The organism is Gimesia sp., assembly GCF_048260065.1.
In the GTDB taxonomy this organism is placed as follows: domain Bacteria; phylum Planctomycetota; class Planctomycetia; order Planctomycetales; family Planctomycetaceae; genus Gimesia.
On the sequence record NZ_JBLXHC010000002.1, the window covers coordinates 749,728 to 795,873 of the forward strand.

The window sequence follows — 46,146 nt, forward strand, 5'->3', positions numbered from 1 at the left end:
ATGAGAACCTGAATACCGAATGCGTGATGATTCCCAATCAGAAATATGACGGGAAAGACTGTTACTGTTTCATCGCTCATTTCGCCAATCGGAAAGAGTCAGAAAACTACCGCAAATCGATCATCTATATTGACGAGAAAACCTGTCTGCCGATTTTTGTTCGCGGCTTTGGCTGGCCATCAGAAGATCTGGCCAGTGCTTCTGCTGAAGAACTGGATGAAAAGACGCTGATCGAATCGTACTCTTTCACCGATATCAATCTGAAATCGGAACTGGCGACAACGGAATTTGATCATACCAACAGCAACTATCGCTTCCGTCGCTGAGAATTACACTGCTGATTGATGGAAGGCCTGCATCGCCTGTCTGAGACGCATCAGAGTTTCAGATGGGCGATTGCTTCTTCCGGGGGTACGATATAGCTCAGATAGAACGGGCCGAACTCAGCGTACTTCGCAGATGCTTTATCGAACCGCATGGTGTAAACGATCTCTTTGATGGGTTCCGGAGCACGTCCCCAGAGCGTCACGCCCCATTCCCAGTCATCAAAGCCCGTCGAAGCAGTAATGACCTGCACAACGCGACCGGCGAACTTCATTCCGCTCATTCCGTGTTCGGCCATCATGCTGTAGCGGTTGCTGAACTGTTCCATATACCAGTTGGCACCGGGAACGCGGGACTTGTTCATCGGGTAAAAAGTGCAAACGGGAAAATCTGGAAACTCGGGATAGATTCGCTGCTGGTTCATTGCCGGCAGACGACTTTCATAGGCTTTAATCTTGGCCTGGAACGCGGGACTTTCCGGATCGGTCCCTTCCTGCTTGAGTTTCGCGGCAAACTGTTCCAGTGTGGGAACGTATTCTGAGATCTCCGTAATCGAGACGAAGGAATACGTGGGAACCAGAGCGGGCCCCAGTCCACAGCTGCGAATGGCCTGTTTGATACTGTCGATTTTGATCGGGTCCGGATCCATGACCAGTACCTGCAGGTCGGCTTTGTGACCGGAGACAATGGAGGTCTGCATGCGAATCGGTGCGTCTTCCGCATCGGCATCCAGGATGGCTGCCAGTTGCTTGCGCCCTTCTGCCCGTGTTGCCTGGTCAATCTGATTCAACGCGCCCTGGTCGACACGATAGTAGAGATGCAGGCAATGCCAGCCTTCGGTCATAGTAGTAGTCGGGTCGGGAAGTGCTGCTGCTGTATGAGGAGGACGGTTCACGTCTAAGTACCTTGTCTATGAGAAATAAGAGCGTCTATGCGTTGATCGTGCAGAAACAGAGGCGGTGTCTGATTGATACCGCCTGTGAATCTGTTCTGATTATAACGGCGCAGGCGAAATGAGCAAACAGAGTGAAGACTCGGGTTTGAAACTCGCTCCGATTTCTCTACCTCATTTCTTAATCTGCAGCCGACTTTGATCCCAGCCCAGCTTTTTGCTGACTTCGGCGGGATAGCTCCAGTCCTCTGATTTGGCATGCGTTAAGAGCACGGGACTGCGTGTTGCCGCCATGGCGAGTGCCTGGGGAAGATCCAGGTATCGCAGCACATTCAACAGCGCGGGGCCCTTCTGGTGAGAGACGGGTAATCCTTCCAGTTCGAGTGATTCGATTCCGTTTTCGAAGAGCGATGCATACAGACACAGGACGGCTGCATTTCCGCTGCCGTTTAAAGTCAGTTTCGCATTTACGAAGTCTGTTTGTGCCCTCACGATCTGGATCGCGCGGCGGACATCCCAGATCTGCATGCCCTCCAGGGACTGACCCAAGAGATAGAAACGCCGACGAATCTGTACCTGTTTTCGCTCGTTCTGGTTCCATTGACTCAGGCCGATGCCCCGTGGTGCGAAGTAGGCAACGGGAGTTCCGGCTTCCAGAATCTGCTTTCGGAAATCCTGAAACCGTTTTTCACTCTCCCCGGAGGAAGCCTGCTCTGCCTCCCTCCCCGGGAAAAAGGGAAGAATGTGTTTGAAGTCAGTTTCCCAATCGGACTGATTCAGCACGACCAGATTGACATTTTCGATGTTAGAAGAATCGCTTCCTGCAGGCGTCACGATGAACAGTTCGAGTGGCACATGTTTCTGAGTTTCAAAGAAGATGGTTTTCAGTACCAGTCCCTCTTTGGTAACTGATTTTACTTCGGGTTTGATGGCGTCGATTTTTTCAGGCCAGGCGCGGAAGGTTTTCTTCAGCAACTGCTGTTTCCAGCGTTCTGTCTGCTGTTCCCACTCCTGTGTGTCTGCCGGAACGGGGGCGGGATCTGCCAGTTTCACAAAAGACTCCTGGATTTTCGCATTCTTCTGGTCTGCGGGCAGTGTCTGGAAGACTTTCAACTCTTCAGGAGTGTGGAATTTGGTCGCCGCCATTTCGATCAGACTGTCATCCCCTTTGAGAAAATGATTGAACCAGCGGAACGCGTGAATGCGCAGCTCCTGTGTATCTTTATGCGGACCTTCGGTGATCTGCAGACCCAGATTCTGAGGGACGCCATACAGTTCATAAATCTGCATGGCACTGCGGTAAACATCGACGACGCCGTCCAGGGGGAAAATGCTGTCCTTATCGGTGTTCGAAATCAGTAACGGTCGCGGCGCCACGAGGGCAGCCACCTGGGCGTAATCCCATTGATACGTATTGACCATGAACATGCAGTCGCAGTGCCCTTCGATCACGCCATCAATCACATGATTTTTCAAAGAGGTGATGCCGGCAACCGGGACGGCGGCTTTGATGCGTTCATCCAGTGCGGCGATCCACCAGCTGTAGGCTCCGCCACCCGAGCGACCGGTGACGCCCAGCTTCTCGCCATTCACTTCAGGCCGCGACTGCAGATAGTCGAGGGCGCGGATGCAGTTCCAGGCTTCCACTCCTGCGGGAGTGTAACCGCGTGAAAGCCATTCCCACATCCCTTCCCGGTAGGTGCCGTGATGCAGGCCTTCGATTTCGCCCAGCTGCAGTGTATCAATCGTCAGGCAGACATACCCATTGCGGGCGAACCATTCGCCGTGATGCTGGTAATGGACCTTGTTGCCGTAAATGATGCCGTTTTTCTTAACGCCGCCGTGACCGCAGACATACAGGATGGCAGGGATTTTCCCTTCCTGCTTCGCGGGACGATACAGGTTCCCGGTGACGTACAGGCCGGGACGGGACTGAAACGAGATGTTCTCTACGATGAAGCCATCGCTTTCGATCGTGCCTGTGATTTCCGGTTTGAGATCAGTTTTCGCAGGTTGTGGCGAGAGCCCCAGCATTTCAAAAAGCTGTTTGCGGTACGTGACGCGTTTCTTTTCCCAGTCTTCGAGCGACTTGATATTTTTGAGGCTGCGATTGGCCAACTGCATGGTCTGGTCATGAAAGTAATCGCTCAGGTTCTGGTCGGCGGTGCTGGGGCCAATCACTTTGCGAGGATCAGCGGCATGCGAGGCTGTTGTCGCGAGCAGAAGTGTGAGGAGGGTCAGCCAGAGAAACGGGCGGCGGTGTGAATTCAGAGCCATGATCATTCCTGTCGTCAGCAGAGGCGGGAAACGGGAGAGTGTGTAATTCCTTAATAAGGGTAATTATTGTACCAGTGCCCCTCTCGTCTGTCAGCAGAAGGGAGCAAAAACCTGTCTGATGTGCATTAATAGTTGATCAGGCTGTGAGGGCTCAGAGGAAGATTTCTTTCTCATGGATTTTGCTGTGGGGGACGATGCCGGCCCGCTGTGCTTCTTCGACCAGTTCCGCCCCTGCCCCGCGATAAGCGTACAGCGCTTCGCCTGGACTGACATGCTGATTCCAGCGAGACTGGAAGATGTCGACCAGACTTTTGTTGCGCGCGAGTGTCGCCGGGACCGCATGCACCATCGCCAGATCGGTTTCCGTCTTGCGAAAAAAACGTCCGAGCAGATCGGGCAGCAAACGTGAAATCCAGGTCTCTGCGATCTGATTGACGTGCCGGGGAATCACATAGCGGGCGCCCTGTAAAGGGCCGAACACCTGATTGACGGCGGAAAGGAACAGCTCGCAGTCTGCCTCCGATGCCTTATCCAGAAAGACGCGAATGTAGTTCCCCGATCGCGCACCGATCTGCAGTGAGGATTCGTGCGAAAGCTGCCCCGCTTCCTGTAACGATTCCAGAACGGCACGGCTCACCGCTTTGGTTAACGATTCCGCCGACCAGGGAGAACGCAGACCCTGAAACGGCATGAAGCCCCAGCCGGACCCTTTGCGGCTCGAACTGTTGATCTCAATCGATTTTAACGGGATGCCCTGATAGGGGTCGCCGATCTTCCAGAGCTTGCGGGATTCAGCGCGTTTGGTGGAACGGGTCAGCATATCGCTGTTGAGCAACTGAACTGATTCTTCCAGACCTTCCGGCTTGAGTTCGGTAAACGCGGCGTGAACGTGTCCGACCCCTTTTTCGATCAGTCCGTCATCGGTGACACCAAACAGGCGGCAATGTTTTTTGTTGAAACGTTCGTAGTCGTCCAGCCCCTTCGTGAACTCGGGGGCAATGCAGACCACGTCCCAGTTGTTGGCAACTTTTTCCGGCTGATCGGGATCGAGGCGAAAGGAACGGCCCCGTAACTGATTGACGGTCATCGATGTCGTCACGGTGGTCAGGTCGATGAGCACGTTGATCTTGTTCGCATCCCAGCCTTCCCCCAGCAGGCCGCGAGTACCGACCAGACAGCGGGTGATGCCTGCCTGGAACAGATCAGTAATCATCTCGACGTACACACGCGGCGACCACTGGGAACCGCTGCCGTTCAGCAGGTCGAAGCCGTCAAAGGGCTCGCGACTCAATGTGACATCGATGTTGCGGGCCTGCAGCCACTCTTCTGCCCTGCTCTGCAGCTGATCGGCGATGTCGTCGTCCACCAGCACGCTCGAGCCGGTCAACAGTACCGGGTTCAGCCAGTCGGTGGGCGGATTACTCACCAGTTCTTTGAAGGCGGCAATTGCGCCACCTGCTTCTTCATCGAGCAGGTGTTCCACTTCGGCGGAAGTGGCTGACGTTTTTTCGAAATCAGCGATCACCACGGCACGAATCTGTTCCTGCAGGTTTTCGATTTCCTGACTGAGAATCGGAACCAGCGCGTTGATTTTATTTCGCGAATACGCAATCACGCGACCGACGGGAGACGCACACGCCTGACAGCCTGTTTCAGTGATCTGCAGTCCCAGCAGGCGAAGCTGGTCGATGGCCTGTTGCGCCAACTCCTGATCAGCCTGCGAGGGAGAACGGCGGAGACGATGCCGAATGTACCGATCGAGTACCGGAGCCCAGTAGTTCAGGCGGGGAATGTCCTCTTCGATCAGATCGCCGGAAAGGGGCGGCACATGCGCGGGAAGCGCAACGCTTCGTTCCTGCAGAAACAACCGCGAAGCTTGCGCGAGTGCCGGGTCGCGGCGTTCAAAGGTCGCCCAGTCTTCAACCTTGCCCGAAGGAAGATCCAGATTCGTCAGCACCTGCAGCAGCCAGTCCTGCATCGGTTCAGCACGTTCAACGGGGGGCCGTTCCTCGGTTTCTGAATCAGGGGAAGTTTCTGATTTTGGCTCCGCTTCTGCTGCGGTGATGCGAGGCGTACACAGCGTTTCCATAATCAGCTGCAACTGGTCGTCGGTGTTGGCGACGTACGACAATTCTTCGGGCGTCGGTCTCACGAAGTAAGCCAGGTCCTGATACGGGGCCAGGTAACCATCTTTGACGACCGCGGGGATCGGGACCTCGTAATCGATGGGACCGAAGAAGTCGTTGTAGCGGTCGATGTCTTCCGGGCGTTTTCCCTTTTCATCGGGAGGCGTTGCCGTCAGGCCGATGATGACCGGCTGATCCAGATAGTCGTGTGCATCAGCCAGCACCCGACCCCAGTGCCCCATCAGGTGATGACATTCATCGAGGATGATCAAGCCGAGCCCCAGTTGTTTGAAGTTTTCCAGAGTCTCCTGCGACGAATCGTGCAGCATCTCCAGCGCGTTCCCTTTGAGGATCGCAGCGTCGCGTACCGCTTTGCGATAAACGCGCATTCGTTTCTCAAAGTAATCGGGATTATGCACTTTGAGGTCGTTGATCCAGATCTGGGCTTCCGCCGGGTCCTGTGCCTGTTCCTTATAAATGAGGACATCCACCCAGAAGTCGATCGCGTCGGCTTCGAGATCGGCGTCCCCCTGTCGCGGCAGCGTGACGGACTGGTAGGTCAGTGAAGTCAACAAGGCGCTGCTGTTCGTTTCGGTCGAAACCAGTTGATGTGGTGCAAGCGAAGACTGAAACAGGTCGGTGCGGGCGGCCCACTGGGACTGAATCGCAGAATTCGGTGAAAGCACCAGCGCCGGTTTGCGGATGTGCTGCGCCCAGAGAAACAGTCCTAATACCGTTTTGCCGGAACCGGGAGGCGCGACGATATGCAGACGCTTCTGACCGGCGGCCAGCTGCTGTTCGACAACGGCAATCGCCTCGGCCTGGGAGGGGCGGAGTTGTCCCTGAAACCGGATTTCAGGAAAACCGTCGCTCACGGGTTCTCCCCGGAATCGGTGGATGTCGTTCGGGATGTCTTGTCCTGATAACCATCGGGGTGCTTCTGAAACCAGTTCCAGGCGGACTGAATGATGTCTGTCAACGCGGTGTGGCGGGGCGTCCAGCCCAGTTCGCTGCTGATTTTTTCGTGAGAAGCAGATAGTATCGGCGGGTCACCGGGACGGCGGGCCTGGTATTCAATGGGGATTTCACAGCCGGTCACCTGCTCTGCCGTCTTCACGACGTCGAGTACAGAGAATCCGCTCCCCAGTCCGACATTGTAGAACCGGTTGGCCTGCGGCGTGAGTGCGTTCAATGCCAGCAGATGGGCCCGGCAGATGTCTTCGACATGAATATAGTCGCGGATACAGGTGCCGTCCGCGGTCGGGTAGTCGTTCCCCAGGATGGTCACATGCGACTGTTTGCCGAGTGCCGTATTCAGGCAGTTGGGAATCAGGTGTGTTTCGGGATTGTGATCTTCTCCCAGCGAACCGTTCATCGAGCAACCGGCGACGTTGAAGTACCGCAGGCCGATAAACCCGAAGTTGGGATAACTGCAGGCACAGTCGGTCAGAATCTGCTCGATGAAGAGTTTCGACCAGCCGTATGGATTGATGGGACTTTGTGCGCTTGCTTCGGTGACGGGAATCTGTTCCGGAATGCCATAGGTGGCGCAGGTGGAACTGAACACAATCTGGCTGACGCGCGACTGTCGCATCGCCTGCAGCAGTGAGAGCGTGCCCGCGGTGTTGTTGGCATAGTAAGGCAGCGGGTTTTCGACCGATTCGCCGACATAGGCGAGGGCCGCGAAATGAATCACCTTTTCGATCCGCTGCGACTTCATGACATCGATCAGTTCATCGGTCTCGCCCAAATCAAGCTGAAAAAACGAGGCCTGGGAAGGAACCGCTTCCCGGTGTCCGCGGGACAGGTTGTCGATGACACATACTTTCTGCCCGGATGCAAGCAGTTGCTGAACACAGTGTGAGCCGATATAACCCGCGCCGCCGGTAACAAGGATCGTCATGAGGTCTTCTTAAAGTGAAAGTCAGTCGAGGTTTATTGAAAGATGATTTACGTTGTATTCCAAAACGGGTACGATAACAGTAGCCATCGGTCTTTGAATCGATCATGCTGAGTGATTCCTGCCATACATTAGCTGTTTTTCAGTCATCGGTAAATCAGATGTCGCAAAATAATCCCAATTCCGACTCGCAAAACTCCGAAACCATTCCGCTGCAGCAGACTCCGGGCGTGGAAGTCTCCGCCGAAGTGGAACCGGCCAAAGCGGTGACGGAGCAGGATCTGCGCGTCAAAGAAAAGAAAAAGCCGCCAGCGAACCAGCGGCTGGTCTCACTGGACGCCTATCGCGGCTTCGTGATGCTGGCGATGGCGTCAGGCGGCCTGGCGATTGCCAGTGTGGTCCATAATTCTCCCGAAATACTCGACAAGTATGACGGGACCCAGTGGGACTCCTCCTGGAAAACACTCTGGCAGACCCTGTCCTATCAGTTGAGCCACGTCGAATGGACGGGGGCCGGCTTCTGGGATCTGATTCAGCCTTCGTTCATGTTCATGGTCGGCGTATCGATGCCCTTCTCCGTGCGCAAGCGCAAAGAAAAAGGGGATTCCACATTCAAGATCTGGATGCATGCACTCTTTCGCGCCGTGCTGCTGGTCGCGCTGGGGGTCTTTCTCTCCTCGCAGTCCGGGCCGCAGACAAATTTCACGTTCGCGAATGTCCTGTGTCAGATCGGACTGGGATACCTGGTGGTCTTCTTTTATGTGAACCGCTCGTTCATGACACAGATGATTGGCATGGTCACGATACTGGGGGGCTACTGGTTCTTTTTCTATCAGTACATGCCTCCTGAAGACGAACTGGCGGCCGTCAAAACCTACCTGAAGGAAGTTCAGCATAAGGACGAAGCGGAGTGGTCGCAGTTCTCCGGGATCGGCAGTGCCTGGAACAAACATACCAACGCGGCAGCGGCCGTGGATCGTCAGCTGTTAAACATGTTTCCGCGGTACGATAACCCCAAAGACGATCCCGACCAGGGAGATACCTTCTGGGTGAATAACGGCGGCTACCAGACATTGAATTTCATCCCGTCAATTGCCACGATGCTGTTTGGCCTGATGGCGGGACAGCTGCTGATCTCCAATCGGGGCGATAACATGAAGGTCATGCGGCTGCTGCAGGCGGGGCTGATCTGCTTTGGTGTTTCGATGCTGCTGGATACGTCGATCTGGCCGGTGAATATCAGCAACTGGGAATGGCATCTGGTGCCGATTGTGAAACGCATCTGGTCGCCTGGCTGGGCCATTTTCAGCGCGGGCTGGGCCTTCTGGTTCCTGGCGGTCTTTTACTGGATCATCGATGTCAAAGGCTACAAAAAATGGGCCTTCCCGTTTGTGGTGGTCGGTATGAATTCCATCGCCATGTACTGCATGGCCCAGCTGATTCGACCCTGGATCCAGAAATCACTCAAGATCCATCTGACCACATTCGATCAGGCGACCGGCTGGTCGGTGGGCGGTTCACTGTTCAGCGCCGACTGTCCGTATGCTCCCATTGCGGTCTCGGCGACCGTGCTGTTCGTATTGTGGCTGATCTGTCTGTGGATGTATCTGCAGCGGATCTTCATCAAGATTTGATCGGAATTGCCTGAAAACAGGCTGGCTTTGCTTGCACGGGCTGCGGAATGCCTATAGAACACGTTCACTTTCAATGGATTCATTCGAAACAGAAGAGAACAGAAACAGACGATCATGAGCGAAAACGAAGCCTCCCGCGAACTGCTGGAAACATTTGAGAACCCCCACCCCAACCGCGACTATGTGATGGAAACCGTGTGCCCGGAATTCACATCGGTCTGCCCCAAAACCGGCCAGCCCGATTATGGCACGCTGATCATCACGTACATTCCGGACAAGGTCTGCTTCGAGCTCAAGTCACTGAAAATGTATCTGCAGAGCTACCGCAACGTCGGTGCCTTTTATGAAGACGTGACCAACCGCATTCTGGACGATCTGGTCGCGATCACCGATCCCCGCTGGATGGAACTGCGGGCCGAGTTCACTCCCCGCGGCGGCATCAGCAGCACGGTCACCGTTTCGCATCACAAAGAACCGTCGGACGACTGATTCAGCGTTTCAGCTGCGATAACACGGGATGATTGCTGCGGAGGTGGAATTCGAGTTCCTGCCGCGCGGTCGTCCAGTCTTCCTCGAGCAAGGCGTTGAGGATGCGCTGATGCTGCTGGATTTCCTGAATTGCGGCGGCGCGGTCGTTTGATTCCCAGAGGAACAGCAGATCGAAATAGCGGCCGTGCCGATCGAAGAAACTGATGATGTAATAGTTGTCCGACTGCTTGATCAGATATTCGTGCAGACTGTTGTCGATCTGCAGCGGTTCGTCATCCGTAGCGGGGACCTGGTTGCCGGCGAGGATCTTCTGCAGCACACTTCGGTCGAGGCTCCCTTTGGAGAGCTCGAGCGCCTTGAGTTCGAGGACCACGCGGACTTCGATAAAGGCATCGAGATCGTGCTGATTGAACGACCGCAGTTTCCAGCCGCGCCGGGGGACATGTTCCAGCATACCGTCCCCTGCCAGGCGATTGAAAATATTTCGCAGGCTGGTGCGGCTGATTCCATATTTTTTCGCAGACGCCATTTCCCGCAGAAACAGAGCCTCCCCTTTGAGGCTCATCGTAAGCAGGTCATCGGTGATCCGTTTGAAATGATCTTCGGGGGGCGCCGGCTGCGGTGACTTTGCCGCGGTTCGCGCATCGCCGATCCGGTCACTGTTGACGCAGAGCCGCCGATTCTTTTCACGATAGAGATAGCCTTCTTCGATCAGCTCATTGATGGCGTGATAGATGGGGGTGACGCTGACCTTGTAATGATCCGAGAGCGCAGCAAGCGTCAGCGATTCCGGCGGCAGCTCATCCCGCGACAGCCGCGCAATCAGATCGGCTTTGATATAACTGGTGAGTGTCAAAATCTGCATCATCGCCCCTCGGTCGAATACCTGTCGAGGCGATTGTATGTGATATTGGTGACAATGTAAATGGTGGGCTTTTGATTCCAGCGTGATGATAAACCGGATATTTTTTCTGGTTGAAAGAAATTTAATTTTTAAGCACTTATTACACATAAGTTTACGAAGTGGTTTTGGGTTGACTACTTGATTTTGTTCACGCAATATGTTATGGTAGGGTCTTGATTACTGCACATCATGTTGTGTGTTGGGAAATGGAAGTTCTTAATTCTACTAAATGTATTCAGGAGGAATCTCTATGTCATTGCCACCTATTCCACTCGATGATTTCTTTAAAAACATTGAGAGCAAAGGGGCGGCCGATGTCCTGTCCACTATGCAGACGAAGTTGCTCTCAGCAGTAGAAGTTGCAAAAACAGCTTATATTGAACAGAAGGCTGCAAAGAATAATGCAGGCAAAGGTTTTGGGGCCCCGGAGCCAGAGCAGGCAGCACGCGTTGCTTTTCTGGAGAATTTGCAGTCTTAAGCATTCGGTTTTTCGCTGACCTTCAAAGTTATGGGGAGAGGACTTGAGGGAATCTTTTTCTATTTCATGGAGGTTTAATTAGAGATGGAATCTAAAGTTATTAACGAGCTTGGACCTACTGATTTTGTTGGTGAAAATTCGGATGATAGCCTTACAGTTAAGAGTCGAGAGATTGCGACAGAAATAAAGTCAGACACTAATTCAGAAATACACTGCGTGAGTATATCGAATTACATGGATTCGCCCATAGCTACTTTCCAGTGTGATACAGTTTTAACAGGATGCACGGTCGATTCCATCACTGATACCGGCATAGACGAAAAAGTCACATCGGTACGGAATGATTCAGAGCAACAACAGATCTTTAAACCTTTCAGTGAAAATGAATCGTATACATTATCCACTGATTATATTAACTCGGTAGAGGATCGGTATGTTCCAGCAGACCCACGCGTTATCACCCGGTCAATGATGCAGCTAGAAGAGTTGCATAACGCCGTTCAGTGCTGTCGTAATAGAGAAGTAATAGCAAGATCCAGAGTATCCAAGTCAAGGTACATGAGGCTTGCCGGTTCTATTTCAGCTACTGTTGGAAGTGCTGGTGTTCTGGCATCTTTAGCCACAACATGGCCTGCAGCAACTATTTTCACTGGCTCACTCGCGTTGATAGGTTCACTCGCAAGCTTAGGTTCTGAGCACTTCCAAAACAAGGACGACAAGGATAGTACAGATTTAATCGATCTGAATTTTCAGTTTTCCGATGCTCGTTTCCAAGCGGAATCATTAATCAACGAGTTTAATATTCTCCTCAATAACTACCCACAAAATTCGGATGAAGCAGCCCTTGTAGAATTATGTAAACTGTCAAAATCAATTTGCAAAAAAATCAATAAGTTGGACGCAAGGATCGTGTGAATCCAGGTAACTGTTTCGTGAAATGGAGCTATTGTCATGGGACCGTTCAAGTGAGTTACATGTTGTGTATAGGAGATGTTTTCACTAACATCCTTGAGCAATAGAGGCATTTGTTGGGAAACAAAAAATTTCAAGCAGCTATGGTTCTTGCTGGCGCTGTTCTGATACCCATTACTCTAGTCGCAGGGGCAACGCAACTTTTCTCCAAATAAACGCAGAGACGCCGGGGAGAGTCGAACTCCTGACCTGCGCATTACGAATGCGTTGCTCTTATGTCTGAAGCTTCGCTTGTGTTCAGGTGGATAGTGTGGCATGATGGGGGCGGGCTGATTCAGGCTGTTCTGTTCCGGCCCTGGTTCTGGCACACGCGTGTCTTCTTTAATGTGTGTCGCACCTTTTTTCAACTTCCTGCTACGGAAGTCAGGGGGAGTTGCTGTGACGCGGTTATTTGTGAAGCTGGCTGTGTTGGTGGTTGTGGTTGCGCTGTTCGGATTCAATCGGAGCCACAAAGTTGAGAAGCAGGCGAAGCCGTTTGCGGTGATGGAGAATGCGGGGGCCGTCCACAGCCTGTATAAGGAACTGCCTCTGACGGAAATCACCCGGGCGCTGCCGTCCGGTTCGGTGGATGCGATTGACGTGGATACCCGGTATCCCCAACATGTGATCGGCATTGTCGAAGTGACTTATCCGAACGGGAGACCACAGCGGTTTCAGACCACGTTCAAAAGCAGCGCGGGAAAAAGCATCGTGAAACAGTGGCAGCCCGCCGAAGGAAATCCGGGGCCAACCGCGACCGGGCTGTTCATGCTGCCTGAAACTGTCGTCGCGGGAACAACGCAGGTGCAGACAGTCGACTGATTTGTGAGAGTTAGTGCATGGACGGTTTGATGAAACAAGCGAGACGCAGCGGTTTCACGAAGTGGGAAATCCTGGTTGTTGTGTTGGTTATCATGGGATTAAGCGCCCTTGTTTTACCTGTCGTACGTCGAAGTAGAAACCCCAAAGGTCCCCACGGGAGGATGATTCCTGTTGTTGCGCCGAATGAACAGAATCGAGTTGCTCATCCCACGGGGCTGTCCATCATCGCACCATTGAACTGGGACCAGTCACAGACTTCAGTTGTGCACGACCCGATACTCAGTATTTCGCCGCGTGGTACTCCGGGCCGACGTGTAAAGTCACTTTTATATATTTCAAAACATAATATCCCTCCTGAAGAAGAATTAGTACATTATTCGAAATTGAAATTTCAGAATTATCCTGCCTATGAAAAGATGGCCATTACACGCGAATATATGTTCGATGATGGAGCCCAGTCAGAATACGACCTCTACATCAACCGGGATGGTGAGTGGTGGCATGTTAATTTTTTAATTTCTGATGAAATGACCGCATTACCTGCTATGATGCGCGAGTACATTAATACGTTACAATTTCCTCCAGCCGAACCAGGCGCTCCATGAGTTGCGGCTTTCCGCCTGAATCGTGAGGCAGTATCACTATGGAAAATCAACGTAACGAAATTGAGGAGTCGTTTCCTCCCGTCCCTGCCTGGAAGCCTGACTTCCGGTCGGAGTATGCTGAACTTGTTGAGCGGTTTGCGTATTACACGGACCGGGACAAAGATTTTCTGATTCTCAAATATGGCACGATTGTGCTGCTGGAAAACGGTCTGGACGATGCGGCCGCCGAGGAATATGCAAGGGAGGTCGTGACCGAGATCTTTGAGTACCACCCGGATATGAATCCGCAGAAGATGGATGACGGGAACGTGCTGGTGTTTTACAATTATCCCGCGTTCAACGTGGTACTGGAAAAACTGGCCCGGGAACACTGGATTGCCATTGACCAGAATCATCAGCAGGGCCTGTGTCCGGATGAAGTCTTAATGACGCCTCTGGGGAATAATCTGTTTGATGACTTCGGGAAAAAAGCATTGTACGGCAGATGCTGTTTTTTCATGGATGCCCAGGAGTTTGAAGTCCAGGACGTGATTCGTAACGCTGCCTGAATTCACATGAGATTGATTTAGGACGCTCTGTTCAGAGAGAGACCCCATGAGAAATGCACGAATATCGAAATGCCAGCCAGGGATTGACTTTTGATTTTTACGAGATCGATTCAGTGAAATATCCGTCGATTACCAAAGCAGTCGCGAAACAGTTTCAACTGGAACCAGTGGGGGAACTGGTGATCGGCGCGGATGAACTGTTTCAGGAATATCAGCGGGAGGGTCTGCGTGTCGGCCTGGAATGGGATATCTGGTCGGGCTATATCGTGGTTGCGAATACGGAAGCCGCAGAAGATCTGACGCGGGACATTGCGACGTTTATTGAAGCACGGTTTCAGGGTTGAGTGCGTGTTGTCTTTCCCAGACGGGGTGGCACCGAATGCAATTCGGTGTTGTCGCAGACAACGGGATGTGGCAGGGTGACTGCTGTCTGGTGAGGAATCGTTTCTTGCTCTGGTAGCGATAGTGAGTCGGATTCCTCTGATTAAATCGAACTCTGGAACTGCGACCTCCTGCTCGCTGCGCTCGGCCCGAATTTTATTCGGGCCCACCCTTTTTTGTTGTTCGGGTGTCGATATTTCTTTCACTGGTGGCGAGCCACCAGTGCCACCCGGGGTGTTTTATTGATGTTGTTTCATCGCAGTTGGATTACCCGGACATGCAGATCGATTCACATTCTCTGTGAGGACTGCCTGTTATATTAGAAAGTCGTGGGTGGCACCGAATGTAATTCGGTGTTGTCGCAGACAATAGGAAACTGACGGGGTGCACCTGCAAGTCAGGTGACTCTCTTCGATTCCAGTTAGCAGTTGGGTTGGACAGCCGGTGCTGATTTGCTTGCTTGCTCTGACAGTTTCCTGCTCGCTGCGCTCGGCCTGAATTGCATTCGGGCTCACCCTCCCTCCCCCACAAAAAAATATGGTTGTTCTTCATCTAAAAATAGTAAGGAGTATTATGTTTGTTATTAAAAAGGAATGCAGTGCGTTACAGGAAATGGATCCGGTTGAGTTGGAGCGCGGTCAACAACAGAGTGAAGCCGATATTGCGGCGGGACGACCTGTGTTGTATATCCAGACGCGCAGTCGCTGGGGAGAACTGCTGACGTACCTGATGGCCGAACGTTTTCAGGTGACGGTAGAGCATATCAGCGATATGACCACTCATCAGCAGAATTCGTATCGGGCAGGATATAATTTCGTCACGGCTCAGTATATCGACCGAACTTTTGGTGCGGGGGCTTGTCAGAGTGTAGAAGATGCCGTTGACTGGTTTCGTTACTATCATTATCGACTCCATTTTCATCCTGAGGAGAATAATCCTCTGCGTGATTTCTGATGCATGCTATTAAGTAGACAACAGGATGCTGACGGGGAAGATTTCGAATTCAGAGTAAGTATTGGGAATCGGTTTTCGCATTGGCTGGTTGCCATTTATTGAGTTGAATGATGGCACTGTTTGTTTCCTGCTCGCTGCGCTCGGCCCGAATTACATTCGGGCCCACCCGCTGAAAGGTGAGCTGGAGTATGGTACTGGGAATGAAATGACGATTTATTTCTACACAAAAAACGATACGTACGGTGAGTTTTCGAATTTTTCGCCGCATGGAGTGGAACTGGATGGATTCTGGTGGCCGACGGTCGAGCATTATTTTCAGGCGCAGAAGTTTGCAGAGGCAGACTACCGCGAACGTATCCGGAATGCGCACAATGCGAAACAGGCTGCGAATCTGGGACGGAGCCGCAAGGTTCCGCTGCGGGCTGACTGGGAAGAGGTCAAGGAGGGGATCATGTACCAGGGAGTGCTCAGGAAATTTCAGACACACGCGGAACTGAAGATTCTGCTGCTGTCGACCGGAGAACAGGATATCGTGGAGAATGCACCCGGTGATTACTACTGGGGTTGCGGCAAGGACGGCACCGGGCTCAATCGGCTGGGGGAGATCCTGGTGCGGGTCCGTGGGGAACTTCGGGAGGCTGAGTGAAGTCCATGCTATTTCAGGTTGCTGGGTGGCACCGAATGCAATTCGGTGTTGTCGCAGACAACGGGAGGTGGCAGGGAAGACTTCTGATTCAGAATATGTTTTGTGAAGCTGTTCCTGCATTGGGTGGAAATTAAGGGCTGAATTGCTTGCCTTCTCTGACAGTTTCCTGCTCGCTGCGCTCGGCCCGAATTTTATTCGGGCCCACCCATTTTTGGGATTCGGGTGTCGATATTTATTTCACTGGTGGCGAGCCACCAGTGCCACCCGGTCGAATCAAACTATGCGAGGATTTTGTCGATCACGGTGCCGTGGACGTCGGTCAGGCGGTAGTCGCGGCCCTGGTGTTTGAAGATCAGGCGCTCGTGGTTCAGGCCCATGCAGTGTAATAGCGTAGCGTTGAGATCGTGGATGTGGACCGGGTTTTCGGCGACGTTGTAGCAGAAGTCGTCGGTGGCACCGTAGGAGATGCCGGGTTTGATGCCGCCGCCGGCCAGCCACATGGTGAAGCAGCGGCCGTGATGGTCTCTGCCGTAATCGGTGCTGGTGAGAGTACCCTGGCTGTAAATCGTACGACCGAATTCACCGCCCCAGACGATGAGGGTATCATCGAGCAGACCGCGCTGCTTGAGGTCGGTCAGCAGCGCTGCAGTGGGCTGATCGATGTCGCCACATTGCAGGCGGAGATCACTGGGGAGGTTGTAATGCTGGTCCCAGCCGCGATGGTAAAGTTGAATGAACCGCACACCCCGCTCTGCCATGCGACGGGCCAGCAGGCAGTTGGCGGCGTAAGTGCCCGGCTTGCGGGAGGCGTCGCCGTAGAGTTGGAAGGTCTGCTCGGTTTCACTGGAGAAGTCGGTCAGGTCGGGAACCGAGGTCTGCATGCGATACGCCATTTCGTATTGTGCGATGCGGGTCTGGATTTCGGGATCGCGGTAATCGTCGAACTGTCGTTGATTGAGTTGGGAGAGCCCGTCCAGCATGCCGCGACGGCTGGCGTCGTTGATGCCCGGCGGATTGGAGAGGTACAACACCGGATCGCCGTTCTTGCGGAAGTTGACACCCTGGTGGCTGGAGGGGAGAAAGCCGGTGCCCCACAAGCGCGCATACAGCGGATCTGCCGGTCGCGAAGCACTGCCGTCGGAGATCAGGACGACGAACGAGGGGAGATTCTGGTTCTCACTGCCTAAGCCGTAGCTCGACCAGGCGCCGAAACTGGGGCGCCCCGGTTGCTGGTGGCCGGTCTGCATCAGGGTGACTGCGGGGTCGTGGTTGATGGCTTCGGTGTGCATCGATTTGATCACGCAGACATCGTCGATCACGCGCGCGAAGTGCGGTAGCGCATCGCTGACCCAGGTGCCGCTCTCGCCATGCTGCTGGAAACGGAACTGATTGGGGGCGGCGATAGGGAACGACTTCTGGCTGGAGGTCATGCCGGTCAAACGCTGATCGCCGCGAACGGAATCGGGGAGTGGCGACGAGTTCAACTGCTTGAGTCGGGGTTTGTAGTCGAAGAGTTCCATCTGCGACGGGCCGCCATGCATGAAGAGATAGATGACCCGTTTGGCTTTGCCCGGAAAATGCGAACTGGTAACTGACGGCGATTCACCGGCGAACAGACCCGGGTTGAGCAGTGAACCGAGCGCGGCGGCTCCGATGCCGGTCGCGTTGCGACGGAAGAACTGGCGGCGGGTGAATTCGTGTTGTCTGTCGTTCAGGTCAATCTGCATGACGGTTTCCGGGTGAACGCGGTTATTGTTTGGTCAGGGTTTCATCCATGTTGAAAATTGTGCTGGCCAGCATGGTCCAGGCAGCGAGTTCGGTTACTTCCCGAGTTTTGTCGACCGGAGTTTCGCCGACACTGATCAGCTTTGCTGCGGCTGCAGGATCACGTTGATAGACGCTGGTCTGCTGCTGGAGAATGCGGCTGAGAATCTGTTGTTCTGCTTCCGCGGGCTCTCGACTGGTGGCAGTGCGGAACAGAAAGCGAATGCGTTCGGCGTCGGTTGTCTGCTTTTTTAAGGTCTGTGTGGCAAGGACGCGGGCGGCTTCGATGTAAGTGGGATCGTTCATTAACACCAGTGCCTGGAGGGGCGTATTGGTGCGGGGGCGAGACACGGTGCAGGTTTCGCGTGTGGGGGCGTCGAAGGCCATCAGACCGGGGGGCGGGCTCTGACGCTTCCAGTAAGTATACAGGCTGCGGCGGTAGAGTCCGTCGCCAGTGCTCTGTTCATAGGAGACATTGCCGTCATAGGAGACCGCTTCCCAGAGTCCGGGGGGCTGATACGGTTTGACGCTCGGTCCCCCCTGCTTTTCCACGAGCAGGTCGCTGATCTGCAAAGCGTTGTCGCGAACGGTTTCAGCGTCGAGTCGGAAACGGGAGCCGCGGGCCAGCAGACGGTTTTCGGGATCACGTTCGTAAAGTTTCGGTGTGACGCGCGAGGACTGCTGATAAGTAGAAGAGAGTACGATCTGCTTCAGCAGGTGTTTGACGTCCCAGCCGCTCTGTTGGAATTCCGTAGCCAGCCAGTCGAGCAGTTCGGGATGACTGGGCCATTCCCCCTGCGAACCGAAATCGCCGACCGTTTTGACGAGCCCTACGCCGAACAACTGCTGCCAGAGCCGGTTCACATAGACGCGGGCGGTCAGCGGATGCTGCGGGCTGGTGAGCCAGCGGGCCAGGCCGAGACGGTTCTGCGGGAGTTGCGGGGAAAATGCGGGCAGGACCTGCGGGACGGCGGCGGTGACTTTTTCGCCATGCTGATCGTAGACTCCTCGTTTGAGGATAAAGGTCTCCCGCGGTTTATCGTTTTCGTGCATGACCATCGTGGTGGGGATGCGCTTCTGCAGTTTTGTCAGTCGGCTGCGGAGTTCATCCAGTTGTTTCTCGGCGGTGCGCAGGGAAACGGGGGCGGCGGTTTTGAGGAAATACTCACGGAGTTCCTGCTGCTGTTGTGTGGTCCGTTTTTCAGCGGGGAGGGAAAGCAGAGTGCTGAGGAACTGTCCGTCTGCGAGTTCCCGGGCTTCGTCTGCGGAAAAAGCACGTTCGTAGATGCGCAGGTCGTCGAGTGCTCCTTTATAGAAGGCGCTGGTACTGCGGCGGCCGATGCGGAATGGCTGATCGACGGTGATGTCCCCTGTCAGACTGTCGTACGGGACTGAGGTGGTTTGCGGTTCACCGTTGAGATAAATGTGAACGCCGGCGGCGGTGGATGAGCCGTCATAGGTGACGAGCAGATGCTGCCAGCGACCGGTGCGGATGCCGGCGTCGGTGACGATCTGGATGGCGTTGGAGTTCCATTTGTGAATCAGGTGGACGGAGAGTTTTCCTTTGCGGATCATGATGTCGAAGCCGCGCAGGTGGTTGGAATCGTCATTCTGCGAGAGCAGACAGATGGGGCCGCCGGACGCAGGGTTGATCCAGGCAGCGAGGGTAAACGGTTTGTCGCGGTGGAACCGGAACGGCGTGTTGCTTTCCAGGAGTGTGGTGCCATCGAATTTTGCGGCTTGGTCGACAAAGCCGGGCGTGATTTCGACCGGTCCCAGAGCAGTCAGCGACTTATCGGTTTTCAAATCGTCCAGCGGTTCATAAACGACCAGTTGATCTGCTGAGGGGGGCGTGAGCCGGCTGAGTACGGTCTGTTCCCACTCTTTCTGTTCTGCCTGCAGTTGTTCCTCGCGCTGTTGCTGTTGTTGTTCCAGCGCTGCAAGTTCGTCTTTGAGCTGCTGTTCGCGGGCCAGATATTCTCTGGAAGGAATCTTGAGGATCGGTTTCGCATTGCCGGCGGTGCCTGTATTACCGGTTTCGGGCGTGTTGTTGAAGAAGGCGAAGAGCTGGTAGAACTCTTTCTGAGAGAGGGGATCGTATTTGTGATCGTGGCAGCGGGCACAGCCGAAGGTCAGCCCCATCCAGACCGTGGAGGTGGTGTCGATCCGGTCGACGATGTATTCGACGCGGTATTCTTCATCGATGATGCCGGTCTCCAGGGTGGTCATGTGATTGCGGTGGAAGCCGGTGGCGATGAGCTGGTTTTGTGTGGGATCAGGCAGCAGGTCGCCCGCCAACTGTTCGACAGTAAACTGATCGAAGGGCATGTTCTGATTGAAGGCGTTGATGACCCAGTCACGCCAATGCCACATCTCCCATTCTTCGTCAGTGAAATAACCGCTGGTGTCGGCGTAGCGGGCGGCGTCGAGCCAGTAGCGGGCCTGGTGTTCGCCGTAACGGGGAGAACTGAGCAGGCGGTCGACCAGCTTCTCATAGGCTAGAGGAGATTGATCGTTGAGAAAGGCATCGAGTTCCGCAAGCGTGGGAGGCAGGCCGGTCAGGTCGAGTGAAAGACGACGGCAGAGTGTGGCTTTGTCCGCGCGGGGCGAGGGTTGTAACTGTTCCCGTTCCAGTCGGGCCAGGACGAAGCGATCGAGGGGCGTTTGTGCCCAGGTCTGCTGTTGGACGGTCGGCAGTTCCGGACGTTGCGGCGGTATGAACGACCAGTGCTGCTGATAGGCGGCCCCCTGCTCGACCCAGGTTTTGAGCAGTTGAATTTCCGCGGGTGAGATTTCTTTCCCGGAATCGGCGGGCGGCATTTTCAAATCGGCATCGGTGGTCAGCAGGCGTTTGAGCAGTTCGCTCTCTGCAGGTGATGTTCGATTGATGATCGCATAACCGTCGCGCGGTCTGGTGGCGTCGGCGGGGTCATCGAGTCGCAGGTCGGCGGCACGAGTGGCGGGATCGGGGCCATGACAGTGCAGACATTTTTCGGAGAGAATCGGGCGGATGTCGCGGTTGAATTCGATTCGCGACCCGTTGTCCGCAGGCTCGGCTGCCGAAACGGTCTGATGTTCCGACCAGAAGGACTGAAACAGGCAAACGGCAATGGTGGCAGGCAGGATCAGGTTCCGTAACGGTTCAGGCATGGACCAGCTCTTTACGGTGGGAGTGTGACACGGGGATCGGGATAATATTTAAGTTAGTTTAAATATTAGCAGGCGTTGATGGATTTGTCACGGATCGATTACAAGAAATCAGGTTGCGGGATGAATTGGATAGCTGGTGATGAGGCCCACGGGGAGTTCGGTTCTGCCGTTGCGGATCCGTGTTTTCTGTTTTAACTGATCGATGGCGCGCTGGAGCTGTTTCACATCGGTGGCCATGATCAGTCCGCCGCCAGGTTGAATGAGGATGATGTACCCGGGTGTGGATGGGTTGGGTTTCCAGGAGCCGACTTCCAGCCAGAACGCGCAGCCCGGATTCTGGCTGGACAGGACCACGCCGAGCGGCGTGCGCAGCGTTTTCGCCAACTGGTCGGCGGCGGCTTTGATTTCCGTGGAACTGTCAGCGGGAATCGCGACGGGCCACAGCCAGCTGGTAAAAGTGGGAGCCTGTTCCTGCGTCGGTTGCTGACCGTTGACGGACGCACTGCTGGAGAGTGTGATTGCCAGTAATCCGAAGATGAGTGAATTCAAGGTGATACGTCGCATGGACAGGACCTGTTGTTTGCGGGGAGCGAATGGGATTCCTTGTCTGTCATCGTAACGGAATTACCGGGAAGCATGCCAGATATTTCTCGAAGCGGTCGTTTTATTCTGTTAGACTGATGTGTGGATATGAAAAGTGTCTTTTCTGAAAGAGACTGTGATGATCAAGCTCGTCGAAACTATTCTGAAAGGTGTGTTGGGCGGCGTCTTTGCCGGGTTCATTCTGGGCTTTTACCTGACAGTATTGACCAGGGATTATGTGATTGAGCCAGGCCATTTTCAAACGGACGTATTGTTCGAGCAGGGACAAGTCCGTTTTACCCAGGTGGTCATGCTGGGTTGCATGGGCATCCTGGCCCTGGTGGGGCCCTTTATAGTCGCGGCTGAGTTTGGACCGTGGCTGCGGCATGCGGTGTATGGACTGGTGTCCTGCCTGGCTCTGGTAGTGGGAGGGGCGTTGCTGGGGAGCAGGCTGATGAATGAGCCACTGGTTTATAATTCAAAAATGGCAGATCGCACCTGCATTGATGCGGCGCGGCTGTACGGGATACCGGCTGCGTTTGTGCTGGGGCCGATCACGGGGATGCTGATTGGCGGGGCTCGTGTGAAATGGTACAGACAAAAATCAGGCAACATACAATCATCGACGAGAATCATGTCATGAGCGAAATCTTGTCAGAACAGAGCTATCGACCAGGTCCGTGGTACCGGAGTCTGTTTAGCACTTACAGGTTTCTCACTCTTGCAATCTGCGTTTACATGATTCGCGAGGCCTGTTCCAGAGGTGGCAACCTGACGGACGGATTTGTGATTCTTACTCTCATTTATATTACCATCGTGATTTTTATGAGCACGGCAGGTGTGTGGGCTTTTCTGGCTTACTCGCGATGGGTTCGGGTGATTCTCTCAGAGCAGACGATTACGAAGATGGAAGGTGATAAAGAACACGTGATCGCTTTAAACCAGATTTCTCACCTCAACTGGTTATCGATTTCTGATGAGATGATCGTCGAATCACCAGCCGACTCGCTCCGTATCAACCTGGATGATTTCAAGCGAAGCGATCAACACGCGATTATTACGTTTCTGCGCGAAGTGGTGCCTGTTGAAAAACAGGAAAAGTGGGAGCCATTTTCGGAAGTTCGGCGGCGCAGTATTGATCCCGATTTGCCTCTCACTTACTGGCAACGGTTTATGACAGGGATGTGGATCACTGCGACAGGGTTAGCTGGAGTCATGTGGTGGAGTGAATCGGAGATGATCTATCTGATACTGATCCCTGCCTTCGTGTTTTCTGCGATCCGCAGTTATCGGGGGACATAAGGAATCCTGTGGTTTCAGTATGGTCGTTTATGATGACGAATGAAGGTTATGATCAATGCCGGGGTGGAAAAGAAGTTCAGAAGAGCAGCCTCCTTCCGAAAAGGAGTTGTATTGTCCTCGGAATTATTACCTGGGAGTCTTATTGAGTTCGATACTACTACCGGCAGCCCTCTATGTTTTTATCTTTCATGTTCTGGTTGACTGGCAGAACTATACTCAATTTAAGAACTCCGTCGCCACACCTGTAACCAGAGTGTTGCATGTTGAACTTGTCGAACAGCAACATCGAGAGCAACCATTGGAAGAAGTTGTTGTGAAATATGAATATACATATAAAGGGAAACTTTATACTGGTGATCGCGCATCCATATTTAGTGGCGGAGAGCGTCATGGTTCTTTTCATAGTGATCTTTATGAGAGAATCAAGTTATTTCAGCAAGGTGATGGGCCGCTTGTCTGTTACGTCGATCCGCAGAATCCTGCTGAATCAGTCCTTGATAGATCATTTCGCCTTGGTAGTTTTCTGATGCATCTCATACTACCGTTAGGATTAACCGGGTTTGGGTTACCAATCTTATTCAGTATCCTGAAAGATAAGAAACGCTATTTTGCGTTGAGGTAAAAGCGTTGTGTCTCTGGCTAAAAAAGTCAAAAGTGTGAGCCGTGGATTTAGACATTGAAAGAATGAGTGAGTCTATGAATCAGACAGAAACGGGAGAGAGTCAGAAAGGACTGGTCTTCTCAGCGATTGCCATTTTTATGTCAGGTGTTATTTCCAGCTGGTTCTGGTGGACAGGGGCGGGAATCATCTTCCTGCTGAATGCTTTTGTATGTCTGATTTGTTTCCTGGTTACCGTCAGAAATATTTATATTCGGAAAACGGCGGAACTCCATTCTCTCAATCAGACTGAAACACAAGCAGAAACAGATGTATGAAACTGACGGGGTAAAGGTTCGATTGAAGAGCAGCAGTTCGATTCTCGTTGTTATCTGGTTGGGAGACCACTTGCTGAGTGGAGTGGTTGCACTGACAATTTCCTGCTCGCTGCGCTCAACCCGAATTTTATTTGGTCTCTGAAACTGAATAGCGAATCACATGCAGACATGGTTCTGTATTTGTGCGGGAGTCATTTTCAAACTGATGAATGATAATCAACCCACAAAATGTTATCGATTGCGTCGCGATTATCTGTATTTGGGTATTTTGGGTTCGATTCTCTGTCTGATTTTCGGGACCGGTTTTTCGCTGGCCGCCTACTGGAATCTGGATGGTTCCTTTCGATATCCTGTACCAACAGCCATATTTATTGTGGTGTTTTTTTCATTTATTATGCTACTGGGTATCTGGATCATTCTCGCTTATTACCGGGAGCGCCTGGAGATTTCACGGGATGCTTTGATTAAGCACGACGTCTTTCATGTAACAGAAATCGCCTTTGATGAAATTACGCAGCTCCAATGGTTTTCTCTGTCAGGTGCGATTCTTGTAGAGTCTCGGTTTCAGAAATTCAAAATACATATCGATAATTTTCAGAAATCCGAACAGATTGAAATTACGGAATGTCTGCGAAATTCCGTCGAATATGATTTGCAGGAGGGATGGGATAAATATCGGAGACTCAAATCATCACTCTTTGAAACAACCGATCAACCTGTGAAACCAATACGTTTTTTGCCTGTGATTCTGGTGTTGATCTTCGCTGGCGTGTTTTTCATTGCCTGGTGGTATGATCGAGGAGTACATTTTCTGGTGGTCAGCCTGATCAATCTGGTTGTCGCAATCAGGTGGTTCTCCAGGTTCAGAAAAGAACGTCTGAAAAATTCATCATCTGTGTAGCCTGAGTAGAAAGACGAAACAGACCCATGAACCCGATTGTCTATCACTGTGCCTCGGGGCAGGCATTTTTTACGGGGGTGGTGCTGGTACTGCTGGCGGTGCTGTTGTCGCTGTCTGAAAAACGGATCGCGCGGCGGGGGATGGTGCTTTCGCTGATGATTGGGCTGCTGGCGATTGTGGTCTCTTCGACTCCCCTGCCCTGGTGGTACTACGGTGGCACGGCGCTGGTGAGCCTGTTCTGGCTGGTTACCCTGTTCACGAAACGCTGGCGGAAGGTTGGAGCGGAGGCCATGCTGGGAGTCTGGCTGCTGGGATTGCTGCTGGAAGTGCCGTATCATCTGACGCCGGGAGTGGAACCGGTTTCTACGCGACGACTGACGGTGATCGGGGATTCGGTGACGGCGGGACTGGGAGATGCGCAGACGGAAACGTGGCCGCTCATTCTGGCGCGGGAACATGACATCGCCGTACAGGATCTGTCGCATGTCGGAGATACGGTGTCCACGGCAAGGCAGCGGGTCGCTGAGACAAACCTCGATGCGCCGCTGGTGTTGCTGGAAATTGGCGGAAATGATGTCCTGGGGAGTACCACGCCGGCTGAGTTTAGAACCAACCTGGATCGATTATTGAGAGAAGTGTCTGCACCGGGCCGCCAGCTGGTGATGCTGGAACTGCCGCTACCCCCATTTTATCATGCCTTTGGTCGGATCCAGCGCAGACTGGCGAAAAAACATGGTGTGAAGCTGGTGCCGAAACGGGTGTTTCTGTCAATCCTCGCGGGCGGCGATGCGACGCTGGATTCGATTCATCTGTCACAGGCAGGTCAGCAGCAGATGGCGGACGTGATGTGGGGGATTGTCGGGCCGGGTTATGTGGTGGAATGACTGCAAAAGGTATTTAAAACCTCTTTTCCCAGCCAGGTCTGCCAGACTTAATTAGAGGTGAATGCTTGTGGTTCACTCTCCGGCGAGGTGGAAAGTCGCTTGCGGAGCCGTTTCCAGAGGAAAAGCTCCACAAGGAGTTGCAGATTGATAACCAGGAAGATTGTCAGTCCAATCAACGCCGGGATGTTCCAGTTTGCCTCGATCAGGACGAGATACAGGATGGCAATGCAACTGGCTGCAGCCAGTGTTGCAGCAAAAAGAGTCAGCCCCAGGATACTCCGTTGGGATCTCTGTTTAATCCCGTTCGCGAACAGCAGGAAGAGCAGGCCCGTGATCAGATGCAGCACCGCGCCGAACAGAATAACGGGATTCAAAACCAGGCTGACCAGAAGGAGAACTGCTCCGAAAAAAAGGCAGTAACCGCCCGTAAAGCGGGTGAGTTTCGAAATGTTTTCAACGAACTTCTTTTCTGTGGCAGGCGTCAGAGGCATCGTCTAGATTCCCCGAGATTTCTCATATGGATCAACCTGAGATCAGACCAGGCATGGATTTTCTTTGATTGTAACCGCTGGGGTTTCCCGTGTCTAAAATAAAGTGGTTTTTCGCCACTTATATTGGCCCAGTGTTGTTGAGATTCGGGAATTGCGTCCAGACTGATTGTTTCATTCCGTTCACGGCAGGTCAGCAGCAGATGACGGATGTGGTGTGGGGTATTGTCGTGCCGGGTTATGTGTCTGATTTAAACGAACAATAATTCAAGATTGGCAGTCAAATATGGACTGAGAGACAACCGGGGCTAACGCCTAATGGCACTTACTTCAGATCAGTGTGTTTCAATTTTTCTGGAGGTTTTTTTCTTTTTTCGAAATGGTCTCTCTTCGAACGTTTGGCGTAGCATTCTCTTTTTACGCTTCGGTTGGCAGCGCGATTCGGAAGTTTATCTTTGGTCGCATAGAACAGGGCTCGCTCGAAGGATTCACGCCATAATTCAGGCTGAGTGTGCAGGTGTTTTAAGAGAAACGTTTGGAATGTTGTCCAGGTTCGTTTAAAGCTCATCCGCCGTGGAGCAACTTGATTCAGTTCAGCCGCCTGTCTGCGGAATTGACCAACTAAATTGTAGGCAACCACTGACGTATACAGCTCTTTCAAAAACGTGTCTACCTTCTTGGCGCGAATGTTCTCGGTGTCTAATACGACCTTCAAGTTACGAATATCAACTTCGACATTGACCCTTTGATTGTAGAGGGTACTTAAGGTGGCAGCGTCTTGCGGCAGGCTGGTAACGCAATAAAGCGTCAAGGTTTCATTGACGATAATTTCGTGCAATACAACAGCCAGCGAAGCGTCCCTGGGGAGCCCGGGTTGTGTTTTACGGTTTTTGGGGGTCGGAGTCCACTGGTGTTGATAGGTCTTATGTTTTGGGCTTTGCGATACGAGTTTTGCTTTGGCTCGAAGCGAGTCAAAGTTTAACTTCTTCATACGTAGAAAAAAATCATGCCCCAGGAGTTGTGCCTGGTAAGCAACTCCAAATATCCCAAATCCTGCATCAGCCATGATGATCGATTGGTCTGGCAAGCAGTGCATGCCATTTCGGGCAAGTTCCGTTTCTGAAACCGCTTCAGGTCCATACATCGCCCCCAACTGTGGCAGCAAGGCACATCCACTACTGAGCTCATGAAAAACGGTCAGATTGACAACGGGCCAGACACTTTCGCCGTGCTGATTGGAGGCGGGTGGATATTTCGTTTGTAATTCTTTTTCCGGTGCTAATGTGATCGTGGTTCCATCGAGTAAAAAAATTTGACGACCGTCCAGCAGGGGTTCAGATTGCCCGACGATGGCACGAGTGATTTCATTGGAAAACCATTTCACAACATCCAACGGTAGTTCGCTGCGAGCTCGGCTGTATGCTGCACTGTTGGACGAGAGTGTTCCCTGGCTTAATCGTTTGTTTTCAGGAAGGTAGCCAGGTTGATTTTCAATCAGATGCTTCACCGCTGCTTCGAGTGAAGCATCTGGTTTGAGTCGTTGAAAAATCAGCATCCACAGCACAACGCAGGCGGTATAGATTGCATTGGGGCGCCTGGGATGCAGTTGATCGGCTTGGCGTAAGTCCACCAATTCTTTAAGTTGTTCGAAGGCACGATCGAATTCAAGAATCTGTTCCGGTGATTGTTTCACAGCGTGATTACTCCTGTCAAATTGGCGGCCTATTTTCAAGAATAAAAATCTGCGCAAATCCCATACCAAACGGCAGGGGTAACCAACTTAATTTAAAGTAAGTGCCATTAGGCCTTAGCCCCGGTTGTCTCCCGATCTACAGAAACCGCCCCGAACCCCAAACAGCTGATATAAAAAGGGTGCCCCCGGATGCAATCCGGGGTTGTCGCAGACAACAGGAAACTGTCAGAGAAATCGCACCACCAGGTAACACATCACCAACCTCCCCCACAGGAACGCCCCCAGGTGTCCCCCCGCCTGGCAACTATCGCCCCCGCTCCGCCCCCCATGGCAAACCAATGAAACTTTCGAACTGGAATTTTCTACCACGAAAAAACACGAACAGACACGAAAGAAAAATCAGCCGCACGGCGTTAGCCGCGGTTAACTGTGATTCAAAGTAAATCGCCGGTTACCACAGTTGGCTCTCCCCACTATGTCTGAGCAACCAGCCCCAAAGCGGGTAAGCCCGGATGCACATCCGGGCCGAGCGCAGCGAGCAGGAGGTCGCAGCTGCCCCGTTCAATCCAATACCAGGCATCCCACTCCCACCCGGCTCAACCAAAACCGATCTGCGAAATAATCAGTCCTCGTCGCGGTCTCCCTGGTACTTCTTGAAATTCTCCGCCTGCTCAAAAATCTCCTGGTAAACCTCGTCGCGGTCGATCGGGGGATAGCCGTTGTTGGCCAGCAGGATGATCAGATTCACCTTGAGCTCGGCTTTAGTCAACAGCATAGAAGCAGTAGCCCTGTTCAGGGAGAGTTAGCTCACATTCTTTCCCTGTTTTACTTTCGTTCAGATCGAAATCGCGGTATTCTGATATTTTGCAACGGGTTAGGCAGAGTAATCATCCCGAGATACCGATCCAGTCTGAGAACGACCCGTGTATCAAATCTCAATACATATGTAATGTCTGACCAATCATTAAAACATCTCGATCTAAAATTCTGTTCCATTTTAAAACGATGTTTTTGATCATTACCTTTCGATAATGTAAGACACAGTAACGAACTTCAGAAAGTTCCATCAATGCCAGATGAATTTTTCAGCCATCCCATTCTCAATTCTCCCTATGAATACCCTGCGCGGCATTGGGAACTGGACGAGAATGGGCAACCGACTCAGAAGATTATTGAGAGCCGGCGACAGGCTGAATTTGTAACCCCCATCCCTAAACCCAGGAAACGCAAGAAATCAAAAGCTCAACAGGAAATGGTCCTGGATGAAGGGCTGGGACTTTCGACGAAGGAACAGCAGTACGACCTCACCTCTCTGATCAACAAAGTACGTCGCTATGTCGATGAATGGCGGGCCGATCCCAATCCGCAGAACTGGCGTGTCACACCGGAAACGGCCCGCTTGCTGCAACACTGGCGACATCATTCCTTTAATCACATCCGTCCCTTTTTCTGTCAGGTCGAAGCCGTCGAAACCGCCATCTGGTTAACCGAGGTCGCGCCGCAATCAGGTAAACGAGGAAAAGAGATCCTGGATCACCTGGCAACTGTCAATGAAGAAGCCAACCCGGAATTGATGCGACTGGCATTAAAGTTGGCGACTGGTGCAGGAAAAACCACCGTCATGGCAATGTTGATCGCCTGGCAAACCGTGAATGCCGTCCGTCGACCGGCCAGTAAAAAGTTTACCCGTGGGTTTCTGGTCGTTGCACCAGGTCTAACCATTCGCGATCGTCTGCGCGTACTTCAACCCAACGATCCGGACAGCTACTACATGAGCCGTGAGCTGGTCCCGAATGACATGCTGGCCGATATTGACCGAGCCAAAATTGTGATCACTAACTATCACGCCTTTAAACTTCGCGAAAGAATGGATATTTCCAAAGGTGGTCGTTCACTGCTGCAGGGCCGCGGTGAGGCGCTGAATACTCTGGAAACAGAGGGGCAGATGATGCAGCGCGTCATGCCCGATCTGATGGGCATGAAAAACGTTCTGGTTCTGAATGACGAAGCGCATCACTGTTATCGAGAAAAGGCCAGCGAGGAAGACGAGGATCTGAAAGGGGATGCAAAGAAAGAAGCAGAAGAACATAAAGAGGCCGCCCGGATGTGGATCAGCGGGCTGGAAGCCGTCAAACGGAAAATTGGTGTGTCCCAGGTCATCGATCTCTCTGCAACCCCCTTCTTTCTGAGTGGCAGCGGCTATGTCGAAGGCACACTTTTTCCCTGGACGATGTCTGACTTCTCGCTGATGGACGCCATTGAGTGTGGCATTGTGAAACTGCCCCGTGTGCCGGTGGCCGATAACATTCCCGGCGAAGAGATGCCGGTGTTCCGAAATCTCTGGGAGCATATCGGCAAAGAGATGCCGAAAAAAGGGCGAGTGAAAGGGAAACCGCTGGACCCACTCAGTCTTCCCAACAAACTGCAAACGGCGTTGGAAGCACTCTACGGTCACTATGAAAAAACATTTCATCTCTGGCAGGAACACGGCATTAAAGTTCCCCCCTGCTTCATTGTGGTCTGTAACAATACGGCGACATCGAAACTGGTTTATGACTTTATCTCAGGTTTTCAGTGGGAAAACGCAGACGGCTCGACGAATCATGTTCCAGGTCGCTTTGAATTATTTCGCAATACCGATGAGCAGGGAAATGAATTAGGACGGCCGAATACACTGCTGATCGACAGTCAGCAGCTCGAATCAGGAGAAGCACTCGATAAAAACTTTCGGACTCTGGCCGGGACTGAAATCGAACGCTTTCGTTATGAACTCAAGCAGCGGGGAGATCACAAATCTGCCGAAAACATTACCGATCAGGATCTGCTCCGCGAAGTCATGAATACGGTCGGCAAGGAAGGACGACTGGGAGAATCGATCCGCTGTGTCGTTTCGGTTTCGATGCTGACTGAAGGCTGGGATGCCAACACGGTGACTCATGTTCTGGGAGTCCGTGCCTTTGGGACACAACTGTTGTGCGAGCAGGTGATTGGCCGGGCTTTGCGGCGGCAGTCTTATGATTTGAATGAAGCAGGCTTGTTCAACGTCGAATATGCGGACGTGTTAGGCATCCCCTTTGATTTCAATGCCAAGCCCGTTGTTTCCAAACCGCAACCGCCGCGTGAAACGGTACAGGTCAAAGCGGTCCGTCCTGATCGCGATCATCTGGAAATCAGATTCCCGCGTGTGGAAGGGTACCGGGTGGAGCTGCCGAAAGAAAAACTGGAAGCGGAATTTAATGAGGATTCCGTACTGGAACTCACTCCCCAACTGATCGGCCCGACCAGAAACCGGAATGAAGGGATCATCGGCGAAGGCGTGGATCTCAATCTGCTGCATACCGGAGACATAAGACGTTCGACCCTGTTGTTTCACCTCACCAAACGTCTGCTGTTTACCAAGTGGCGTGATCCCGAAAAAGAACTGGGGCTGCACCTGTTTGGTCAACTCAAACAGATCGCCGGCCAATGGCTTGATACTTGCCTGATCTGTAAAGGGAGTACCTATCCCGCCCAGCTGATGTATCAGGATCTGGCTGATCTGGCCTGCGAACGGATCACCAATGCCATCACCCGGAAAATGAGTGATACGAACCCGATCAAGGCCGTCCTCGATCCCTATAACCCCACGGGGTCGACGATCCATGTGAACTTTAATACGTCCAAGCTGGATCGCTGGCAGACCGATGCCCGTCTCTGTCATATCAACTGGGCCATTCTGGACAGCGACTGGGAAGGCGAATTCTGTCGCGTGGTCGAAGCACATCCCCAGGTCCGGGCGTATGTCAAAAATCACAACCTTGGTTTCGAAGTCCCCTATCAGTTCGGTTCCACGATGCACCGTTATCGTCCCGACTATATCGTCCTGATTGAAGACGGACACGGCAGCAAAGATCTGCTGCACCTGGTCGTGGAAATCAAAGGTTATCGGCAGGAAGACGCCAAGCAGAAAAAAGAAGCCATGGAAACGCAGTGGGTGCCGGCCATCAATCGACTGGGAACCTATGGTCGCTGGGATTTTGCCGAGTTCACCGACATCTATGATATGGAAGTCGACTTTGAAGCCAAGGTTGAAGAGAAGTTCAATGCCATGGTGCATGCGTCTACAGCGGAACATGCTGCAATGGAGGTCGATGAATGAACGGCTCCGAGAAACATCTCCCGGCAGAACAGCCACCCGAAGGTGAATTCCTGCTCTACCAGACTGAGGACGGAAACACCCGCATCGAATGCCGGTTTTTGGGAGAAACCATCTGGCTCAGCCAGGCATTAATGGCCGACCTGTTTCAGGTTACTGTACCAACAATCAATGAACACCTGAAAAACCTCTATAATGAGGGGGAAATACAGCCGGAACCAACTATTAGGAAATTCCGAATAGTTCGCCAGGAGGGGAATCGAGAGGTTGCCAGACAGATTGACCATTACAATCTCGATGCGATTCTGGCCGTTGGTTACCGTGTTCGTTCGCATCGCGGCACGCAATTCCGCATCTGGGCGACCCAGCGGTTAAGCGAATATCTGGTCAAGGGATTTGCCATGGACGATGCCCGGCTTAAGGCAGCCGGTGGCGGACAATACTTTGAAGAACTGCTGGCCCGGATTCGTGACATCCGGTCATCGGAGCGTGTCTTCTGGCGCAAAGTCCTCGATATTTATGCGACCAGCATTGATTATGATCCCCGGGTAGAGACCTCGCAATTTTTCTTCAAAACGGTGCAAAACAAAATGCATTGGGCTGCACACGGGCATACGGCTGCGGAAATCGTGCACCGGCGCGCCGACGCTTCAAAACCAGCCATGGGGCTCACTTCCTGGAGTGGCGACAAGCCGCGAAAGGCAGATGCTTCCATCGCGAAAAACTATCTGAACCAGGAAGAAATCGAAGTACTGAATCGAGTTGTGACGGCCTATCTCGAATTTGCCGAGTTGCAGGCCATGAACCGTAAACCAATGATGATGGCAGACTGGATCAGCAAGCTGGATGATTTCTTAAAACTGACGGATCGCGATATCCTGACCAATGCGGGAAAAATTTCTCATCAGCAGGCCAAAGAAAAAGCAGAGTCCGAATATGATCTCTATCAGAAACAGCGGGCCGCATTGCCGCAACCCGTCGATACGCATTTAGAACAGTCACTGGAAGAATTAAAACAAATCGAGCAGCAACAACGTAAAAATGAAACGAATGATCGCCCAGAGTAATCCTGCAGCAGGAGACCATTTTGTTGACGTCAACAAAATGGTGTTCAATTGAATACACCCAGAGTGGGCCATGATTAACCTCATGCTCACCCGCTCTGCCGTTGGAAGGGATCTCTGGAAAAACATGGCGACACTCGGCACCGAAGGAATCGAATAGATCAATGGCCAAGAAACGTTCTCAATCGAAAAAGACAGTCACCACGATCAAGCATGCGGATGCCCGGCGGACGAATATTCCGACGGCGGAAATGGAATCCGTTGTGGAGCATGATGACCGCAGCCCGATCCAGGTCGCGTATGCCCGCCGCAATCGGGATCTCGATCCGCAACTGGTCTGGCGGGGCAAAGACGAGCAGGACTGGTCGGACCTCGTGGTCAATGCGCCCCCGCTCTACATCCAGGAAAAAGTGCATCCCAAAGCGTTGATCGACGATCTGCTGAAGAAGACCGAAGACCAGGAGAAAACCAGACCGGGTACACAGCTCGATCTCTTCGCCGACTTCAACGGCCTCCCCGATGAAAACGCCAAAACCGAGTTTTACCGGCACGATTCCAACTGGTCGAACCGGATGATCCTGGGCGACAGCCTGCAGGTGATGGCATCCCTGGCAGAACGCGAAGGCCTCCGCGGCAAAGTCCAGTGCATCTACATCGATCCCCCCTACGGCATCAAATTCAATAGTAACTTTCAATGGTCAACGACCAGCCGCGACGTGAAAGATGGCAAAACCGATCACATTACCCGAGAGCCAGAACAGGTCAAAGCGTTTCGGGATACCTGGCGGGATGGAATTCATACATACATGACGTATTTGCGTGATCGGCTGACGGTGGCGAGAGATTTATTGAATGATTCCGGTTCGATCTTTATACAGATTGGAGATGAGAATGTATCTCGTGTTCGAGTTCTCTTGGATGAAGTATTCGGTGAGAATAACTTCGTCAGCATGATTTCGTATGCTAAAACTACTGGATTTTCAGGTAACTATCTTTCTTCAATTTCAGATTATATTTTATGGTCAGCGAAAAAAATTGATTCTCTAAAATACCGCCCTTTATTCTCCGAAAAAAAAGCTGGAGATGAAGGGGCCTCAAAATATCGTAAACTCCAGTCAATTACTGCCCTTGAAAATTCTCCTTTAGATATGTCTAGATTAGGAGTTTCAGACCAACTCACTTCCCAAGGGGCTTCATCAAATTCAGAGCAGAGATTCAAGTTCCAATTCAAAGAATGGACGCCACCAGCAGGTCTACATTGGAAAACTACAGTTCAAGGACTTGATAAATTAGCAAAAGCTGGACGTATAATGAAAGAAGGAAAATCTATACGTTATTTACGTTTATTAGACGATTTTGCAATCAATCCTAAATCTAATTTGTGGACTGATATTGGAGGAGTCCAAAGTCGCTCTGACCCAAAAGTCTATGTTGTTCAAACAGCAAGTGAAGCTATTAAACGTTGTCTACTAATGACAACCGATCCAGGCGACTTGATTCTTGACCCTACTTGTGGTTCAGGGACATCAGCTTATGTGTCAGAACAATGGGGGCGTCGTTGGATCACGATTGATACCTCACGTGTTTCTCTTGCATTAGCTCGTGCTCGAATCATGGGGGCACGCTACCCCTATTATTTACTCACAGACAGCAAGGACGGACAACTCAAAGAAGCTGAGGTTTCCCGAACGGAACCCGTAAAAGCTCCTACTTATGAAAATATCCGGCAGGGATTTGTTTACGAACGCGTGCCGCATATCACGCTCAAATCGATCGCTAATAATGCCGAGATCGATGTGATCTGGGAGAAGTTCCAGACGAAACTGGAACCGCTGCGGGAAAAACTGAACAAGGCCGTCAAGCAGAAGTGGGAAGAATGGGAGATTCCCCGCGAGGCAGAGGACGGTTGGTCTAAGGAAGCGAAGAAGCTGCACGCCGACTGGTGGAAACAGCGGATCGCCCGGCAGCAAGAAATCGACGCCTCGATTTCTGCCAAGGCCGATTATGAATATCTATACGACAAACCGTATGAAGACAAGAGCAAAGTTCGGGTCGCCGGTCCCTTCACGGTCGAAAGTATTTCGCCCCATCGTGTGCTGACTGTCGACGAAGACGATTCCTTCATCGAATCACAGCCCACCGCCGGCGAGGGCGCCGATTTTGCCCAGGTGATTCTGGAGAATCTCAAAACGGCGGGCGTGCAACAGTCTCATAAGGAAGACAAAATCGAATTCACGTCCCTCACCCCCTGGCCCGGTCACTTCGTCTGTGCTGAGGGTATTTACCGTGAGGGAGATGAGGAAAGCGGCGTAGAGAAACGGGCCGCGATTCTGATTGGCCCGGAATTCGGCACCGTGGCCCGCGCCGATCTGGCGGCCGCCGCCCGGGAAGCGGGCGAAGCCGAGTTTGATGTGCTGATTGCCTGTGCCTTCAACTACGATGCCCACTCTTCCGACTTCGACCGGCTGGGACGGATCCAGGTGCTCAAAGCCCGCATGAACGCTGACCTGCACATGGCCGACGACCTGAAAAATACCGGCAAGGGAAACCTGTTCGTGATCTTCGGCGAGCCGGATATCGATGTGCTCGAAGCGGAAGGCGGTCAGATCAAGGTAAAAATCAACGGCGTGGACGTCTTTCATCCCAACACGGGCGAAGTCCGCAGCGACGGTGCCGACGGCATCGCGTGCTGGTTCATCGATACGGACTACAACGAAGAAAGTTTCTTCGTCAAGCACGCCTACTTCCTGGGCGCCAACGATCCCTACAAGAGTTTAAAAACCACCCTTAAGGCAGAGATCAACGCCGACGCCTGGGCGACATTGAACAGCGACACCTCCCGCCCTTTCAAAAAACCAAAAAGCGGCCGCATTGCCGTCAAAGTGATCAATCATCTGGGTGACGAGGTCATGAAGGTTTATCGAGTGGATTAGAACAACAGAGGATCGACACCATGGCCATTTATGAAATCACTGCGGATTGCCAGCACGAACTGACACGATAATCTGTCTGATGCGTGTGCACGTAACCCCAGTGTAGCAAATGGTTACCTGATGGCAAGTTAGCGGTTTCAGGATTGGCTGACTTTAGAGGGTGTCCCGTTTGATGAAAGCGTTTCCAGGGCCACCTGGACCGAGTACATTCGATGGAGAGACGCGATGGCTCATGGTGATGTGCTCGAGAGAGACCAGCGGGGGTCGAACCTGCCAGCAGGAATGAGTCTGCCAGGAAACGCCGGCACCGCTGGTTCACGGTAACGACAGGCCCTCATGGGAATCTGGTTTGACGCAAAGACGAATTGAGATGTCGCTATTACGAATTGGCATCGGCTAAGTGGCGCTTTATTCTCGGTTAAGATTCCTTTTTATTTTCTCCACTCAATCCGCCACTGATTGAGTGATTCTGTTTATACCCTGTTCATCGAATCGAGGAATTATCATGCGGCGCCGTGCTTTTACTTTAATCGAGTTGCTGGTTGTGATTGCCATCATTGCCATTCTGATCGCGTTACTCCTGCCGGCTGTGCAACAGGCCCGCGAGGCAGCCCGCCGTTCTGCCTGCAAAAACAACTTCAAACAGGTCGGCCTGGCTCTGCATAACTATCACGATACTCATTCCGTGTTCCCCCCCGGTTCGCTGATTGCAGACAGTACCTGCGGCTTTTCCGTCCAGATTCGCGGCTGGGCCTGGAGCGTTTACATCCTGCCTTATCTGGACTTTGCGAATTTGTACAATCAATACACGTTTACCGATAACTATTACAACACAAGCGTCGCGGACTGGTCGTTAGGTGCAACACAGATCCCCGTCTATCTCTGTCCCAGTGATGACCAGGGATTCGAACTGGTCTCCTGCTGCAGCAACCGGACGAATGGGGGCTGCACAGTCGGTTCTGCTGGTGACGCCTGCGACAAGCAGGATTTCGGCATTACCAATATGGCGGGAATATCTGACAGTGTGCAGCGTCGTTGCTCTGCGACCGCCAACCGCATGGGGGTGAATAAAAACGGAATCTTTTTTGCACTCTCCAGTACCCGGGTCAGAGATGTCATCGACGGTACAAGTAACACCCTGATTGTGGGTGAAGTGCTGGGAGGTGGCCCGGGTTCCCATGATGGTTTTTACTGGAACTACAGTAATCTGGTTGATACGTCCGATGGCATTAACGGCTTTAATACACGACTGGGGACGCCGCCCGGAAACTATCGGCTGGATGGAGCGCTGTCCAGCAGGCATACCGGTGGATGCCATGTGCTGCTTGCTGACGGCAGTGTTCGATTTATCTCTGAGAACATCGATGCCGGCGTGCTGGCGGACCTGACCACCCGCGCCGGTGGAGAGGTGATTGGTGAGTTCTGATTAATCGAAGTAGTGAAGATTCTAAAATAGTATGCGGAAACCAGTCACTGTTTTTTGATCTGTTTCAAATTTAAGGTATTCAAGAATGATTCGTAGCGGGCTGACTCTGGGATTCTTAAGCCTCGTCCTGTCTGGTTGTGGAACACATCTCGACGATGAACCATCACGTCGGGTTGTTCAGGGAACCGTGATTTATGAGGAAGCACCGATCACGGATGGACTCATCCGGTTTACCCCCCTGGGTGAAAAAGGGGGGCCGGCTTCCTCCGCATATATTGAGAATGGTACTTTCATCATTGACCATAAAGGGGGCGTCCCTTTAGGGAAACATCGCGTGCAGGTGGAAGCCTATCGTCCCGTCGATAAGAAAAGGGAAGCCAGTCCCATGGACGACGGTCCGAGCAAAGAACAGTTTCTCCCCGAGGAATGGAACTCTGCTTCCACGCTGGAATTTCAAGTCGACGCGGGACAGGAACCACTCAAACACGAATTCAACCTGAAGAAACAGTCAAACTGAAAGAGACGCTGTTTAATCAGTTGACTCTGATGGCTGGCTCTCTGCTTCCCCCGAAGTTGGCGGGTTTAACGTGTAAATCGTCAGGCCTTCGATCTGATTCCTGCTCTGATTCCAGCTCTGCGGCAGCAGCAGACTGAACAGCCAGCCGCTGATGGCACAGGTCAGAATTCCAACAGCACCGTACAGAAAAAAATGAACGCTGCCCCGCGATTGAACCTGGTAGAGCACGAATGCACTCAGCGAAAATCCAAGCAGGACCCCTGTCTGAGTCGTGCGGCGTGTAAAAATTCCCGCGATGAACATTCCCGCCAGGCCTCCGCCGAACAGTCCCATGATTTTCAGAAACTGGTCCCAGATGGATTGTGTGTTCGCGCGCGCCAGGTAGATCGCTGTCAGCGTTCCAAAAATCCCCAGTAACACTGTCAGCCAGCGCGCCAGCCGCAAGGCACTGCGATCGGTGGCTTGCGGACGAAAGCTCTGATAGAAGTCGGCAGTGATAGCCGTCGCCATGGAGTTGAGGCTGGTATCCAGGCTCGACATGGAAGCTGCAAACAGACCGGCGATCACTAATCCCGAGACACCGGCGGGAAGCTCATGCACAATGAACCAGGCGAAGATTTCATCGGTGCGGCCGAGCGGGTCGAGTCGTTCCGGGCTGGCCCGATAGAAGACCCACAAGCCGGTTCCCAGGGCAAAAAACAGCGTCCAGACCGGAATCGATGCGGCAGCGTTGAGCCAGATTCCCCGCGCCGCCTGACGTTCGTCGCTGGTGGTCAGGTAACGTTGAATCACTCCCTGATCGCTGCTGTAGGGAATCAGAAACTTGAACAGGTTCCCGACAATCACGACGCCGATTCCCGTGGATGCCACATCCCAGGAATAATTCACCGCATGCAGTTTTCCCGCGGAGAGGCTCGATGAAAGGGCTGTCTCCATCCCCCCCGGGATTTTCGACAGTATCACAAACAGGCTGACGAGGGCGCCCCCAATCAGCACGAGAACCTGTATGACATCGGTCCAGATGACCGCTTCGATACCTCCCAGCGTCGTATATAATGTCGCCACGCAACCGATGACCAGAATACAGGTATAGACATCCCAACTGCTGACGGTCGACAAAGCCAGGGCCGGCAGATAAACCACGACTCCCATGCGCCCCAGTTGGAAGAGCAGAAACGCACTGCTGCCGACCAGTCGCGTGGCCAGACCGAAACGATGTTCCAGGTACTCATAGGCTGTCGTCACCTTCAGGCGACGGTAAAAGGGGAGGTAAAACCAGATCACCAGTGGCGCGACCGCCAGTATCATGAAGTTACCCAGCAGGTAAACCCAGTTGGTACGAAAGGACATGGCCGGGAACGCCATGAAGGTAATGGCACTCAGCGAACTGCCGAGCAGACTCAAGCCGGCAGCCCACCAGGGAATGCGCTGGCCTGCGAGAAAATATTCCTGGCAGTTCTGGTTCCGCCGGGCAAAATAAACGCTCATCGCGATCAGCAGGACCGAGTACAACCCGAGCACAATCAGGTCGGCTGTCTGAAAGCCTTGGGAAAGACGTTGTGAATGTCCCCAGAACAGTGTTTCCGGATAGACCAACAGCACCCCTCCCTGCCAGTTGCAGGCGGACTGCAGTGCGTCTCGTGTCTGGTCGGGGGTTGGCGTTAAGGTAAAAGGAGCGATGCGCCAGGTGTCAGTGATCGTGTGATAGAGCAGATCGTGGCCCTCCGCGGAATCAGCCGGCAGCAGGAAATGAGAAGGCCCCAGGTTAAGGGCCGGCTGACTGAAAGTACTGCGCGGCGCCGAACTGACGGGTTGCCAGTCTCCCTGTTTCTTGTAGAGATAGACTTCGGAAGCTTGTTTCTGCAGCAGATACAAACTCCCGTTCTGAACCCGCAGCACAGGCTGTTGGAGCTGACTGGCAGGCAGTTGCCATTCGTGCCACTTGCGTTGCTGTTGTGTGTCGGCTGAAACATCAAGCGACCAACCTTTACTGTCGGCACTGTTCTCAAGCTGGCCCAATAGATACAGCACATCATTCAGAACAGCACAGGCGGTCTGTTGAAGCGAATCCGGTAATCGTGGCAGAACAGAAAGTTGCAGTCGTTCGTCACTGGCCCGGATCAGACGTACTTCTGCTGACGTTCCCCCACTGCAGATAACGCCGGCTGTGGTGGATTGCAGACTGGCTCCCTGTTCGAGCTGTTGAAACAGCGACGACCAGTCTTCAGCGGGGGCAAGCTCGGCCTGCTGCCAGGTTGCTTCCGGCCCGGTGAGTGTGAAGATGCGATTGTCTGCAGAGACGAACAGCAGCTGATTTTGCAGGACGGCATACTTGCCGGCGGTTTCAGGTGCCGGTACGGATAGCTCCTGCCAGTCCAGCGCAGCAGTTTGAGGCTCGGCAGCGCGGGCATTCCCGCCGAGAGACATCAGACACAGGCAGATGAGGAGGAAATACCGTAAGACATACAGCAGAAAGCTTCCTCCTGTGCTACCAGGAGTCAAACCTGCTGTATAAGTCATTCAGACACCCAATGCCGATACAGATCCTTGATGTTATCGGGAAGTTTTTCGAAAGCCTCTCTGCGAACCGGGATCGCATCATAATTTTTGCCTCCCGTTTCCAGCACCATCCGTTCATGATCGGGCGTGCCGCGAATCGTAGGAGTCAGGTTGAGCCACCAGGGAGCATAGCGAATGATCAATGCGGCCCGCGATTCATCACTGTAGTTCGGTGCGACAGCGTGCCAGAGCCGACTGTCGTAGAGAAAAACGCTGCCGGCAGGACCCGTGGCCTGCAGTTCATCCGGGTGATTCGCATCCTGGTCTATACCGCTCATCCCGCCTGCAGCCGGGTTGTTATCAAATTTGTGGCTGCCGGGAAGAATATAAGTCGCGCCGTTTTCTTTGGTAAACGGCGTCAGCATCCAGATTGAAGCCAGGTGCATCATCACGTCCGGATAGGGGGCCTTGACGTGTGTGGTGTTCGTGGCATTGTAAGGCCAGTCGGCGTGCCAGTAACCCCGATCATTTCCGGGATGCGTCACCACACAGTCCGTACAGGAGATACGGACAAAGTCGCCGAAAATCTCTTCCGCGGCTCCCAGTACACGGGGATCGGCCAGGTAAGGAGCAAAGCATTGCGTGGCATTAACCACCTGCTTCAACAGCCCCACGCCAATCACGCCAATCCGGTGCCCGCGGGCCCGCGTTTTTTCCAGCTCGCGTTCCGCCTCTTCGTGATGCGCCAGTTGAGCGGCGACGACTTCTTCACGGATGGAATCGATCTTACCGGGAGGAATCACATTTTCGACAACACAGTAGCCATCCTGTTTGAGGCGAGCGGCAACTTCAAATTGATCCATGGTTGTTCTAACTGCTTATGGTGTTTGGATTTTATCAACCGGCTCCGCACAGTCTCCCTGAATAAGGAACTGCCTGGTTACCAGAGTATCATTTTCCCGATCATCGTCTATTCACAATTGCGAATCAGGTATTCTGATACGCGTCATTCTCGTGTTGCAGTGTGCAACTAATAATGGTTAAACAATTTGTTCGGAGCTTTGCGAGGCCTGACGAAAGTCGCCCGGCGTCTGACCAACTTTGCGGTGAAACAGGTCCATAAAATAGGCGGCACTGTTAAATCCGCAACGGTAGGCGATTTCCGTATTGGAGAGCGTTGTTTCAGCCAGCAATTCGCGGGCACGCACCAGTTGCAGGCGAATGATCTCTGCTTTGGGAGAACGGCCCAGCAGTTTTCGAAACCGTCGTTCCAGTACGCGGCGTTCCAGATTGACCTGCTTGACGACGTCCTCCACCTGAATCTGCTGGCAGGCGTAGCGTCTGATATATTGAATTGCAGTTGCCAGTTCCGGATCGGTGACAGCCAGCGAATCCGTCGAGTGCCGCGACACGACCCGGCGGGGAGGGATTAAGGTCAGATCGGAAACCGGTTTCTGGTGCATTAAGGAATCCAAGACGGCAGCCGCCTGGTATCCCACCCGTTGGGGATCCACGTCGATGCTGCTGAGACGTTCGTCAGTGAGCTGACAGAGAATATCGTCGTTACCGACTCCCAGTACTGCGACCTCTTCCGGAACGGAAATATTATGTGTCTGACAGGCGTTCAAGACTTCCCGCCCTCGTGTATCATTGCAGGTAAAGAGCGCCAGTGGTTTGGGCAGGCTTTGTAACCAGCGGGCGATCTGTTCCTGCTCGCGTTCCCAGGAAGGCCCCTCTTTGCCGCCTCCCTGTGGCGTAAACAGCGCGCATTCGGCACCGGTTTCCTGAATCTGCTGCTGAAATTTAAGACAGCGTTGATCCAGCATGGGACGCAGACCGGTCCGAAATCCACAGGCGGCAAATGACTGATAACCCCGGTCCAGAAAATATTGAACCGCCAGTTCCGCGACCTGCTGATTGTCAGGCGCGACAAAGGGAACCTGTGGCTTGGGAATCAGTTCTCCGAGTAGATCAACCGTCGGTACACCGGACTGCTTTAACAGCCGTGCCGTTTTTGCAGTGTCGATAAAAGCGATGATCCCGTCACCGTCCCAGGAAGAGATCCAGGGAGGCGCCACTTGTCCAAAACCGCAGGGGCGATACAGAATCGACCACGTTTCGTGTTCCTGTATGTATTGCCAGACGCCGTGAAGAATTCCACGACCGTACCCTCTTGAAGTTTCCACAAGCAGCGCTACTCGCAAACGATCCACTATGATGAGCCTTGTTGTTTTAAATCAGTAGTATTCTGAAAGCCGTTGTTTTGGTTGTCAGTTCCGTTTGTAGAGTCTGTCGCCCGGAATAGCAAACCGATTTTGTCGTAAAAATGGGAAGTCGCAAAAGTGAACAGGTTATTCGCTAAGTTGAATAGACGTCGATTGCCGCAGCGACCATCATGAGAGTGCGGTTTTCATTCCGGTCACCAGATCTTTTCAGTCAGAGTACTGGTGATTCACGTAGGAAAACAGGACAGACTTTTCATCGATTCAGTACGGGAGCAGTGACATTATTTTTCATTCTCGACGATTCCTCATTCTGTGTTTTTTACTGGCGGGATGGTTTAACGTGATCACGGTCTCTGCGAAAGAACCTGCGATCGACAAATTGTTCCTCCTGGCTGGTCAGTCGAACATGGTTTCCCAGGGAACCCTGGCAGAACTCCCGGAACAATTACAGCAACCACCGAAGAACGTCTATTTCTGGTCAAAAGGAACATGGGTTCCTTATCACAATAAAGTTGCTTATGTAAAGCCCGGTAAGGAATTCGGTCCCGAGCTGGCGATTGCCCATGAACTGTCGCGGGCATTTCCGGACGAGAATATTGGTCTGATCAAACATGCCAAAGGAGGCACGGCCATTCGTCTCTGGCAGCCGCGCATGCCTCTGGTTAGAGGCTTGTTTCAGAAACTGGACGACGCGCAGAAAGCCGGCGGGGGAGAAGTCGCTGCTCTGTTCTGGATGCAGGGGGAACGGGATGCCCGCTTCCATGAACCGGCATATGCAAAGAAATTCCAGAACCTGATTCAGGCGGTTCGACAGAAGTCAGATCAGCCTGAGTTACCGGTTGTCTTCGGTCGCATCAGCAGAATTATTCCGGAACGGGAATATACAGACCAGATCCGCCAGATACAGCAGCAGGTTGCCGATGAACTGGCGAACGTCGTTATGATCGACACGGATGCACTGGAACGGAAACCGGAAGAAATCACCGTGAACGGCAAGCCGACAAAGTTGCTGGCGCATTACAGTTCTCGCGGGCAGATCGATCTGGGAACGCAACTCGCGCAAGCCTATTTAAAACTGGCATCGACTGAGGTCGCTGCTCCCCGGTTCGACGCTCTGGCAACGCGGCTGTTGAACGCCGAACCAAATGCGCAGGCCTGTTGTGAGAATGCAGCCCAGTTCGAAATTGCCCCCGTCAATCTCCCTTACCATCCTCAGGGAGACAATGACCATTATGGCTGGCCCGTCGCGACCAAGTCGGGGGATTCCCTGATTGTCGTTCATCGCGCCATGCCGGGACATAATGTGAAACTCGCGGGCAAAGCCGATGCCGATACGACCTATTCCGTGATTGTGCGTTCAACGGATGGAGGCAAAACCTGGTCCACGCCTTACGATATACGAGACTGCATGCAGGCAGCAGACCGTAATCGAGGCGGAATGATTCCCCTGTCCCATCGTTACAAATTCGGACCCAAAAACTTAAGTCCGCTCGGCTACAAAGTGCATCTGAATGCCATTGGAACGCTACGGAACGGGGCGGTCATTCTGGTCAGTAACCATGGTGTCTTCCGTTCGGATGACGAGGGGAAAACCTGGCGCCATCTGAAAACTGCCTTTCGGGAAGACCATCATTCCGGCCCCATTGTTTATGTCGGCCCCCGAATCATCGATGATCCGAAACTGGGCCTGCTGCTGTTCGGCCACCATACGAAGTATAAGAATCATCGCCCCGGCACGATCGTCAGGGAACTGGCTTTGTATCAGTCGCAAGACGGGGGAGAAAGCTGGAACAACATCAGCATGCCGCTGCCCGACTGGTGTCATCAGGCCGAGCCCAACTTTATCTTTCACCAGGGAGAGTTCTATGGTCTGGCCCGGAACCAGACGACGCGCCATCTGATCCAGCTGCGCGGCAAACCCGGAGCATCGTTTGAGGCCCAAGAGACCAACATGATCAGTAAACGCTCGGTAGATACTTCCGACCTGATTTTCAATCCCGTGACCGGAAACTTCGAAGCGGTGCAGTCGGACCGCAGCAGCATGTCGATCAATCTCTTCAGCATCTCACCAGAGAAATGGGAGACGGCGGACTGGAAGCTGGAATGCCGATTGCTGGATCGCAAAGGAAATTTTTATGCGACAGCCGACGGCTTTCATACCGGAGGTTCCGTCGTCGATTTGCAAACCGGTGTGCAGCATGTCTTCTTTTATTCCGGTGCACCGGGGGGACCTGCAGGTGTGTTTCGACTGACGCGCCCCCTCAAGACCACTCTACTGACGACCGATTGTCAAACGGAACAACAAAACTGAACGCGCTCTGAAAAGAAAGTTTTGCCATATGAATATTCCACGACGCACCTTTTTAAAGTCCTCACTGGCCTGTTCTCTGCTGGGCGGATATCCCGCTTCGATTCTGCTGGCGAAAGGAGAGTCGATTGGCAAGAACCGTCCCCTCTTGAAGCCGGTGCATGACCAGATCGTCTGTCCCTGGAAACCCAATTTTCCCCGCCACGATCATCAGTTGATCTTCCCGCTGGACGACGAACGTCTGCTGCTGGTCTGGTCGGAATACTACAGTCAGTCGGAAAATCCATCCCGGAAAAAAGGACACTCCGGGATAGGCGATCATGTGGAGTGCCAGATTACGTCCATGATCTCGAAAGATAAGGGACGAACCTGGGGAGATCGTCGGGTCATCCAGCCCAACGAATGGAAACATAATGTGAAGCATCCCAATCTGGTTCGATTGTCCGAAAATGAAGTCCTGTTCTTTTACGTCGGCTGGGACAGTGCGAAACAGCGGAATGTGTTCTGTCGACGCTCCATGGATAATTGTCAGACCTGGGGAGAGCAGCGTCAGATTTCTGAACCGGGCTGGTACTGCAATAATGCCGACCATGCACTGAAACTGAGTACCGGCCGCGTGATTCTTCCCGCGCATGGACCGCATGCGGAGAAATACATCGGAGGCACTGCCTATAAAGGAGGGGATCTGCATTCGTTCGTCTTTTATTCAGACGACGGATTCCGTACCTGGAAACGGAGTGCCGACAGTATGACGGCCAAGGGACGCGGCTGTCACGAACCGGCGATGGTCGAGCTGAAAGATGGTCGTCTGTTGTGTTTCCTGCGAAATACCAACCAGCGACTCTATCAGAGTTTTTCCGAAGACGGCGGCGTGCACTGGAGTACTCCCGAACCGTCAGAGCTCCCTGCTCCGGAATCGCCACCGCTCGTCAAACGGATCCCCACGACCGGCGATCTACTGCTGATCTGGAATAATGTGGCTTCACCTTCAAACTGGCCGCGGACGCCTTTGACGGCAGCGATTTCTCAGGATGAGGGAAAAACCTGGAAGCACTTCAAGGATATCGAAAACCAGTCCTCAGTCGATGCCGCCTATCCCTCGGTAACGTTTGTCGGCGATGAAGCACTGATTGCCTACTACTCCCGTTCCACCAAATGGAAACGGGATTCGGAAGTCACGCTGCGGATTTATAAGATCGATCAGTTTTATGCCTGATGATAGACAGGATGAGTCTATCAGTATGCACAGAAGTTCTGCGATCTGAATGATATCTCATCTTTAAAAAAAGCAGTCCCCGAAAACGGCTGTTCTCGGGGACTGGCTGTCTGTCAGGTTTTCACGTTCTGGATTAGTCCAGCAGTGGATTGTCTCCATCAGCCACACCGCTGAAGAAGTCATCGATCTCGG

The 46,146-nt window shown here is 52.8% G+C and carries 37 protein-coding genes and 1 pseudogene (1 of these 38 only partly in view); 24 read left to right on the plus strand and 14 right to left on the minus strand.

Annotated features, from left to right (window positions below; genetic code table 11):
* A protein-coding gene (locus ACN0YN_RS05990; RefSeq protein ID WP_417384082.1) for a DUF1571 domain-containing protein crosses the window boundary here: on the plus strand, nt 1-326 show its 3' end. The gene continues 664 nt to the left of window position 1, outside the view; 326 of the gene's 990 nt are visible here — the last part of the coding sequence; its start codon lies off the left edge, out of view; it ends in the stop codon at nt 324-326.
* 50 nt (nt 327-376) lie between these two features.
* On the opposite strand, the gene hemQ is transcribed toward ACN0YN_RS05990, so the two are convergent.
* The 4 genes from hemQ to galE form a co-directional block, all read right to left on the minus strand.
* Nucleotides 377-1,219 (minus strand): hydrogen peroxide-dependent heme synthase, encoded by an 843-nt coding sequence (hemQ, locus tag ACN0YN_RS05995; protein WP_417384083.1) that lies wholly within the window; start codon nt 1,217-1,219, stop codon nt 377-379.
* Nucleotides 1,220-1,390: 171 nt separating this feature from the next.
* Nucleotides 1,391-3,493: an alpha/beta hydrolase gene (locus ACN0YN_RS06000; protein WP_417384084.1), complete on the minus strand. Its 2,103-nt coding sequence runs from the start codon at nt 3,491-3,493 to the stop codon at nt 1,391-1,393.
* Nucleotides 3,494-3,644: 151 nt separating this feature from the next.
* The gene (locus tag ACN0YN_RS06005) at nt 3,645-6,494 is read right to left on the minus strand and encodes a DEAD/DEAH box helicase (protein ID WP_417384085.1); all 2,850 of its coding nucleotides are present in this window, start codon (nt 6,492-6,494) and stop codon (nt 3,645-3,647) included.
* Nucleotides 6,491-7,522 carry a UDP-glucose 4-epimerase GalE gene (galE, locus tag ACN0YN_RS06010; protein ID WP_417384086.1) on the minus strand — a complete coding sequence of 344 codons (1,032 nt, stop codon included), beginning with the start codon at nt 7,520-7,522 and terminating at the stop codon, nt 6,491-6,493. Before galE ends, ACN0YN_RS06005 begins: the two co-directional genes overlap by 4 nt.
* A 158-nt stretch (nt 7,523-7,680) precedes the next feature.
* On the opposite strand from galE, the gene ACN0YN_RS06015 reads away from it, so the two are divergent.
* Complete coding sequence (locus tag ACN0YN_RS06015; protein ID WP_417384087.1) at nt 7,681-9,153, plus strand: acyltransferase family protein; 1,473 nt, start codon at nt 7,681-7,683, stop codon at nt 9,151-9,153.
* 114 nt (nt 9,154-9,267) lie between these two features.
* A complete protein-coding gene (queF, locus tag ACN0YN_RS06020; protein ID WP_417384088.1) occupies nt 9,268-9,642 on the plus strand; it encodes a preQ(1) synthase in 375 nt (124 codons plus the stop codon).
* Nucleotide 9,643: 1 nt separating this feature from the next.
* Here the strand turns inward: queF and ACN0YN_RS06025 are convergent, their stop codons facing one another.
* Nucleotides 9,644-10,510, minus strand: coding sequence for an FCD domain-containing protein (locus tag ACN0YN_RS06025; RefSeq protein ID WP_417384089.1), 867 nt, complete (start codon nt 10,508-10,510; stop codon nt 9,644-9,646).
* Between the two features lie 286 nt (nt 10,511-10,796).
* Here ACN0YN_RS06025 and ACN0YN_RS06030 point away from each other — a divergent pair, with 286 nt between their 5' ends.
* The 8 genes from ACN0YN_RS06030 (at nt 10,797) to ACN0YN_RS06065 (ending at nt 15,931) form a co-directional block, all read left to right on the plus strand.
* Entirely contained in the window at nt 10,797-11,024 is a 228-nt protein-coding gene (locus tag ACN0YN_RS06030) for a hypothetical protein (RefSeq protein ID WP_417384090.1), read from the plus strand.
* A gap of 84 nt (nt 11,025-11,108) precedes the next feature.
* Nucleotides 11,109-11,939, plus strand: coding sequence for a hypothetical protein (locus ACN0YN_RS06035; protein WP_417384091.1), 831 nt, complete (start codon nt 11,109-11,111; stop codon nt 11,937-11,939).
* A gap of 435 nt (nt 11,940-12,374) precedes the next feature.
* Nucleotides 12,375-12,797: a hypothetical protein gene (locus ACN0YN_RS06040; protein ID WP_417384092.1), complete on the plus strand. Its 423-nt coding sequence runs from the start codon at nt 12,375-12,377 to the stop codon at nt 12,795-12,797.
* Between the two features lie 17 nt (nt 12,798-12,814).
* Nucleotides 12,815-13,402 carry a type II secretion system protein gene (locus ACN0YN_RS06045; RefSeq protein ID WP_417384093.1) on the plus strand — a complete coding sequence of 196 codons (588 nt, stop codon included), beginning with the start codon at nt 12,815-12,817 and terminating at the stop codon, nt 13,400-13,402.
* A gap of 38 nt (nt 13,403-13,440) precedes the next feature.
* A complete protein-coding gene (locus tag ACN0YN_RS06050) occupies nt 13,441-13,950 on the plus strand; it encodes a hypothetical protein (protein ID WP_417384094.1) in 510 nt (169 codons plus the stop codon).
* Between the two features lie 53 nt (nt 13,951-14,003).
* Complete coding sequence (locus ACN0YN_RS06055; RefSeq protein ID WP_417384095.1) at nt 14,004-14,294, plus strand: hypothetical protein; 291 nt, start codon at nt 14,004-14,006, stop codon at nt 14,292-14,294.
* A gap of 610 nt (nt 14,295-14,904) precedes the next feature.
* The gene (locus ACN0YN_RS06060) at nt 14,905-15,285 is read left to right on the plus strand and encodes a hypothetical protein (protein ID WP_417384096.1); all 381 of its coding nucleotides are present in this window, start codon (nt 14,905-14,907) and stop codon (nt 15,283-15,285) included.
* Nucleotides 15,286-15,490: 205 nt separating this feature from the next.
* The gene (locus ACN0YN_RS06065; RefSeq protein WP_417384125.1) at nt 15,491-15,931 is read left to right on the plus strand and encodes an NADAR family protein; all 441 of its coding nucleotides are present in this window, start codon (nt 15,491-15,493) and stop codon (nt 15,929-15,931) included.
* A gap of 278 nt (nt 15,932-16,209) precedes the next feature.
* Here the strand turns inward: ACN0YN_RS06065 and ACN0YN_RS06070 are convergent, their stop codons facing one another.
* The 3 genes from ACN0YN_RS06070 to ACN0YN_RS06080 all read right to left on the minus strand — a co-directional run bounded on the left by ACN0YN_RS06070 (nt 16,210) and on the right by ACN0YN_RS06080 (nt 21,409).
* On the minus strand, nt 16,210-17,658 hold the full coding sequence (locus tag ACN0YN_RS06070) for a DUF1501 domain-containing protein (RefSeq protein ID WP_417384097.1): 1,449 nt from the start codon (nt 17,656-17,658) through the stop codon (nt 16,210-16,212).
* A 22-nt stretch (nt 17,659-17,680) separates the two neighbouring features.
* The gene (locus ACN0YN_RS06075; RefSeq protein ID WP_417384098.1) at nt 17,681-20,845 is read right to left on the minus strand and encodes a DUF1553 domain-containing protein; all 3,165 of its coding nucleotides are present in this window, start codon (nt 20,843-20,845) and stop codon (nt 17,681-17,683) included.
* A gap of 108 nt (nt 20,846-20,953) precedes the next feature.
* Nucleotides 20,954-21,409 carry a hypothetical protein gene (locus ACN0YN_RS06080; RefSeq protein ID WP_417384099.1) on the minus strand — a complete coding sequence of 152 codons (456 nt, stop codon included), beginning with the start codon at nt 21,407-21,409 and terminating at the stop codon, nt 20,954-20,956.
* A gap of 157 nt (nt 21,410-21,566) precedes the next feature.
* Between ACN0YN_RS06080 and ACN0YN_RS06085 the strand changes: the two genes are divergently transcribed.
* The 6 genes from ACN0YN_RS06085 to ACN0YN_RS06110 all read left to right on the plus strand — a co-directional run bounded on the left by ACN0YN_RS06085 (nt 21,567) and on the right by ACN0YN_RS06110 (nt 25,450).
* The gene (locus ACN0YN_RS06085) at nt 21,567-22,070 is read left to right on the plus strand and encodes a hypothetical protein (protein ID WP_417384100.1); all 504 of its coding nucleotides are present in this window, start codon (nt 21,567-21,569) and stop codon (nt 22,068-22,070) included.
* Nucleotides 22,067-22,729: a hypothetical protein gene (locus ACN0YN_RS06090; protein WP_417384101.1), complete on the plus strand. Its 663-nt coding sequence runs from the start codon at nt 22,067-22,069 to the stop codon at nt 22,727-22,729. The genes ACN0YN_RS06085 and ACN0YN_RS06090 overlap by 4 nt, the downstream gene beginning before the upstream one ends.
* A 55-nt stretch (nt 22,730-22,784) precedes the next feature.
* A complete protein-coding gene (locus ACN0YN_RS06095; protein WP_417384102.1) occupies nt 22,785-23,351 on the plus strand; it encodes a DUF3592 domain-containing protein in 567 nt (188 codons plus the stop codon).
* Nucleotides 23,352-23,425: 74 nt separating this feature from the next.
* Nucleotides 23,426-23,665, plus strand: a complete 240-nt coding sequence (locus tag ACN0YN_RS06100; RefSeq protein WP_417384103.1) for a hypothetical protein — start codon at nt 23,426-23,428, stop codon at nt 23,663-23,665.
* Between the two features lie 205 nt (nt 23,666-23,870).
* Nucleotides 23,871-24,566 (plus strand): hypothetical protein, encoded by a 696-nt coding sequence (locus tag ACN0YN_RS06105; protein WP_417384104.1) that lies wholly within the window; start codon nt 23,871-23,873, stop codon nt 24,564-24,566.
* 26 nt (nt 24,567-24,592) lie between these two features.
* The gene (locus tag ACN0YN_RS06110; protein WP_417384105.1) at nt 24,593-25,450 is read left to right on the plus strand and encodes an SGNH/GDSL hydrolase family protein; all 858 of its coding nucleotides are present in this window, start codon (nt 24,593-24,595) and stop codon (nt 25,448-25,450) included.
* Nucleotides 25,451-25,497: 47 nt separating this feature from the next.
* On the opposite strand, the gene ACN0YN_RS06115 is transcribed toward ACN0YN_RS06110, so the two are convergent.
* From ACN0YN_RS06115 to ACN0YN_RS06125, 3 genes and pseudogenes are all read right to left on the minus strand, one after another.
* Nucleotides 25,498-25,941, minus strand: coding sequence for a hypothetical protein (locus ACN0YN_RS06115; protein ID WP_417384106.1), 444 nt, complete (start codon nt 25,939-25,941; stop codon nt 25,498-25,500).
* 322 nt (nt 25,942-26,263) lie between these two features.
* Nucleotides 26,264-27,631: an IS4 family transposase gene (locus tag ACN0YN_RS06120; protein WP_417384107.1), complete on the minus strand. Its 1,368-nt coding sequence runs from the start codon at nt 27,629-27,631 to the stop codon at nt 26,264-26,266.
* A 622-nt stretch (nt 27,632-28,253) separates the two neighbouring features.
* Nucleotides 28,254-28,394: pseudogene (locus ACN0YN_RS06125) on the minus strand (type I restriction enzyme endonuclease domain-containing protein); the annotation flags it as partial.
* A 306-nt stretch (nt 28,395-28,700) separates the two neighbouring features.
* Here ACN0YN_RS06125 and ACN0YN_RS06130 point away from each other — a divergent pair.
* The 5 genes from ACN0YN_RS06130 to ACN0YN_RS06150 all read left to right on the plus strand — a co-directional run bounded on the left by ACN0YN_RS06130 (nt 28,701) and on the right by ACN0YN_RS06150 (nt 37,706).
* Nucleotides 28,701-31,769 (plus strand): BPTD_3080 family restriction endonuclease, encoded by a 3,069-nt coding sequence (locus ACN0YN_RS06130; protein WP_417384108.1) that lies wholly within the window; start codon nt 28,701-28,703, stop codon nt 31,767-31,769.
* Nucleotides 31,766-32,833, plus strand: a complete 1,068-nt coding sequence (locus ACN0YN_RS06135) for a virulence RhuM family protein (protein WP_417384109.1) — start codon at nt 31,766-31,768, stop codon at nt 32,831-32,833. The genes ACN0YN_RS06130 and ACN0YN_RS06135 overlap by 4 nt, the downstream gene beginning before the upstream one ends.
* A gap of 161 nt (nt 32,834-32,994) precedes the next feature.
* Nucleotides 32,995-35,763: a site-specific DNA-methyltransferase gene (locus ACN0YN_RS06140; protein ID WP_417384110.1), complete on the plus strand. Its 2,769-nt coding sequence runs from the start codon at nt 32,995-32,997 to the stop codon at nt 35,761-35,763.
* A 505-nt stretch (nt 35,764-36,268) separates the two neighbouring features.
* The gene (locus ACN0YN_RS06145) at nt 36,269-37,189 is read left to right on the plus strand and encodes a DUF1559 domain-containing protein (RefSeq protein ID WP_417384111.1); all 921 of its coding nucleotides are present in this window, start codon (nt 36,269-36,271) and stop codon (nt 37,187-37,189) included.
* Between the two features lie 85 nt (nt 37,190-37,274).
* Nucleotides 37,275-37,706, plus strand: a complete 432-nt coding sequence (locus ACN0YN_RS06150) for a hypothetical protein (protein WP_417384112.1) — start codon at nt 37,275-37,277, stop codon at nt 37,704-37,706.
* Nucleotides 37,707-37,718: 12 nt separating this feature from the next.
* Here the strand turns inward: ACN0YN_RS06150 and ACN0YN_RS06155 are convergent, their stop codons facing one another.
* From ACN0YN_RS06155 to ACN0YN_RS06165, 3 genes are all read right to left on the minus strand, one after another.
* A complete protein-coding gene (locus ACN0YN_RS06155) occupies nt 37,719-40,226 on the minus strand; it encodes a sodium:solute symporter family transporter (protein WP_417384113.1) in 2,508 nt (835 codons plus the stop codon).
* Complete coding sequence (locus ACN0YN_RS06160; RefSeq protein ID WP_417384114.1) at nt 40,223-41,068, minus strand: phytanoyl-CoA dioxygenase family protein; 846 nt, start codon at nt 41,066-41,068, stop codon at nt 40,223-40,225. The genes ACN0YN_RS06155 and ACN0YN_RS06160 overlap by 4 nt, the downstream gene beginning before the upstream one ends.
* A gap of 177 nt (nt 41,069-41,245) precedes the next feature.
* Nucleotides 41,246-42,418 carry a substrate-binding domain-containing protein gene (locus ACN0YN_RS06165; protein WP_417384115.1) on the minus strand — a complete coding sequence of 391 codons (1,173 nt, stop codon included), beginning with the start codon at nt 42,416-42,418 and terminating at the stop codon, nt 41,246-41,248.
* 352 nt (nt 42,419-42,770) lie between these two features.
* Between ACN0YN_RS06165 and ACN0YN_RS06170 the strand changes: the two genes are divergently transcribed.
* On the plus strand, nt 42,771-44,741 hold the full coding sequence (locus tag ACN0YN_RS06170; RefSeq protein ID WP_417384116.1) for a sialate O-acetylesterase: 1,971 nt from the start codon (nt 42,771-42,773) through the stop codon (nt 44,739-44,741).
* Nucleotides 44,742-44,769: 28 nt separating this feature from the next.
* A complete protein-coding gene (locus ACN0YN_RS06175; RefSeq protein ID WP_417384117.1) occupies nt 44,770-45,954 on the plus strand; it encodes a sialidase family protein in 1,185 nt (394 codons plus the stop codon).
* Nucleotides 45,955-46,146: the final 192 nt, after the last annotated feature.

Bases quoted from the DNA above. Each gene is read 5' to 3' on its own strand.
- ACN0YN_RS06065 (WP_417384125.1), top strand. From the start codon at position 15,491: ATGACGATTTATTTCTACACAAAAAACGATACGTACGGTGAGTTTTCG.
- ACN0YN_RS06150 (WP_417384112.1), top strand. From the start codon at position 37,275: ATGATTCGTAGCGGGCTGACTCTGGGATTCTTAAGCCTCGTCCTGTCT.
- ACN0YN_RS06030 (WP_417384090.1), top strand. From the start codon at position 10,797: ATGTCATTGCCACCTATTCCACTCGATGATTTCTTTAAAAACATTGAG.
- ACN0YN_RS06050 (WP_417384094.1), top strand. From the start codon at position 13,441: ATGGAAAATCAACGTAACGAAATTGAGGAGTCGTTTCCTCCCGTCCCT.
- ACN0YN_RS06115 (WP_417384106.1), bottom strand. From the start codon at position 25,941: ATGCCTCTGACGCCTGCCACAGAAAAGAAGTTCGTTGAAAACATTTCG.
- ACN0YN_RS06175 (WP_417384117.1), top strand. From the start codon at position 44,770: ATGAATATTCCACGACGCACCTTTTTAAAGTCCTCACTGGCCTGTTCT.
- ACN0YN_RS06160 (WP_417384114.1), bottom strand. From the start codon at position 41,068: ATGGATCAATTTGAAGTTGCCGCTCGCCTCAAACAGGATGGCTACTGT.
- ACN0YN_RS06015 (WP_417384087.1), top strand. From the start codon at position 7,681: ATGTCGCAAAATAATCCCAATTCCGACTCGCAAAACTCCGAAACCATT.
- ACN0YN_RS06000 (WP_417384084.1), bottom strand. From the start codon at position 3,493: ATGGCTCTGAATTCACACCGCCGCCCGTTTCTCTGGCTGACCCTCCTC.
- ACN0YN_RS06100 (WP_417384103.1), top strand. From the start codon at position 23,426: ATGAATCAGACAGAAACGGGAGAGAGTCAGAAAGGACTGGTCTTCTCA.
- ACN0YN_RS06090 (WP_417384101.1), top strand. From the start codon at position 22,067: ATGAGCGAAATCTTGTCAGAACAGAGCTATCGACCAGGTCCGTGGTAC.
- ACN0YN_RS06110 (WP_417384105.1), top strand. From the start codon at position 24,593: ATGAACCCGATTGTCTATCACTGTGCCTCGGGGCAGGCATTTTTTACG.
- ACN0YN_RS06060 (WP_417384096.1), top strand. From the start codon at position 14,905: ATGTTTGTTATTAAAAAGGAATGCAGTGCGTTACAGGAAATGGATCCG.
- galE (WP_417384086.1), bottom strand. From the start codon at position 7,522: ATGACGATCCTTGTTACCGGCGGCGCGGGTTATATCGGCTCACACTGT.
- ACN0YN_RS06085 (WP_417384100.1), top strand. From the start codon at position 21,567: ATGATCAAGCTCGTCGAAACTATTCTGAAAGGTGTGTTGGGCGGCGTC.
- ACN0YN_RS06135 (WP_417384109.1), top strand. From the start codon at position 31,766: ATGAACGGCTCCGAGAAACATCTCCCGGCAGAACAGCCACCCGAAGGT.
- ACN0YN_RS06080 (WP_417384099.1), bottom strand. From the start codon at position 21,409: ATGCGACGTATCACCTTGAATTCACTCATCTTCGGATTACTGGCAATC.
- ACN0YN_RS06045 (WP_417384093.1), top strand. From the start codon at position 12,815: ATGGACGGTTTGATGAAACAAGCGAGACGCAGCGGTTTCACGAAGTGG.
- ACN0YN_RS06075 (WP_417384098.1), bottom strand. From the start codon at position 20,845: ATGCCTGAACCGTTACGGAACCTGATCCTGCCTGCCACCATTGCCGTT.
- queF (WP_417384088.1), top strand. From the start codon at position 9,268: ATGAGCGAAAACGAAGCCTCCCGCGAACTGCTGGAAACATTTGAGAAC.
- ACN0YN_RS06035 (WP_417384091.1), top strand. From the start codon at position 11,109: ATGGAATCTAAAGTTATTAACGAGCTTGGACCTACTGATTTTGTTGGT.
- ACN0YN_RS06055 (WP_417384095.1), top strand. From the start codon at position 14,004: ATGCACGAATATCGAAATGCCAGCCAGGGATTGACTTTTGATTTTTAC.
- ACN0YN_RS06130 (WP_417384108.1), top strand. From the start codon at position 28,701: ATGCCAGATGAATTTTTCAGCCATCCCATTCTCAATTCTCCCTATGAA.
- ACN0YN_RS06025 (WP_417384089.1), bottom strand. From the start codon at position 10,510: ATGATGCAGATTTTGACACTCACCAGTTATATCAAAGCCGATCTGATT.
- ACN0YN_RS06140 (WP_417384110.1), top strand. From the start codon at position 32,995: ATGGCCAAGAAACGTTCTCAATCGAAAAAGACAGTCACCACGATCAAG.
- ACN0YN_RS06145 (WP_417384111.1), top strand. From the start codon at position 36,269: ATGCGGCGCCGTGCTTTTACTTTAATCGAGTTGCTGGTTGTGATTGCC.
- ACN0YN_RS06155 (WP_417384113.1), bottom strand. From the start codon at position 40,226: ATGACTTATACAGCAGGTTTGACTCCTGGTAGCACAGGAGGAAGCTTT.
- ACN0YN_RS06070 (WP_417384097.1), bottom strand. From the start codon at position 17,658: ATGCAGATTGACCTGAACGACAGACAACACGAATTCACCCGCCGCCAG.
- ACN0YN_RS06105 (WP_417384104.1), top strand. From the start codon at position 23,871: ATGAATGATAATCAACCCACAAAATGTTATCGATTGCGTCGCGATTAT.
- ACN0YN_RS06095 (WP_417384102.1), top strand. From the start codon at position 22,785: ATGCCGGGGTGGAAAAGAAGTTCAGAAGAGCAGCCTCCTTCCGAAAAG.